The organism is Roseobacter sp. TSBP12 (assembly GCF_009129705.1).
GTDB lineage: Bacteria > Pseudomonadota > Alphaproteobacteria > Rhodobacterales > Rhodobacteraceae > Celeribacter > Celeribacter baekdonensis_A.
In genome coordinates this window covers 1-57,671 of sequence record NZ_PYIB01000051.1, presented here as the reverse complement: position 1 = coordinate 57,671, position 57,671 = coordinate 1, and the positions used below count along the sequence as shown (strand labels likewise).

The 57,671-nt window shown below is 57.4% G+C and carries 46 protein-coding genes, 1 tRNA gene and 3 pseudogenes (1 of these 50 running past the window's edge); 23 read left to right on the top strand and 27 right to left on the bottom strand.

The window, feature by feature from the left end; genetic code table 11:
* The 3 genes from C8029_RS15510 to C8029_RS15500 form a co-directional block, all read right to left on the bottom strand.
* Positions 1-569 carry the beginning of a carbohydrate ABC transporter permease gene (locus tag C8029_RS15510; protein ID WP_152003237.1) on the bottom strand. 694 nt of this gene lie to the left of the window's left edge, so the window shows 569 of its 1,263 coding nt (coding positions 1-569); it begins with the start codon at positions 567-569; its stop codon lies beyond the left edge, outside the window.
* Between the two features lie 12 nt (positions 570-581).
* Positions 582-1,580, bottom strand: coding sequence for a carbohydrate ABC transporter permease (locus C8029_RS15505; RefSeq protein ID WP_009571298.1), 999 nt, complete (start codon positions 1,578-1,580; stop codon positions 582-584).
* A 347-nt stretch (positions 1,581-1,927) separates the two neighbouring features.
* Entirely contained in the window at positions 1,928-3,211 is a 1,284-nt protein-coding gene (locus C8029_RS15500; protein ID WP_009571299.1) for an ABC transporter substrate-binding protein, read from the bottom strand.
* 346 nt (positions 3,212-3,557) lie between these two features.
* Here C8029_RS15500 and C8029_RS15495 point away from each other — a divergent pair, with 346 nt between their 5' ends.
* The 10 genes and pseudogenes from C8029_RS15495 to C8029_RS15450 all read left to right on the top strand — a co-directional run bounded on the left by C8029_RS15495 (position 3,558) and on the right by C8029_RS15450 (position 12,453).
* A complete protein-coding gene (locus C8029_RS15495) occupies positions 3,558-4,589 on the top strand; it encodes a LacI family DNA-binding transcriptional regulator (protein ID WP_009571300.1) in 1,032 nt (343 codons plus the stop codon).
* A 214-nt stretch (positions 4,590-4,803) separates the two neighbouring features.
* Positions 4,804-6,161, top strand: a pseudogene (locus C8029_RS15490) (GH1 family beta-glucosidase).
* A gap of 3 nt (positions 6,162-6,164) precedes the next feature.
* Entirely contained in the window at positions 6,165-7,139 is a 975-nt protein-coding gene (locus C8029_RS15485) for a glucokinase (protein WP_009571302.1), read from the top strand.
* A gap of 183 nt (positions 7,140-7,322) precedes the next feature.
* Positions 7,323-7,604 (top strand): STAS domain-containing protein, encoded by a 282-nt coding sequence (locus C8029_RS15480; protein WP_009571303.1) that lies wholly within the window; start codon positions 7,323-7,325, stop codon positions 7,602-7,604.
* The gene (locus tag C8029_RS15475) at positions 7,601-7,966 is read left to right on the top strand and encodes a response regulator (protein WP_009571304.1); all 366 of its coding nucleotides are present in this window, start codon (positions 7,601-7,603) and stop codon (positions 7,964-7,966) included. Before C8029_RS15480 ends, C8029_RS15475 begins: the two co-directional genes overlap by 4 nt.
* Before the next feature lie 10 nt (positions 7,967-7,976).
* Positions 7,977-10,280, top strand: a complete 2,304-nt coding sequence (locus C8029_RS15470) for a chemotaxis protein CheA (RefSeq protein ID WP_152003236.1) — start codon at positions 7,977-7,979, stop codon at positions 10,278-10,280.
* 4 nt (positions 10,281-10,284) lie between these two features.
* Positions 10,285-10,752, top strand: a complete 468-nt coding sequence (locus tag C8029_RS15465) for a chemotaxis protein CheW (protein ID WP_009571306.1) — start codon at positions 10,285-10,287, stop codon at positions 10,750-10,752.
* Positions 10,749-11,666 (top strand): CheR family methyltransferase, encoded by a 918-nt coding sequence (locus C8029_RS15460; RefSeq protein ID WP_009571307.1) that lies wholly within the window; start codon positions 10,749-10,751, stop codon positions 11,664-11,666. The genes C8029_RS15465 and C8029_RS15460 overlap by 4 nt, the downstream gene beginning before the upstream one ends.
* Positions 11,666-12,052 (top strand): response regulator, encoded by a 387-nt coding sequence (locus C8029_RS15455; RefSeq protein ID WP_009571308.1) that lies wholly within the window; start codon positions 11,666-11,668, stop codon positions 12,050-12,052. Before C8029_RS15460 ends, C8029_RS15455 begins: the two co-directional genes overlap by 1 nt.
* A complete protein-coding gene (locus C8029_RS15450) occupies positions 12,052-12,453 on the top strand; it encodes a DUF8776 family protein (RefSeq protein WP_009571309.1) in 402 nt (133 codons plus the stop codon). The genes C8029_RS15455 and C8029_RS15450 overlap by 1 nt, the downstream gene beginning before the upstream one ends.
* Positions 12,454-13,203: 750 nt before the next feature.
* On the opposite strand, the gene C8029_RS15445 is transcribed toward C8029_RS15450, so the two are convergent.
* From C8029_RS15445 to C8029_RS15415, 8 genes and pseudogenes are all read right to left on the bottom strand, one after another.
* A complete protein-coding gene (locus tag C8029_RS15445; RefSeq protein WP_009571310.1) occupies positions 13,204-14,454 on the bottom strand; it encodes a glycosyltransferase family 4 protein in 1,251 nt (416 codons plus the stop codon).
* Between the two features lie 322 nt (positions 14,455-14,776).
* Positions 14,777-16,735, bottom strand: coding sequence for a Hint domain-containing protein (locus C8029_RS22805; RefSeq protein WP_193217666.1), 1,959 nt, complete (start codon positions 16,733-16,735; stop codon positions 14,777-14,779).
* A 292-nt stretch (positions 16,736-17,027) separates the two neighbouring features.
* A complete protein-coding gene (locus C8029_RS22455; protein WP_226946360.1) occupies positions 17,028-17,537 on the bottom strand; it encodes a hypothetical protein in 510 nt (169 codons plus the stop codon).
* Complete coding sequence (locus C8029_RS22450) at positions 17,438-17,827, bottom strand: helix-turn-helix transcriptional regulator (RefSeq protein WP_226946357.1); 390 nt, start codon at positions 17,825-17,827, stop codon at positions 17,438-17,440. The genes C8029_RS22455 and C8029_RS22450 overlap by 100 nt, the downstream gene beginning before the upstream one ends.
* 675 nt (positions 17,828-18,502) lie before the next feature.
* A pseudogene (locus C8029_RS15430) lies at positions 18,503-18,673 on the bottom strand (transposase); the annotation flags it as partial.
* A gap of 350 nt (positions 18,674-19,023) precedes the next feature.
* Positions 19,024-19,557 carry a chemotaxis protein CheD gene (locus tag C8029_RS15425; RefSeq protein ID WP_009571314.1) on the bottom strand — a complete coding sequence of 178 codons (534 nt, stop codon included), beginning with the start codon at positions 19,555-19,557 and terminating at the stop codon, positions 19,024-19,026.
* The gene (locus tag C8029_RS15420) at positions 19,554-20,588 is read right to left on the bottom strand and encodes a protein-glutamate methylesterase/protein-glutamine glutaminase (protein ID WP_040401993.1); all 1,035 of its coding nucleotides are present in this window, start codon (positions 20,586-20,588) and stop codon (positions 19,554-19,556) included. Before C8029_RS15420 ends, C8029_RS15425 begins: the two co-directional genes overlap by 4 nt.
* 69 nt (positions 20,589-20,657) lie before the next feature.
* Positions 20,658-23,780 carry a methyl-accepting chemotaxis protein gene (locus C8029_RS15415; protein ID WP_152003234.1) on the bottom strand — a complete coding sequence of 1,041 codons (3,123 nt, stop codon included), beginning with the start codon at positions 23,778-23,780 and terminating at the stop codon, positions 20,658-20,660.
* A gap of 465 nt (positions 23,781-24,245) precedes the next feature.
* Here C8029_RS15415 and C8029_RS15410 point away from each other — a divergent pair, with 465 nt between their 5' ends.
* Both C8029_RS15410 and C8029_RS15405 read left to right on the top strand, forming a co-directional pair.
* A complete protein-coding gene (locus C8029_RS15410; protein WP_152003233.1) occupies positions 24,246-28,505 on the top strand; it encodes a bifunctional diguanylate cyclase/phosphodiesterase in 4,260 nt (1,419 codons plus the stop codon).
* A 145-nt stretch (positions 28,506-28,650) separates the two neighbouring features.
* Positions 28,651-29,106, top strand: a complete 456-nt coding sequence (locus C8029_RS15405; RefSeq protein ID WP_152003232.1) for a DUF2946 family protein — start codon at positions 28,651-28,653, stop codon at positions 29,104-29,106.
* 264 nt (positions 29,107-29,370) lie between these two features.
* Here C8029_RS15405 and C8029_RS15400 read toward each other — a convergent pair.
* From C8029_RS15400 to C8029_RS15365, 8 genes are all read right to left on the bottom strand, one after another.
* A tRNA-Ser gene (locus C8029_RS15400) sits at positions 29,371-29,460 on the bottom strand.
* Between the two features lie 147 nt (positions 29,461-29,607).
* On the bottom strand, positions 29,608-30,324 hold the full coding sequence (locus C8029_RS15395) for an alanyl-tRNA editing protein (protein WP_009571319.1): 717 nt from the start codon (positions 30,322-30,324) through the stop codon (positions 29,608-29,610).
* Positions 30,321-32,759, bottom strand: coding sequence for a DUF3772 domain-containing protein (locus C8029_RS15390; RefSeq protein ID WP_152003231.1), 2,439 nt, complete (start codon positions 32,757-32,759; stop codon positions 30,321-30,323). The genes C8029_RS15395 and C8029_RS15390 overlap by 4 nt, the downstream gene beginning before the upstream one ends.
* The gene (locus C8029_RS15385) at positions 32,756-33,802 is read right to left on the bottom strand and encodes a cysteine synthase A (RefSeq protein ID WP_152003230.1); all 1,047 of its coding nucleotides are present in this window, start codon (positions 33,800-33,802) and stop codon (positions 32,756-32,758) included. The genes C8029_RS15390 and C8029_RS15385 overlap by 4 nt, the downstream gene beginning before the upstream one ends.
* A gap of 209 nt (positions 33,803-34,011) precedes the next feature.
* Positions 34,012-35,370, bottom strand: coding sequence for a cytochrome P450 (locus C8029_RS15380; protein ID WP_009571322.1), 1,359 nt, complete (start codon positions 35,368-35,370; stop codon positions 34,012-34,014).
* Positions 35,371-35,393: 23 nt separating this feature from the next.
* On the bottom strand, positions 35,394-36,623 hold the full coding sequence (locus C8029_RS15375; RefSeq protein WP_152003229.1) for a hypothetical protein: 1,230 nt from the start codon (positions 36,621-36,623) through the stop codon (positions 35,394-35,396).
* Between the two features lie 70 nt (positions 36,624-36,693).
* Entirely contained in the window at positions 36,694-37,446 is a 753-nt protein-coding gene (locus tag C8029_RS15370) for a cytochrome c biogenesis CcdA family protein (RefSeq protein WP_009571324.1), read from the bottom strand.
* Positions 37,447-37,584: 138 nt separating this feature from the next.
* Positions 37,585-40,653 carry an Rne/Rng family ribonuclease gene (locus C8029_RS15365; protein WP_152003228.1) on the bottom strand — a complete coding sequence of 1,023 codons (3,069 nt, stop codon included), beginning with the start codon at positions 40,651-40,653 and terminating at the stop codon, positions 37,585-37,587.
* A gap of 768 nt (positions 40,654-41,421) precedes the next feature.
* Here C8029_RS15365 and C8029_RS15360 point away from each other — a divergent pair.
* A complete protein-coding gene (locus C8029_RS15360; RefSeq protein ID WP_009571326.1) occupies positions 41,422-41,895 on the top strand; it encodes a hypothetical protein in 474 nt (157 codons plus the stop codon).
* Positions 41,896-41,939: 44 nt separating this feature from the next.
* On the opposite strand, the gene C8029_RS15355 is transcribed toward C8029_RS15360, so the two are convergent.
* From C8029_RS15355 to purC, 6 genes are all read right to left on the bottom strand, one after another.
* Complete coding sequence (locus C8029_RS15355; protein WP_009571327.1) at positions 41,940-43,274, bottom strand: sigma-54-dependent transcriptional regulator; 1,335 nt, start codon at positions 43,272-43,274, stop codon at positions 41,940-41,942.
* A 69-nt stretch (positions 43,275-43,343) separates the two neighbouring features.
* Positions 43,344-45,059, bottom strand: a complete 1,716-nt coding sequence (locus C8029_RS15350; RefSeq protein WP_009571328.1) for a sensor histidine kinase — start codon at positions 45,057-45,059, stop codon at positions 43,344-43,346.
* A 200-nt stretch (positions 45,060-45,259) separates the two neighbouring features.
* On the bottom strand, positions 45,260-45,928 hold the full coding sequence (gene purQ, locus C8029_RS15345) for a phosphoribosylformylglycinamidine synthase subunit PurQ (protein WP_152003227.1): 669 nt from the start codon (positions 45,926-45,928) through the stop codon (positions 45,260-45,262).
* A 92-nt stretch (positions 45,929-46,020) separates the two neighbouring features.
* On the bottom strand, positions 46,021-46,482 hold the full coding sequence (locus C8029_RS15340; protein WP_152003226.1) for a DUF1203 domain-containing protein: 462 nt from the start codon (positions 46,480-46,482) through the stop codon (positions 46,021-46,023).
* A 215-nt stretch (positions 46,483-46,697) separates the two neighbouring features.
* Positions 46,698-46,928 carry a phosphoribosylformylglycinamidine synthase subunit PurS gene (purS, locus tag C8029_RS15335; RefSeq protein ID WP_074640423.1) on the bottom strand — a complete coding sequence of 77 codons (231 nt, stop codon included), beginning with the start codon at positions 46,926-46,928 and terminating at the stop codon, positions 46,698-46,700.
* Between the two features lie 21 nt (positions 46,929-46,949).
* On the bottom strand, positions 46,950-47,711 hold the full coding sequence (gene purC / locus C8029_RS15330) for a phosphoribosylaminoimidazolesuccinocarboxamide synthase (protein ID WP_009571332.1): 762 nt from the start codon (positions 47,709-47,711) through the stop codon (positions 46,950-46,952).
* Positions 47,712-47,974: 263 nt separating this feature from the next.
* Here purC and C8029_RS15325 point away from each other — a divergent pair, with 263 nt between their 5' ends.
* The 3 genes from C8029_RS15325 to bmt all read left to right on the top strand — a co-directional run bounded on the left by C8029_RS15325 (position 47,975) and on the right by bmt (position 51,922).
* Positions 47,975-48,283, top strand: a complete 309-nt coding sequence (locus tag C8029_RS15325; RefSeq protein ID WP_009571333.1) for a DUF1476 domain-containing protein — start codon at positions 47,975-47,977, stop codon at positions 48,281-48,283.
* Between the two features lie 339 nt (positions 48,284-48,622).
* The gene (locus tag C8029_RS15320; RefSeq protein WP_009571334.1) at positions 48,623-50,686 is read left to right on the top strand and encodes a phosphatidylglycerol lysyltransferase domain-containing protein; all 2,064 of its coding nucleotides are present in this window, start codon (positions 48,623-48,625) and stop codon (positions 50,684-50,686) included.
* Positions 50,687-50,887: 201 nt separating this feature from the next.
* A complete protein-coding gene (gene bmt, locus C8029_RS15315; protein ID WP_414632327.1) occupies positions 50,888-51,922 on the top strand; it encodes a betaine--homocysteine S-methyltransferase in 1,035 nt (344 codons plus the stop codon).
* A gap of 34 nt (positions 51,923-51,956) precedes the next feature.
* On the opposite strand, the gene C8029_RS15310 is transcribed toward bmt, so the two are convergent.
* Complete coding sequence (locus tag C8029_RS15310) at positions 51,957-53,069, bottom strand: PA0069 family radical SAM protein (protein WP_193217664.1); 1,113 nt, start codon at positions 53,067-53,069, stop codon at positions 51,957-51,959.
* Between the two features lie 112 nt (positions 53,070-53,181).
* Here C8029_RS15310 and C8029_RS15305 point away from each other — a divergent pair, with 112 nt between their 5' ends.
* The 4 genes from C8029_RS15305 to C8029_RS15290 are packed head-to-tail and all read left to right on the top strand — an operon-like array spanning position 53,182 to position 55,078.
* The gene (locus C8029_RS15305) at positions 53,182-53,877 is read left to right on the top strand and encodes a cobalamin B12-binding domain-containing protein (RefSeq protein WP_009571337.1); all 696 of its coding nucleotides are present in this window, start codon (positions 53,182-53,184) and stop codon (positions 53,875-53,877) included.
* Between the two features lie 29 nt (positions 53,878-53,906).
* Positions 53,907-54,122, top strand: a complete 216-nt coding sequence (locus tag C8029_RS15300) for a hypothetical protein (protein WP_009571338.1) — start codon at positions 53,907-53,909, stop codon at positions 54,120-54,122.
* A 12-nt stretch (positions 54,123-54,134) separates the two neighbouring features.
* A complete protein-coding gene (locus C8029_RS15295; protein ID WP_009571339.1) occupies positions 54,135-54,449 on the top strand; it encodes a YbjQ family protein in 315 nt (104 codons plus the stop codon).
* On the top strand, positions 54,446-55,078 hold the full coding sequence (locus tag C8029_RS15290; RefSeq protein WP_009571340.1) for a DUF1638 domain-containing protein: 633 nt from the start codon (positions 54,446-54,448) through the stop codon (positions 55,076-55,078). Before C8029_RS15295 ends, C8029_RS15290 begins: the two co-directional genes overlap by 4 nt.
* A 5-nt stretch (positions 55,079-55,083) precedes the next feature.
* Here the strand turns inward: C8029_RS15290 and C8029_RS15285 are convergent.
* Positions 55,084-55,496 (bottom strand): annotated as a pseudogene (locus C8029_RS15285) (SufE family protein).
* Positions 55,497-55,635: 139 nt separating this feature from the next.
* On the opposite strand from C8029_RS15285, the gene C8029_RS15280 reads away from it, so the two are divergent.
* The 3 genes from C8029_RS15280 to C8029_RS15270 form a co-directional block, all read left to right on the top strand.
* Positions 55,636-56,136 (top strand): hypothetical protein, encoded by a 501-nt coding sequence (locus C8029_RS15280; protein ID WP_152003224.1) that lies wholly within the window; start codon positions 55,636-55,638, stop codon positions 56,134-56,136.
* A gap of 88 nt (positions 56,137-56,224) precedes the next feature.
* Positions 56,225-57,181 carry a nucleoside hydrolase gene (locus tag C8029_RS15275; protein WP_152003223.1) on the top strand — a complete coding sequence of 319 codons (957 nt, stop codon included), beginning with the start codon at positions 56,225-56,227 and terminating at the stop codon, positions 57,179-57,181.
* 37 nt (positions 57,182-57,218) lie between these two features.
* On the top strand, positions 57,219-57,671 hold a 453-nt coding region (locus tag C8029_RS15270; RefSeq protein WP_193217663.1), incomplete at its 3' end, for a protein adenylyltransferase SelO family protein.

Here is a 57,671-nt window from a genome sequence, read left to right as displayed (position 1 = left end):
ATGATCGTGGCCGGGATGGTCACCGTGAACGTGTTGAGAAAGGCCTTGCCCATCTTGTCGGTGGCCTGACCAGAAAACAGCACGGTTTTGTAGTTTTGCAAGGTGAAGGTTGGCGGCGTTTTGGCGGTCAAAAACACCCGTTCACCGCGCGATCCGGTAAATTCTGTCTCGCTGAGCAAGGTGTAATCGCCATTTTCCGTGACGGTCAATTGCCCGTCCTCACCCAGATCGGCAGTGTCGCCGGGCTTGTAAGCATTGATGTCGCGCGAGGAGGTGCCCCAGACGGAAACGGTGCCAATCGGCAGGCCATCCTGTTCAAACAGGTTGCCTTCGATCACATAGGCGCCGTCGATCTGTTGCTGAAGCGCCGGATCGGCGGTGCGGATCATCACATTCTGCTCTTGCGGGAACAGGGCTTTCCACCAGCCGGAGCCGGAGATTTGATCCGCTGAGCGGAATGAGGAGACCAAAAGCCCCACGGTCGGGAACATCCAAAGAAAGACCAGAACGGCCACCGAAATGTGGACGGCCCAGGTCAAGGAGGACTTTTTGCCGGCAATATTGTCCATAGGTCCTGTCCTTTATTTCATTTCTTTGCGGGCGTTGTAGACGTTCCACACCAAGATCGGCGTGACCAAAAGCATGATCACCATCGCGGCGGCGGAGCCCACGCCCCAGTCATTGGCACGGAACAATTTGTCATACATGTAATTGGCCAAAACCTGGGTTTCCCATTGGCCGTTGGTCATCGCAAAGACGATGTCAAAGACCTTGAGCACAGTGATGGTGATCGTCGTCCAGACCACCACAATCGTGCCCATGATTTGCGGGATTTTGATTTTGAAAAAGATCTGAAACGGGTTGGCGCCATCGACAATCGCGGCCTCAATCGTTTCTTCGGGCACACCGCGCAAGGCGGCGGACAAGATCACCATGGCAAAACCGGTTTGAATCCAGATCAGCACCACCATCAGGAAAAAATTGTTCCAAAACGGCAGGGTCAAAAACGTATGCGGCTCACCGCCCAAAGCGACGAGGATCGCGTTGAGAATGCCGATCTGTTCGGTGCCCAACGGGCGCGCGTCATAGACCAGTTTCCAAATCACCGCCGCGCCGACAAAGGAGATCGCCATGGGCATGAAAATCAAAGACTTGGCAATCGCACCCCAGCGGATGCGGTCGGTCAATTGCGCCACCAAAAGCCCCATGGCAGTGGAGGCGGCAGGCACGACCAAAAGCCACAAGGCGTTGTTGCGCATCGCCTCCCAGAATTTCGGGTCGATCGACATTTTTCGGTAGTTTTCAAGCCCAATAAACGCCCCGCCCATGTCGCGATCTGTGAGCGAGAGGCGCAGCGTCTCAACCACCGGATAGGCCAGATAGAGGCCCAACGCCGCAAGTGCGGGGAACAGAAACAACCAAGGTCGGATCAAATTGGCGCGGTTGATGTTTCGGCCTGCGTGTGTGCCACGGGCCGGAAAAATCACCTTGTCCAAGAGAATATTGGAGAAATAGAAATAGCCGATGCAGGCGCTGACGCCGATAGCAATGGTCAAAAGACCTTGGACTGCTGGATGCATGTGCCCCTCCTTTTGCTTTGAGAGCCTCTTTGAGCTCCAAATCCGTCGTTTCTCAGCACATCGTGGTGCACTGAGCTTCGCTTATGTTCCGTCTCGGGGTCGATGGTTCTCTACATCCATCGAACACGAAAAGGCGATTTCGCGCAACTGCCGCGCTCCATCTGCTGCGGTGTTTTCAACCGTAACAGGAGTTCTGCGTCTTGCGATGTGAAATCTGTTTCCGGGGCCATGAAAACAGACTGTGGTCTCCCCTGCCCTTGGCCTGAACACACAGGCAGCAAAGAGAAATACGCAAGAGCAAAGGCGACCCGAGAACCAATCTCCCCGGATCGCCCGACATTGTCTGATTATTTCAGGGCATCCCAAGAGGCCTGAATATCGTCCGCCACGTCTTCGGCCGATTTACCGCCGGCGTAGTTGACCATTTCCGTCCAGAACGAGCCTGCGCCCACGCCACCCGGCATCAGGTCAGACCCGTCAAAGCGGAATGTTGTCGCGTTGAGCAAAATCTCGTTCATCGCCGCCGTCGGCGCATCGCCGAATTTCGACGCGTCCACGCCTTTGTGCGGCGTCAGGAAACCACTTTGGGACATCCAGGCTTCGTGGGCTTCAGGAGTCTCAAGGAACTTGATGAACTCCTGTGCCGCCGGGCTGTCATTGGTGATGGCCCACAAGGTGCCAGCACCCAAAACCGGATTGCCGAGGTCTTTTTCAGCATAGGATGGGAAGTAGAAGAAATCCGCGTCTTCGCCGACAACCGTGCCTTCCGGGAAGAAGGCCGGAATGAAGGACGCCATACGGTGCATGTAGCACTGCGGCGGCGAGGTGAAGAGACCTTTCGGACTGTCGCGGAAATCGGTCGAGGCCACGGCCCCTGCTCCACCAGACACATAAGCGTCATTGCGGGCGAACCAGCCGAATTCTTTGATCGCCTCAACGATGCGCGGATCGTTGAACGGGATCGAGTTGTCGACCCAACCGTCATAGACATCCGGGGTTTGGGTGCGCAGCAACAGGTCTTCGACCCAGTCAGTCGCCGGCCAGCCGGTCGCACCGCCGGATCCCAAACCAATACACCACGGCGTTTCGCCATCGGCGACGATTTGGTCGGTCAGGGCTTTGAGCTCTTCCATCGAGGTCGGGATGTCATATCCGGCATCTTCAAAGTTTTCCGGCACATACCAGACCAGAGATTTCAAATCGACCTTGTAGAAAAAGCCATAAAGCGCGTCGTTGCCGTCAGGGCCCGCGTAAGTGCCCAGATCAATCCAGGATTGACCCGCCGCATAATTTTCTTTCACCCACTCTTCGGTGCCTGCAGGCAGCGGTGTGAGGAAGCCGCGTTTGGCCATATCTGCCGCAAGACCCGGCTGCGGGAACACAGCGACGTTCGGGGCAGAACCGGCTTCGGCGTCGATCATAATTTGTTGTTCAAAACTGTCAGACCCAACGTAACGCACATCCGCGCCGGTCTTTTCTTCAAAAATGGCGAGCACTTTTTCGACCATTTCCTGGTCAGCACCGATCCAAGGGCCTGCAATCGTCAATTGTTGGCCAGCAAGGTCTTGTGCCTGCGCCGCACCCGCGAGCAAAGCCAGAGTGGCCGCCCCCGTAAGAAGTGTCTTTTTCATGTAAACCTCCCAGTTTTCATACCCCGACATGGGCACACTAAGCCTAGCGCTATCAGGTGAGAAATCAAACAGTTTCCAAATACCCAAAGCGCTTTGACACGCCGTAGATTCCCTCAAGTTATCCTAAGAGTCAATGACAACGATCAACCTTTCGGGGTTCACTGTGCGAAAATACCCCGTATAAGGTTTCCCTTACGGCAGATCTCTGATGTGACGACATAAAAACGACCAATGGCATATCGGAATACTGCCCAAAGCCGCTTTACCTGTGGCCAAAGAACCCTCTAGCGTGGCAGTCAGCCAACCAAACACTACGAATAAAATACTACGAATAAATGGATGCCCCATGAATCTCAAAGAGCTTTCAGAACTGCTTGGCCTGTCTCAGACAACCGTGTCACGCGCCCTGAACGGCTACCCCGAGGTGTCAGAGAAAACCCGAAAAAAGGTCGAAGCCGCAGCCAAACAGCACAATTACACGCCCAATACGCGGGCCCGTGGCCTAGCCACCGGGCGCAACCATGCGGTGGGGCATGTGATTCCCCTCTCCACCGAACATGAGGTGGTGAATCCGGTCTTCACCGACTTTATCGCCGGGGCCTCAGAGGTCTATTCGCGCGAAAACTATGACATGCATTTGACGGTTGTGCCCGATGCCTCTGAATCAGATGCCTATCGCAAAATCGCCGCCAAAGGCTCGGTCGATGGCGTCATCGTGCATGGCCCGAAAGACGACGACCCGCGCATCAAGTTGTTGCGCGAGATCGGGATGCCTTTTGTCGTGCATGGCCGATCTGGCTCGACGGACGAGCAGCAATATTCCTGGGTCGACATGAACAACACCCGCGCCTTTGAACGGGCCACCCAGTTTTTGCTCGATCTCGGCCATCGGCGCATCGGCCTTTTGAACGGCTTGGAAACGATGGATTTCGCCGCCAAACGACGCCTCGGCTATCGCGCGGCGCTTGAACAGGCTGGTGTGCCCGAAGACGACGCCCTCTGCTACTCCTCTGAAATGACAGAGGAATATGGATTTTCAGCGACGACGAAAATGCTCGCCTTGGAGAGCCCACCCACTGCTTTGCTGGCCTCGTCGATCATCGTCGGCTTTGGCGTGCGCCGCGCGCTTGATGCGGCGGATTTGAAAATTGGAAAAGACGTTTCGCTGATCATCCATGATGACGATCTCTCCTACCTGCGCAACGGCAACAGCGAACCGATTTATACCGCCACCCGGTCTTCTGTGCGGCAAGCCGGACGGATTTGCGCCGAAATCTTGATGGATATGATCGTCAATCCCAACCGTCCGGCGCAGCATGTGCTTTTGGATGCGGAGTTGATTATCGGCCACACCACCGGTCCCGCACCGCAGGGCTGAGCCTCCACACAACCGCGCCTTTCGCCAAACGCCCTGATCCAGACAAAGAATCTTTAAAACAAATCATCAAAGCGCTTTGACATCCCGTGAACTCCACCTAAAACGTTATAGACTCATTGAAATGGCCACTCACCTCACCTCAGATTCCTTTAAATTTGAGGCGACCCGGTGTCAGGCAGGCCGAAACCAAACACGACCCCCGAAAGGACTCCCCATGATGGGCCGCACAAAAACACGGCAGCTTTTGACCCGAAAAGATTTCCCGGACGACTTTATATTTGGGGCCGCCACGGCCGCCTATCAGGTCGAAGGCCATCAATTCGGCGGCGCGGGCTCGACCCATTGGGACACGTTTGCCGCCACTCCCGGCAATGTGATCAACGCCGAAGACGGCGCGAAAGCCTGTGATCAATATCACCGTTATGGTGAGGATATGGACCTGTTGCAGGCCGGGCATTTCGACGCTTACCGGTTTTCGACAAGCTGGGCACGGGTGCTGCCCGAGGGGCGTGGGCAGGTCAACCAAGAGGGCTTGGATTATTACGACCGCCTCACCGACGCCATTTTAGAGCGTGGGTTGCAGCCGCATCAGACGCTCTATCATTGGGAAATGCCCTCGGCTTTGGCCGATCTGGGCGGCTGGACCCACCCGGATGTGCACAATTGGTTCGGCGATTATGTTGAGATCATCGACGCCAAAATCGGCGACCGCATGGCCTCCATCGCCACGATCAACGAACCGTGGTGCGTCGCCTACCTGTCGCATTTCATCGGCGCCCATGCGCCCGGAAAACGCGACATCCGCGCCACCTCCCGCGCCATGCATCATATTCTCAAAGCCCACGGTGAGGCGATGACCCGGCTGCGTGCCAAGGGCCGGGACAATTTGGGCATCGTGTTGAATTTCGAATACCCGACCCCGGCCTCAGACGCCCCCGAGGACATCAAAGCGGCAGCCGTTCAGGACGCGATCTACAACCGCTGGTTCATCGAAGCGATCACCAAAGGCACCTACCCCGCCGAGGCACTCGAAGGCTTCGCCCCGCATATGCCAACCGGCTGGGAAGACGATCTCAAGACCCTGATCCATCAGCCGCTCGACTGGCTTGGCGTCAATTATTACACCCGCCACATCCACGCCCATGATCCCGAGGCCGCCGCCTGGCCGCACACCAAAGAGGTCGCCGGACACCGCGCCACCACCCAGATGGGCTGGGAAATTTACCCGGAGGATTGCACCTTTTCCTGACATGGCTCTCGGAGCGCTATGTCGGAGATTTGCCGATCTATGTGACGGAAAATGGCATGGCTTGGGAGGATCATGTCCGAAACGGTGTGGTGAATGACCCAGAGCGCTGTGACTTTATCCAAGACCACCTTGCCATGATGAAACAGGCGATTGAGGACGGCACAAATCTCAAAGGCTTTTTCTATTGGTCGCTTTTGGACAATTATGAATGGGCGTTTGGCTATGAAAAACGCTTTGGTATCGTCCATGTGGACTTTGAGACATTGCAGCGCACCCCCAAAGCCTCTTATCACATGTTCAAAGACATCCTGACGCGGAGCTGACCCATGAGCCGACATCCTGCCGACACCCTAACCCTTGTGGCCGATATTGGCGGCACCAACACGCGTGTGGCACTGGCCGATGGGGTCGATCTTTTGCCAGACACGATCCGGCGCTATTCCAACCGCAAATTCCCCGGTCTGGAAACAGTATTGCGGCAATATATCGGCGAAGAAGACGGTGTGGATTGCAAAGGCGCCTGTGTGGCTGTGGCGGGCCCTGTGCGTGACGGCGTTGGCACGATGACCAATCTGGACTGGACCATTGACAGCGACACGCTGCACCGCGCCACCGGGGCGGAACATGTCGCCATTCTCAATGACCTGCAAGCGCAGGGTCACGCTTTGGGCTTTGTCGATGAGGCCAATATCCGCCCGGTGATTGCCGCCGCCCCTGCTGCGCCTCAGGCGGTGCGCCTTGTGGTGGGGGTCGGCACCGGGTTCAACGCCGCGCCGGTGTTTGAAACCGATACAGGCCGGTTTGTCGCCCCCTCTGAATGCGGTCATGCCAACCTGCCGATCCGCAATGAACATGAGCTTGAACTGTGCCAATTCGTCGAAACCGCGCATGGATTCCCGGCCGTTGAGGACGTTTTGTCCGGACGCGGACTTGAACGGGTCTATCTGTTTTTGGGCACGCAGGCGGGGGACGCGCATGAAAAATCTGCTGCCGAAATTATGGCCGGTGTCGAAGATGGCTCTGATCCCCGTGCCATTGAGGCCGCGCGGCTCTTTGTCAAAATTCTCGGCACTGTGGTGGGCAACCTGTCACTGATCCAATTGCCCTTTGGCGGCGTCTATCTTGTCGGTGGTGTGGCCCGTCACATCGCGCCCTATCTTGAGCCATTCGGTTTCTCGGACGCCTTCCGCGACAAGGGGCGCTTTGCCGGTTTCATGAAAAACTTTTCGGTTTCCGTGATTGAAGACGACTATGCCGCCTTGACCGGATGCGCCTCTCATGTGCACAATATCTACCCGTAAATACCTGTTAAAATTTATAAAAAGGCTCCGAACGTCAAAGTTCGGAGCCTTTTTGCGTGATCTGATAAAAATGGAACAACGTAACTTCGTTTTAACTCCCTTGCCCTTACACCAGTCGATGTGACCGCAGATGTAAGGGAATTTTTAGATGTCTTTCCACTGCCGAAAATTAGGAGCGCCTGCATGACCACGCATGTTCAACTCCACGACCGGCTCGACTATCAATCCGTGGCTCCGCTTTTGAGCGAATTGAAATCCATCACCGACGCTGAGTTGGTGATTGACGCAAGCAATGTGCGCCATCTTGGCAGTCTGCCCCTTCAGGTGATCTTGTCCTGCGTCAAATCCCGTGCCGCCGAGGGCAAAACCACGCGTTTGGCCAATGCCTCCGACGGTTGCGTCGATATTTTGAGCCTTTTTGGCTTCTCTCCTGAAACCCTGACCCAACCGGAGGCCTGGACATGAGCCTTGAAGTCCTCGCTGTCGATGACAGCCGCACCATGCGAGATATGCTAAATCTCGCCCTCTCCTCTGCCGGCTTTACCGCCCATCTCGCCGAAGATGGCGTGCATGGCCTCGAAGTTCTCGAAGACATCGAACCGGATGTCATCATCACCGACATAAATATGCCCCGCATGGATGGGTTTGGCTTCATCGACGCCGTGCGCTCCGAGGAAAAATGGAGCCGCATCCCCATTCTCGTGCTGACGACCGAAAGCGCCGATGAGCTCAAAGCAAAAGCCCGCGCCGCAGGGGCGACCGGTTGGATTGTAAAACCATTTGATCCCGCCAAGCTCGTCAAGGCCCTTCAAATGGTTGCTGGTTAAGAGGTTCCTCATGTCCGACCCAATGGCAGAAATCCGCGCCTCATTCTTCATCGAATGTGAAGAACTCCTGGAAAGTCTTCAGGATGGCCTTCAAATGATGGATGACGGCGATACAGACTCGGAGACGATCAACGTCGTTTTCCGCGCCGTACATTCCATCAAAGGCGGTGCGGGTGCCTTTGGGCTCGATGACCTCGTGCGGTTCGCACACCGGTTTGAAACAGCCATGGATGAGGTGCGCACAGGACGTTTCGTCCCCGATGCCGAAGCCATCCGTCTCTTTTTTGCCTGTGCCGATATTCTGGGCGACCTGGTGCGCGCCGCACGCGATGAGGAAACCGTCTCAGAGGATATCACCGGACCCGCGCTCGAAAAAATCGACGTGCTGGTCGGCTTGGAAGAGGAAGAAGAAGAAGAGCTCGACTTCACCCCGGCCACCCTCTCTTTTGATCTGGATATAGGTGGCGATCTGGGCGGGTTGCCCAACCTGCCGGACCTCCCTGATCTAAGCACATTCCCAACCGCGTCTGAGACAGAAGATGAGATCACGGAGTTCTCTCCTGTTGGCGGCGCAAAAGGGTTTCAGGTGATTTTCAAACCTGAGGATTCCCTTTACGCCTCTGGCAACGAACCTCTCTACCTGTTCCGCGCCCTGCGTGACTTGGGTGACATCTCTGTCGTCTGTAAATGTAGCGCTCTTCCCGATCTCGATCACCTCAACCCGGACACTGGGTATCTGTCGTGGGTGGTAACGGTTCACACTGAGGAAGCGGAACTCTCTGTGCGCGAAGTCTTCGAATTTGTCGACGGCCTGTGCCTCCTCGAAATATCGCCGCTCTCTGGGCGCGCGCCAGCAGCACTTCCAGACCTGCCTCCGGCGATATCCGCGCCTGCCACTCCCCCCAAGCCGGAACAAGCCGCTCCTACGCCCTTGGTCCCGTCGCCTCCAATCATCCCCGACATCGAAATGCCCAACGCACCTGTGGCCCCTGTCGTAAAATCAGCGCCAATCGCTTCGGTGTCCGACGACGCCGAGGATGAATTTTCGCTCTCATCCCCCAACGCGACGAGCGGCTCAACGAAAACAACCGGCACGCCCACACAACCGCGCGCCACTGTTCGTGTCGATCTCGAAAGAATTGATCGCCTTGTCAATCTGGTCGGCGAATTGGTCATCAATCAGGCGATGCTCAGCCAATCTGTCGCAGAAGCGGGCCTGCCTCCGAACTCTCCAGTTTCAACGGGGTTGGAAGAATTTCTTCAACTGACGCGCGACATCCAAGAATCCGTCATGATGATCCGCGCTCAACCGATTAAATCGCTCTTTCAACGCATGGGGCGTATCGTGCGTGAATCTTCTGCCTCTGTCGGTAAAGAGGTCAGACTTCACACCGATGGTGAAAACACAGAAGTCGACAAAACCGTTATCGAACGTCTGGCGGATCCGCTGACCCACATGATCCGCAATGCCGTCGATCATGGCTTGGAAAGCCCGGAAATGCGCCTCGCAGCAGGCAAACCTCGTGAAGGCCACGTGACCCTCACCGCGCAGCATCGCTCGGGTCGCATTGTCATTGAGGTGGCCGACGATGGTGCCGGCATCAACCGTGAGCGCGTGAAAGAAAAAGCGATCGAAAAAGGACTCATTCCTCCCGATGCACAGCTCTCAGAGTCCGACATTGACAACCTGCTGTTCTTGCCCGGCTTCTCGACGGCCTCAGCCATTTCCAACCTGTCCGGTCGCGGCGTCGGCATGGATGTCGTCAGAAGCTCAATCCAGTCTCTGGGCGGCCGCATCAACATCACCTCTCAGGAGGGAAAGGGCACAACATTTTCAATCTCCCTCCCTCTCACTCTCGCCGTTCTCGATGGTATGGTGGTGCGCGTGGCCGATGAAACACTTGTCGTCCCCCTAAATGCCATTCTCGAAACGCTCACCCTGACCGATGGAGATCTAAAAGCGCTCGGCCCAGAAACCCATGTTGTCCAAATCCGTGGCGGCTTTGTCCCTCTTCTCGACCTTGGTGCAGAACTTGGCTATCGCTCCCCATTGGACAGCTATGTCGGAGGAATTGTCTTGTTGATCGGTCAAGAAGACGGAAACCGGGCAGCGCTCGCTGTCGATGCAATCGAAGATCAGAGGCAAGTCGTCATCAAAGGTTTAGAGGGAAGCTATGGGCGCGTCCCTGGCATCGCCGCCGCCACAATTCTCGGCGATGGACAAATCGCGTTGATCCTCGATCCCATGGATCTTGTTAGCCAAGCTTCCGGTCGAACCAAAATCCGCCAGCCCCAGCATTCACTTGTAGGATAAGACAATGACTGACAACGAAAAACAGACTGACGCAACCTCGATCGAACTGTTGTCCTTCCGCGTTGGCGGCCAAGATTACTCTGTCGACATCATGTCGGTTCGCGAAATTCGAGGATCTGCCAGAGCAACCTCCCTGCCGCATGCGCCCTTTTTTGTTAAAGGTGTCATAAACTTACGCGGCACAGTTCTTCCGATCATAGACCTCGCTGCAAGACTTGGGTTGCAAACCGGTGAAGATACAGAGCGCAACGTGATCATCGTGGTTGACCTCGGAGGTCGCACCGCGGGCTTGATGGTCGATGCCGTCTCGGACATCCTTGCGATCCCGTCAGAAGAAATGCAACCGCCGCCAGATTTGGCGGCAGATGACGCGCGCACATTTGTTTCTGCTCTTACGATCGTTGATGGCCGGATGATCCGCATTCTTGACTTGGAGGCAGTGATGCCGCCCCAAGGAGAGGAGGTCGCTTGAGCGAGCTATCCATCATAAAAGGCCGCCCGGCGATCGAAAGCACAATTTCGGACCAAGCATTTGCTCGAATTGCTAAAATTGCTCTGCGAGAAGCAGGCATTGTGCTCGCGCCCTCGAAAATTTCTATGGTTAAGTCTCGTTTAACACGACGTTTGCGCGCTCTTGGCATGTCCAGTTTTGATTCATATCTAGACATTGTCGAGGCCGGAACCGATCAGTCAGAGATGGGCAACTTCGTTTCAGCGTTAACGACGAACGTTTCCCATTTTTTCCGGGAAAACCATCACTTCGATTTCTTGGCAAAAGTCATCCTACCATCGCTTCAACAAAAACTCGCGAATGGGGGGAAAGTCCGTCTTTGGTCAGCCGGGTGTTCAAACGGTCAAGAGCCATATTCAATTGCCATGACATTGTTGAATGCGGACCCAAGCTTAGCACGGAAGAACCTTAAAATCCTTGCAACCGATATTGATCCCGAAGTTTTAACTTTGGCAAAATCGGCACAGTACAAAGGCTCCCTGACCACGGGACTGACGGACGAAATCATCGCGAAACATTTCAGAAAATCCGAACAAGACGGTGAAGTTGTTTTAACTGTGAATTCAGATGTCCAAGATATGATTTCATTTCGTCAACTGAACCTACATGCCGAATGGCCAATGAAAGGAAGGTTTGACGCAATCTTTTGCCGAAATGTTGTGATCTATTTCGATGAGGAAACTCAAGTCCGTCTTTATCGTCGATATGCACAAGCGCTTGAAGAAGGCGGTTGGCTGATGCTCGGACATTCTGAACGCATTAACGATAGCGTCACCTCTCTGTTCAAGAATGCCGGTGTAACAACTTATCAAACTGTTCGTACCGAGACCCCATCCAGCCCAGTTGAGGGTAGAAATAGCAAAGGATCCAACTAATGGCACTTCGAGATCAACTTCGTGTCATTGTCGTGGATGACATGTCCACAAGTAGAGGCCTTATCGCCAATGCGCTTGACTCATTTGGCATTCGAAATGTCGCAAGTGCCGCTGACGGGCCTTCTGCTTTGCAAAAACTGGCCGTAGCTCCAGTACATCTTGTCATTTCCGACTACAACATGCCAGGAATGGATGGGCTACAATTGCTGCACGCGCTTCGTTCCAATAGCGCGACGAGAGGTGTTGGTTTCCTCCTTATAACTGGGCGCGCAGATCGAGAGATCATTGACATGGGCAAACGTTTGGGAATGAACAATTTCCTCAAAAAGCCCTTCGATCCAGCCGGTCTAAGAGCGGCAATGGAAGCGATTGTGGGGAAACTGTGATGAAAGCAGTCCAAACAATCGCTGGCATCACTCAAACCGTCGAAGAGGCGGCGGCCATTCCAATGGCGACTCTCAACAAACGCATCCAAGATGAAATGGTCGCCTTGGTTATTCTCGCCGCCGAGGTCCAGATCGCACTTGGCCCCACATTGGCAGAAGCAAAAACGCTCTCGCCGGCTGTCCAGCGCAGCCTCCAGGCAATCGATCGTCTTCACCAAACGCTGGATGATCTCCAGAGAGTCATGGGACATCTCGCATCTGCGAATGGCGACCAAGCCGTAAAAATAGAGCCGTTAAGCGACGTTATACGCCTCCGTCACCTTGCGCATAAACTTTTCGATAACATTGATGCCCCCTTCGCTCTCTCCGAGGATGACTCTGGCGAGATTGCTTGGTTTTGAAGGCATTTCAGAGAGATGGCCCTAGATTTTCGACCCGTTTGCAGCCTGATTAAGGTGGATCATGGTTTCAGTTCAGGCTGCAAGTCTCATCGGTTTTGTTTTGCTGTCATAGGCCTGATCAGGGGCCAAGAGGCCATGGTCGAGGACTCTCCTTGCGTTGTTCAACCGAACGCCAGAACAGCCAGGCTATCGAATGCCGCGAGATTCTTTACCGATGGCGTACTCAGTTTTCCAAACTGACCTCAGAGCTTTCGGCGGAGAATATCCTACAACATCTCTCAGTCCAGCGTAACCACGCCATTGATATCACGGCTTCCTGCTGCCGATGTGCATGATGATCGCGATAAATCCCAACTTTCCCAAGCCGTTCTATTACACCGCCTTGAATGCACCCTATCTGCCGCTCAGCGCGGTCGTATGCTCGGCCATCCTGACCTGGTTGAATTGAACTGTGATGGTGACGATTTCATCAGAACCTCTTGCGTTCAAAACACCCTATCCGAAGAGATCGGCGGGAACGTAGCCCCCGACCTTCGCATCGGCCAGCCAGCGTCGGTGACCCGATGCGGAGACTCGCCGCCCAGAGATTTAAGAAACGAATGCCTCGCGCATATTGCGAAATGCACTACTCCCCATCATAAGACGGGTATCACCTCGCCGTCGCGGACCCCGCCGACAACGTGGAGCCGAGACAGCGGTTACACAGCGGGCGCCCGCCTCTTTGGAATTTCACAGGAGCCCGGGGATTCATCACCCCCCTTCCACAAGCCTCACCAGCCTAGGCAAGCACACGCTGTGCAGATCATAATGAGCAATGGCTCGGCGCCGGGCTTCCTGCCGCAACGCTAAGAAATGTTCCGGTTCTGCGAGGCATTCGATCAACTGTCGACTCCATCCTGAAACGTCAAAGAAATCGACAAGCAAACCATTTTCGCCATGTTCGATCACTTCCTCCACCGGACGTGTGCGCGAGCCTACGACGATCGCACCGGCAGCGAGCGCCTCAACCAGCGACCAGGATAGTACGAAAGGGTAGGTCAAATAGGCATGGACCCGGCTTACGTGAAGGAGATTAGTGAAAGTCGAATAGGGAACTTTTCCAAGAAAATGCACACGGTTCAGGTCGATTTTATCGCTGACTTCCGACAAAAAAATGTCTTTCCAGGTTCCACCTTGTTTGGGGGGGGAGCCGTAGCTGACCTCATCACCGCCGACAATCACCACCTGTGCTTGTGGCCGAGCGGCCATGACATCTGGCAGCGCTCGCATAAAGATATGATAGCCTCGGTACGGCTCGAGGTTGCGGTTCACAAAAGTCAGCACCTCGTCACCGGGTCTCAGAACTTTTCCGTTCGGCAATGTCAGGCTGGCCTCGGCGTTAGGCGCAAGCTTGGTGCAATCCACTCCATCGTAGACGACCTTGATCATAGAGCGCAAAGAGGGGGGGAAAGTTGAAGCTTGCCATTCCGTTGGAGACAGCCCCACATCGGCATGCAAGAGCGCTTGAGCCAGATAGGCTGCGCGAGCCTGCGCTATTATGAGATCATCAAATTTCGGGGATCGGAACTCCAAGTCAAAACCAACATCCGCCCCTTCACCACGGTAGTAAAACTCGGCATAAGAAAGCAATCGTGCCTCTGGCCAAATTTCCTTAAGAAACAGAGTTTCGCCCCATCCGGAATGCCCGATGATGACATCGGGTACATAGTTTTCTTGATCGCGCAGCTTCAGCGCGGCCCGGGCCACGGTTGCTCCACGATCAGAGTGAATGGCGTAGCTGCGCCCAAGCCGGGCGGCACGCGGATCGACAGGTTGACAATCATGTTTATAGTACCAGGTGGGGATTGAGCTTGTGCGCTTATTCTTTACATCGGTCAATGCGCGGCAAACGTGGCCACGCCGCGCAAGTTCAGGTGCCAGATATAGAAACTGACCGGGAAAGTTCTGATGAACAAAAAGAATTTCTAAAGGTCTGATCTTGTTCAAAGGCAGCTGTCGCATAGGTGATCTCTATCTTTCTCATGCGGATTCAAGTTTCAAATTCAATTCCTTGACTAAAACTCAACACGGAATGCTCCAGGGCCGCCAAACTTTTAAAGACAGTTCCAAATGCAGCGTCGAAGGTGGACTATTTCATGGCGGCAGCCACTCTGCGGTCTCTGCTCCATCCTCGAGATGTCCGCACACTCGCGATGCGCCACACGCCTCAAACCGCCCCTAACGCAGGCGGCAGGGGCGGTTTGAGGGCATGGATTTTGTCCGTTTCCTGAAACAGGCGTAAGGCGGAGTCAGCTCTGCCCCGCCATGAATCTCTCTCATTTTATCATGCGCTGATCTTCGCAGACTCATTGACCTGCGCCCCCGAATACTGCTGAAGAGGAAGCTGCCCATTGCGCGACAGCCGGCCCGCCATTGAGCGCGCGCGCCGCCCAGGGGCAAGCAGTCGCGCAGGTTCAAAGCGCTCATCGCGCTCGACATCTGCAGTGCGCAGTTCAGGGAAAATCGCGAAGATCTCGGCGATCTGGTCCGGGTGGATCGCCTTCAGCGCCTCAGGGCCGGTGAACAGCGATTCCGTCGGTGCGCCGTTCGACCAGACGATCTCGTGCTTATCAAAGAGAAAGTGGATATAGTCGATCTGCGGCAGATCCTGCGCTACCTCGATCCCGTCCAGTTCGAGAAGCTGTTTCGCCGCCACAAGAATTTCACGTGCGCCAAACATGCGCTCGGGCACCGGGCCGCGCACCAGAACGCGGTGCTGCGGCGAAACGATCAGGTCGCTTTCCGGCATGCCCTTGCCCAGGGCCCCTGCCCGAATCCGGATCGGACGCAGCTTCGGCGAGAGCGTGAGGTCACGCGCCGACAATGTGCGCCGACCGATCCAGCGGATCGGCTGATAGCCGCTGTCGAGCGTCAGCACCTTGTCACCCACCGCCAGATCGGCGGCGCGCAACTCGCCCTGCAGGGTGACGATCCGGGTGTCGGGGCCAAAGCACATGACATTGGTCTGATCCCAGGTCAGCCCGCCGGTGATGCCCGTCATGGTCAGCGTCGGACCGCTCATGTCGGTGCCATTGAAGCTGATCACACCATCGGCGAGGTCATCGTTCATCGCCGCAATCGGATGGACAAAGCTCGTACCGTTTGCGTCATTGTATGCCTGAAGCGTCGCGTCATTGAAGATGCCGCTCAGATCGACGAAATCATTGTTCGACTGATCCGCATCGGTATAGGGTCCGCCGCTGTCGGTGCCAAAATCGGTGATGACATCGTTGCTGGCCTCATCCCACACGAAGATGTCGTCGCCCAGCCCGCCGGTCAGCGTGTCGTCGCCCGCCTCCCCTTCAAGCCAGTCGTTGTCATCGCCGCCGTCAAGCAGGTCGTTGTCATCGCCGCCCCAAAGCGTGTCGTTGCCCGTATCGCCCAACAGCGTGTCTGCGCCCAACTCGCCTTGCAGCACATCATCGCCCGTGCCCCCCGCCAGCGCGTCGTTACCGTCGCCGCCCCAGAGCGAGTCGTTGTCGTCACCACCGCTCAGCGAATCATCGCCAGCGTCGCCGAGCAGCGCGTCATTGCCCGCCCCGCCAATCAGGGTATCGTTGTCGTCGCCGCCCCAAAGCGTGTCATGGCCATCGTTGCCCTCAAGGGAATCGGCGCCAGCCTCCCCCTGAATCACATCATCTCCGAGACCGCCCAGAGCTGTGTCATCGCCGCCGCCAGCCCAAACCGTGTCGTTGCCGTCGCCTCCGGCGATATAATCATTGCCACCGACACCTTGCCCGTCTGCCCGATCACCATAGAGCAGGTCATTCCCCGTTCCTCCATCAATCGTGTCGGAACCAAGCTGGCCATATATTGAGTCATCACCCGAGCCGCCTGACAGGGTGTCATTCCCGCCGCTGGTGGTCATGCTGGCGTTGTCGCCTTCGATATGGTCATTCCCGCTGCCACCAACGACGGCATCATTCCCGGCATCACCAAACAGCCTGTCATTATCGGCACCGCCATTCAGCGTGTCGTTGCCGTTACCACCGAACATCGTGTCGCGACCGGTGGTGTTTTCGTATTCGATCAGGTTATCATTGCCGCCGTTACCGTAGTACAGGTCGTTGCCGTTGCCGCCATAGATCCAATCGCCATTGGCAGTGGGATTCGTGCTTGGGTACAGCACCTGCGTACCGTTGCCGCCGCGCATCGTATCGTCGCCATCATGACCAAAATACCGATCGTTGGTATCGTCGTTGGTCCAGCTGTCGTTGCCGTTGGTGCCGTTGATGTCAGCCATTCGTACTCTTCCTTTAACCAAAAACACCCTAAACAAGTCTGCCCAGAGAATGGACAGACCCCATGCTGACTGCCTGCATCTCGGGACCATTAAGCAGGACCGAACTGGCTTTGACGAAAGCATCAGCCCTGCGATTCGGTCCATTTCTCTTCTGAGCGTCACGGATGAAGCCATGTCGCGCCATCTGCGAGCACCGCAGCCAAAACAATGTCAGGTGTCGGGAAAACGCCGAGGCCCCTTGATGGTCCGGCTGGTGGCCCGGCGGGCGGTCGCAGGCCCGGCGGAAGCGGCCCTAGCGCGGCGAAGCACCGGCGTCGAGCAGAGCCATCATCTCAGGGTCCAGTCGCGGATCATCCCTGGAAAAGACGCCGCAGGCCGCGAGGTCCGCCTTCTGCGGGATTCTTCCGGGCAGCCGCTTGAACACGATCGGCATCGAATAGATCGGGCGCGTGAGAGCATTGTTCGACGTCATCAGCATGCCGGTGAGGAAGGGCGTGGAGGGCAGCGCGGGAGGATAAAGCGCGATCGACTGCAGCCGCGCATTGGGGTGGCCGACGTTCTGCACATCGGTGATATAGATGCGCTCCCACAGCCATTGCGCGATACCATTGACCTTGATGGGGTGCCGGCTTCGCACAAGCGCGCCCTGCGAAGTCGCATACATGATCGTCTTGATCAGGGTGAGATCGCCTTCCTGCGAAATCACGGTATAGGCGCGCCCGATCCTGTCGGGGTTGCTGCGCAGCGGGGTGCAGACGTGATAGCAGCCACAGAACCGCGCGAGGATGCTGCGGGTCTGCACTGTGTTTGCAGCAAGGCCGTGATCACCTGCTGCATCTGGGTCGGAAGGCCCTTGATCCGCATCGGCGGGCGCCAGCGCGCCGCAAACCGCTCTGCTGGCAGCAGCAGGTCGTCTGGCTCCAGCTCAAAATGCGCGGCGATGTTCCGCAACGTCGCCAGTGACGGCATGCTGAGCCCGCTTAGGTATTTGCTCAGTTGTTGGCGGTTGATGCCGAGGGCTTCGGCTGCACGCGAGGTACTCGGATAATGGTGCACGAGCCGACGCAGATTTGTGGGGAATACTTTGTGCATATGACGCTCCACCTACCCTGCGAGATGCATCGCCGGTGTGCCGTCGGCGCGACACATACTGCTTTGGCGTTTTTCACACCGCTGCACCTGACGCCGAATTTGCAGGTGCCTTCGCGAAATACGCCGCCGAAACGATAAAAGAGGAAAAGACGATCACTTGGTACAGGGCGAAACTCTTACCCCTCTTGACGGGGCATGATCGAGTTTCGGCACAATATAAAAATATAATATAAAGATTATACCATACAACTAAAAGTTATCATCATACATGTGAAAGCTTACAACCCTTGTGACGGAGATGCTCCACCGAGACCTCCGCTCCTGACGCCCGCACAGCATGTCAACCGTGGAGCAAAATTGGCCACAGCGGCGGAGTAAAACCAGACCTGTCGGGAGTGGAGGGGGCCGATGCCGGAGAGGGCAGAATGCTACGCTAAGTGACCTACCACCGAACTTTCGTCAAGCCGCCGCGACCGGAGCCCGGTTGGTATTTACGCTGATCGGCGCAGATTGAACAATGCGTCACGCATCCACTCTCGATGACGCCACTCACCATTGTCCTCGACCCAATGGCGGACAAAGGCTCGTTACATCGGCTTTCCCAGCGCAATGTAGTGCCACTCGATCCGCTGCGCGGCGCCGAAGGTCAAGATTGCGTTACTGGTCAGTTCCGTGCCGTAGTCTCGGACGATCATCGTCCAACGCCTTCAGCCGCTTGGCCTTCGATACCGTCATGCCGCCAAACTTGGCCTTCCAGTAGTAGAAAGCGCCTTCCAACATGCCATGCGTGCGACACGAATTCGCGCACTTCGCGCCCGCCTCGTGGTCAGCCAGGATGCCGATAATCTGCTCGTCGGTGAATCGCGGTCACTTCATTGTCCGGTAATCCCCCCATTTTGAATGGGGTCCAGCCGTAGAGCTCATGCGGCTGTTTTCAGTTTTCTGGCGAGGGTCATGCCGCCGATCCCCATGTTGGGTCGCTGGTTGTTGTATGTCCAGATCCATTCAGTTGCGCCGGACTCTCATCAACAATCAACGGTGGAGGAAAAATCCAGTGGCAGGTCACAGCTTGTCTGCCACTTCCTTCGAAGTTTTGGGATTCTTCATCATCTCGGTCTCAGAAGCGATCAGATGAACCAGACATCCTCTGTTGCTCAATGCCTCGAATGACTCCCATGGGCGTGGATGTCTGACACCTAAAACAATTCAATATCATTCGTTTTTTCAGGTTTTGGAACCGCTTCAATCACGCGAGAATCGGCGACGAGCTTTTGCCTCGCCTTACCTAGGGCCGGCATAAATTCAATCCTACGGGCTTGCACACCTCCAAGGCTTTGACTGTCACATGGAATGCCCTCGCGCTGTAGGTAAGAAAGCACAAAAACTCCATTTTCATTCCCCGCATTGGTCAACCCCTTATACATCTCGGCACCGCCAAAAACTTTGGCGCGAATACGGCCACGGACTGCGCCGGCTCGCGTAAGAGCATTTATCAAAAGCTCCATAGCATTTGCACCAAATGAGCTGATGTCATTGCGCGATGACGGACCATCAGGAAGTAGAAAATGATTCATACCACCAACACCTGCGACTGGATCCCAGAGGCAGGTGGCAACGCACGAACCAAGAATCGTCGAAATGACAGTGTCTTCCGTATCGCCAATCGCGTATTCGCCTTGAGCAATATATGTGGATTTCTCTAAGGTCTTTTTTTGAGAAATTGTAGTCATTCTGCCCTCACGCCAATAGGAGTTTCGGCAAGTTGCAAGATCTCTTGTCCAAACTTGTCAAGGTCGGCCCATTTTTCGACCCCGCCCAATTCTCCGGCAACGCGAGGCATTCCAAAGACAACGCATGTCTCTTTGCTCTGACCAATGGTTTTCGCGCCTGCCTCTCGTAGTGCGCGCATCCCTTCGGCCCCATCCCGGCCCATGCCAGTTAAAATACCCGCGACAACTTTGTGAGCCATGTGACGGGCAGACAGAAACATGGAATCCACGGAAGGTCGGTGTCCTGACACAAGGGGTCCCTCAAAAAGACTGACGCGCAAAGTGGTAGTTCCCTCAATATTGAGATGATACGCCCCCCCTGGCGCAATCAGAACTTGTCCCGGGATCAAGGGCATTCCATCGACCGCGAGTCTGACTTCTGGTGCGACCAAGGGATTGAGGCGTGCGGCAAAGCTTACCAAAAACGGCTCCGGCATATGTTGAGTGATAAGCGTAGGGGGGCAATCAGAGGGAAAGCTCTGCAAAGTGCGTTCAATTGCATCGACAGCCCCAGTCGATCCCCCTATCAAACAAATACGTTGAAATGTTCGATTTTGGCGCGGCGTTATCGTCTGGTTTTTAGGACGTGGTCCGGACACTCTTGCTCTTGCAGCGAGGACAACAGTATCAGCCAACTTTGAAAACGTATCCTCACTGGCCCCAACTTTCGGTTTTTCAACACAATCGATTGCTCCCAAAGACATTGCTTCAACCGCAACATCACTTCCTTTGCGGGTCAAGGTGGACACCATTATGACTGGCATCGGTCGATGCCGCATCAGCCGATCCAAAAACTCAAGCCCGCTCATGTTGGGCATTTCGATATCAAGCGTCATTACATCTGGTCTATAGGTGTTTACAGCATCCCGCGCTTCACGCGCGGTTCCGGCTTCCGCGATGACTTCAAGGCGGGGGTCGGCTTCGAGGATAGACCGAATGAGGCGACGCATGGTCACTGAGTCATCGACAATCAAGACACGTAGCGGTTTCACACATAACTCCCGTTGAACCAATTGTTGAATGCATTGGCGCGTTCTAAGGCCTGAGGCCAATCTGCTTGCTTAAAAATCTTCCCAGTCGTCCTCGACCACAGGCTGACTTGGACGCGGTGCGGCATTCACTACCTGCTTCACGGGGACGTCATGTGGCCTTGGTTTTGCGATTGGGGTCGGAACTGCCTCTTTTCTCTGATCCACACTTTGTGCGCGGACAGTTTTTTTTGTATTTAAGCTCGCTCCAATCGAGAAACGAGATGTTGTCACAATGAGGTTTTCGGCTTCGCGTGTCAGCGAATGGCTCGCAGCCGTTGTTTGTTCAAACATGGCAGCGTTTTGTTGCGTCACTTGGTCCAGTTGATTGACCGCAACGTTAATTTCGGCGAGCCCGGAAGATTGCTCTCGGGAAGAAACTGCGATTTCGGAGACGTTTAGTGAAATTTCGGAAACCGAACTCACAATGCCACGCAAAGCTTCACCTGTTTCACCAACGAGACCAACACCTCGTTTCACCAAAGTACCCGACTTAGAAATCAAATCATTGATTTCCCGCGCCGCGTCAGAAGATCGCTGCGCGAGCGCTCGGACTTCCGAAGCAACCACGGCAAACCCACGCCCCGCCTCTCCGGCTCTTGCGGCTTCAACCCCCGCATTCAGAGCCAGAAGGTTGGTTTGGAAGGCAATATCATCAATCACAGATGTGATTTTGGAAATCTGATTGGAAGAACTTTCGATTTGGCTCATCGCTTCAACGGCTTCTTGCACGACCACACCTGAAGCTTCAGCATTTGCTTTCGCCGTCTCCACCATGTCACTGGCTTGATTGGCCCCTTCAGCCGCCGAACGAACCGAGGACGTCAATTGGTCCAATGCTGTCGCCGTCTCCTCAAGGGTTGCAGCTTGTTTTTCTGTTCGACGCGACAAATCATCAGCGGCATTAGATATTTCGGAGGCTTCGCCGCGGATCATGTCGGCATTTTCAACAACACTGCGCATCGCAGTCAGAAGGTTTTCAATGGCTTCATTAAAATCGAAGCGAAGCGTTTCATATTCAGGGGCAAATTTATCGTCAATGCGAGATGTCAGATCACCACTGGCCAGCTTTTTGAGACCGACGCGCAATCCTTCAACAACGCGATCCTGCTCTGCCTGCATCCGTTCACGTTCGGCTTCGGCGGCGATGATCGTAGCTTGGCTCTCAGTGATATCTGTGCCGAGGAGAATAATTCGAAACGGGCGGCCTGAGGCGTCGGTGACCGGGCTAAAGGTACCGTCGAGAATGGAGGTATGGCCTTCTTGATCCAAGAGTTTGAAACGCCCTTGGACATTTTCACCTCGGATCAAACGACCCCAAACCGCTCCATTTTTTTCTGCAAGCGATGCATCAAAGTTGAAGATTGAATCTTGGCCGACACCGACCAAATCATCAACCTCCATACCAACCATGCGGGCAAAATTTTCGTTGACCTTGGTGAATTGGCCATCAACGCTAAACTCCGCTTTGACTTGGATACTGTCCAAGGCGGAAATCACCGCTTGGTTGGTGCGAATGTCCGTGGCATCTTGCCACTCCATAACACACCCTATCTGTTCCCCTTCAAGACTGACAACTGAGTTTACGACCAAGGAGAAGTGAACATCACCCACCCGCATATCGGTTGAAAAGGGCATCTTTGAGGTATCAGACAGGACGGCACGAATGCGGCCAGGCTCTCTGTGGAAAATATCGATATTCGATCCAACAATTGTATCGGCATCGAACTCTCCGAACATGACACGGAAGTTGTCTTCGTTTTTCTTCATTAAGGTACGCGCTGCACCGTTCATGTAGGTGATGTTGAAATCGGTATCAATCATCATCAGTGCAGCAGAAGAGCCTTCGAATGCGGCACCTTTAAAGAGGCCGTCACGCGTGGCCTGTTCTGCACGCCCCAAAGAGTGCCGAAATTCATCGAGGGCGGTCGCAATCATGCCGATTTCGTCGCCTCGTTCGGTGCCGGGAACCGCTACGCTATAATCCCCCTCGGATACGGTGCGCATTGCTGTTTCTACGCGGGTGAGAGGTCGCGCGATTGTACGAGCGATGAAATAGGCAATGAGCGCCACGATCGCGGTCATCATGGCCCCCTGCCATGCCATTGTTTTTGCCAATGCCGCAGCCGGTTCAAGGATTTCTTCGATTGTTTGCTCTGCAATCAGCCCCCATTTTACGCCATGATAAGTCACAGGAAAATAGGCCGAAATTTGATCGCGGCTGGTGCCGTAGTCTGTGAAAGCGTCAGGTTCGCGCAGATATCCATGCTGTCCCAAAAGAGCATTCTTCGCGGATTGAGACGTGATTTTCACCTTTAAAGTCTCATCGCCCGAGCCGTGAATAGTATCTGTGCGCAAAAGGTAATCGGAGCCGACAAGATAAGAATCCCCCGTACGACCAAGACCGGTCAAACGGGTCGTGATTTTATCAATGCTCTTGGCGGGCATTTGAAACGCGATGACACCGCGTTTGACGCCACGCCGGTCGAGGACAGGCGCGGCAATGAAAGCGGCAGGCGCGTCATGAGACGGAGCATATGCAGAAAAATCTGAAAAATAGACCTGAGGGCCGGTGGCATCCAGCGCGGCTTTGACAACGTTTCCAAGGCCGGTATCGGCGTATTCGCCATCGACAAAATTGGTTGCAAAATCCTGTTCTTTTAAAACAGAGTAAATCAAATCGCCTGTCAGCGAGAACACGAAGACATCGGAATAGCCTTTTTCCTCCACCAACTTTCGGAAGTAGCTGTGATAGAGCTTATGAACCTGACTGTAGGCTGACCCATCTTCGGCGTAACCGAGGGCTTGTTTTTGACCGATTTCATTCGGATTGTCCTCAATATACCATTTTTTCAAATGTTCGGTTTGATCGCCGCCTAGTGTCTCCCATGCTTCTCCAAAACCGCGAAGGGCCGAAATCACGGTTGGGTTTTCGGTCTGACTGCTCAGGTCAATGTCGACACCATTCAACCATGCTTCAAGTTCGAGTGTGCGCGCTTCAGCCACGGTCACAAGGGCCTCTTCGGCCTCAATGAGCAACGAGCTTGATGCGTTGCGATAGGCCACCATATTTGCGACCGCGATGGTGACAATAGTCAGTCCGATCATGATCGCCGGGAGTTTTTTCGCCAGCTTGATCCGCATAATATACTTCATTTCATTTCTCCTGGCATCGTCTTCACGCCCTTATTCAATGGCGGTGGTCTTGAGCAGATTACGGTCGTGAAACGGGCACAGTTGCCCTACACCCGTTGATGGATGCCTCGAAGAAATGAAGATTCGTTTAAGTCGCCCTGGTTTGCGTCACACAATCCGTAGAATTTTATGGGGTCACGGGTATGAGCGCGGGCCAAAATCGTAAAAACCTTTACAGTTCAATGCCAAGGCGTGCGCGACCGAACCCTTGCCGATATAGCCGGCTTTTTCGGAGATCGGCGTACAAAAGTTTTCCGCTGAGTTCCAAAACCTCTGCTTCATTAACCTTTTGATAAAGGTATTCGAAGAAAATTTAGCACAGATACTCAGCCACGAACCTCGCACGCATCACTCAACAGGACTGGTCCCACCCCCCAAATACATAGGGTTTCCATCGCAAAACCGTCCTCTCAAAAAGAAGTCCCCGTGAAGAAACATAGTGACGTGTATGAGGCTCAATTGGCCCGGACAAAACAGAGGTGGAGGATCAGCCTGTCACCGTTCGTGCTGTGTCTCGCGGCCGTCCTGGGTGCCATCTTGATCAGCGAAACCGTGATCCTCTTGGCGCATATGCCACAAACGGTTCTGCCCGGATGGGGAACCATGCACCCCACCACCCTTGTCATATCTTATGTCCTCGGTGGCTCTTTGATCATGCAAAACCTAAGCTGGGACCGCGACCAGCCCGCCAATTCTCGGGTCCTCTATGGCGCCGCAGCGCTTTTGGTCCTTTTGATCTTGCGTCTAGCGGACCTGCAAGGCCGCCCCATCGCCGGAACCCTGCCTTTGATCGGCAGTTTGACGGACCCACGCCATGTCAGTCTGGTCTCTTTGATCGGCTCTGGCGCGCTTTTCGTCGTCCCGCTTTTAAAACCCGCATCCTGGTTCAGAGCCTGGGCCGTTTTAGCCCTGTGCATCACGGTTTTCGGCATGGCTTTTAGCCAATTGGCACAACAGAGCATACCCCTCAAAAACCAGGTTTTTCTGGCACTCAACCTCAGCGAAAGCCTCGTGCTTTTGTGCCTCACTGCACTGGCGCTCAACGTGTCTGCGGCCCGCCCGCTGCTGTATCATCCCAAAACCCCGCGCACCAATCTGCTGATGTGGGGGCTGTTTGTGACAATCTGTCTGCTCTTGGTGCTTGACCTAACTTCCCTGACCCTCTCCACCTTCCAGATGCCGTTTTTCGTCGTCTCCTCTCTGCTCCTGTGCTTTGTCTGCGAAAAGGGCTTCAGACCGCTCGAACGTCAAGTCATCGCCGCCGGGTTGACACCCTCCCTCCAAAGTGCCGGATCGGCGATTCAAAACAACGACACTGCATCACAAAAGGCTCACGCCCCTCTCTCCTTCGCCCCCCTGCCGCGTCTTTTGCGTCCAAACCAATGGTTTACATTTCAGGCCGACACCGCCCAAAGACTGTGGCCCCTCGCCTGTGTGCTCTTTGCGCTGTCGATGGTATCCGAAACCAGATTTTCGCTGTTTTTGCACTGGTTTCCTGAACTGTGGTGGGGCAATGCCGTTTTGGCCTATGCTCTGGTTTTGCATCCGCTCAAGCGCTGGCCACTCGTCCTCTTAACCGGGGTTTGTGCCATGGGATTGGCGCGGATTTCCATGGGGCACCCCTTCGATTTTACGGTGATCAATATGGGGTTCGACGGGATCGAAGCGGCCTTGATCGCTGGAATCGCGCGGCTCGTGTTCGACATCAAACTGTCAGGGCGGACCTTTCAATCTTGCGATGTAAATCCTTTGGCCGTGGCCAGCCTGATTGTCGCCATCCTCTTTACCGTACTCACCGTGTCACTGCTGGCGGGGGCCACATTGCACACTCTTGCCCGGCAAAATCTGGGTCCAACTGTGCGCGCCCGCTGGCTCAGTAACGTGTTGGGCTTCGTTCAAGTCGCGCCCATCGCGGCGGGATTGATCTGGCAGATGCATTTTGGCATGACCCGGCTTGAAATGGCCGCTCTGCCGGGCCTGTTGATGACCCTGATGCTCGCCTTTTTGGCCTTTGTCTGTGCCTATTTCCCGGTCGAATATTTCGGCATTTCGCATTCTCTGTCTGTCGCCGTCAGCATGACGCTCTTGATCGCCACCGTCGCCCTGCCCTCCATACTTCAGATCGGCGCGGCCCATGCCGTCGTCTCCACCGCCCTGCTGATCGGGGCCGGTCTTGTGGACCATCGCACCTATGTCGAAGCCGCTTTTCTCGTGCTGCTCACCTCCAGCCTCGTCTTCATTGCCGGTGCTTATAAACAGCTGCGTCAGCGTGACCGGCTGTATCGCACCGCGCTTTTGGAAAACAGCCCAACGATGATCGTCACTCTGGACAGTCAGTTTCGCATCACCTCCGCCTCTGATCAGGTCTGTCGCTACCTGGGAGTCAAGCGCCGCGAGCTTATTGGGCTGTTTGCCTCTGAAAACGGATTTTTGAGCCTGCCCGACACATCTCAGACCAATATGCGCGCCTTTATGCGACACACGCCCGAGACCGATTTCACCCTCGAACTTGACATCCGACAGCGCTCCGGGGCCCTGCGCATGGTATTGGCTGCTGTGCGCAAAAACACCAACCCAGGGCTACCCTATGCCTATCTGGTGCAACTCACCGACATCACCGAGATGAACCGCAACAGTCGGCTCTATAAAATGACCCTCGAAGAAGGCCCTGCCTTGCTTTTGGTTCAGGACGCCCGCCGTTTGACCCTAAACGTCGCCCCCGCCCTGTGTGACAGTCTGGGCTATGACCGAGCGGACTTGATAGGTCACGACATTGCCGATTTGACCTCCCCCAACACCCGCAGTTTTGTCGATCAGATGCGCGCGCTTGGCGATGATGTCACACCGCCAGGCAATAAGGTTCTGGAATTGACCACCAAGTCCGGAAAAATTCGTAAAATGACGGCGCAACGACGGATCATCGACCCGAACGCGCAGGGCGATCAGCCCAAATATGTGATCCTGTTGACCGATGTGACCGAACTCGAAGCTCAGCGCAGCCTGACCGAAACCCTGCTCAACCGAAACGCCGCCATTGTCCTGTCACAGGACCGCGATTGGCGTCTGCTTTCCGTCTCCGATGCATGGAGCGCGCATTTTGGCTACACGCGCGAAGAAACCCTTGGGCGCGATCTGATCGACTTTATGCCGGCGGAGGATCAAGCCTTGTCCAAATCCTTCAGGCGGCATCTTCTGGCCAATACCCGCGACAAGGAAACCATATCCAATACCCTGACTTTGCTTACAAAATCAGGAGAACCCCGGATCGTTGAGCTGCGCAGCGTGATTGAAGAGAACGAAGATCGCTGGCTCAACATCATCATGGTGATCGATATCACCGACATCTCGGTGGCGCGGCAAAAACTGGAGCATTTGGTCGACCATGACGAATTGACCGGGCTCTATTCCAGGCGTGGCTTTAACAGTCGGTTTGCCGACCGCAAGCGCAGGCAGGATGTCGACGTGTTTTTAATCGACGTCGATCATTTCAAAAGCGTCAATGACGCTTATGGCCACGAGACCGGCGACGAATTGTTGCGCAAAGTGGCCGGGGTTCTCAAAGACAAAACCCGCGCTCATGGCTGCGCTTCACGGATTGGTGGCGAAGAATTTGCCATCATCCGCACGGCCACACAGGGCTGCCCCAACCGTAAATTTGCCGAAGATCTCGCCCGCGCCATCTCTGAGACAGCCGTGACCACGGCCTCTGGTCCGGTCACGCGCACCGTGTCGATCGGCGTGGCTCGGTTGACACAAGACATGCGGTTGGAGGACGGGATGAATTGGGCCGATTGGGCCTTGCGCGAGGCCAAAGAAGGCGGACGCAACCGCATTGTGATCGCCGACGAGGGCTTTTCGCAAAAGCTGCGTGACGATGGTAAACTGACCACCCACCGCGACATCATCAGCGCCCTCGAAGCGGGCGAAATCAACAAATATGTGCAACCGATTTGGGATGTCACGCGCGCAGAAATCGTGGGGTTTGAGGCTTTGATGCGCTGGCAACGGGCCTCGGGCGAGGTGGTGCTGCCGCGTCAATTCCTGCCTCAGTTGCAAAATGTGGTGCTCGCGGAAGAATATGCCCATATTCCATCGCGCATCCGGCGCAGCCTGTTGAACACTCTCATGGCCTGCCCCGGCACCTATATCTGTTTTAACACGCGATTGGAATCGTTGGGCTTTCAAGGTGCGGCGCAGGCAATTTTGCGCGAATTCGAACCGCTCTGCGAGCTGTCGCATAGTATCGTTTTGGAAATCGGCGAACAGGCCATCACCGACCGGATCGACATGGATCAGGTGATGGTGGAAATCGCCATCCTGCGAGCGCGCGGCATTCGTGTCGCCTTGGATGATTTTGGCAAAGAGGGCTCAAACCTCAACCGCCTCACCCATTTGCCGATCGACATCGTCAAAATCGACAAATCTCTCATCGACCGGATCGTCATCGACCGTCGCTCACGCGAGGCGTTGCGGTCAATCGCCCGGCTCGCAGAGGCGTTAGAATTCGAGGTCATTGCCGAGGGCGTCGAAACCGAAGCCCAACGCGATATGTTGCTTGATCTCGGGCTGCATCTGCATCAGGGCTTTCTCTACGCCCGCCCGATGAGCGCCGAGGCAGCCAACGCACTCTACGCAACGCACAAGAGCAAAGATCAGCCCTCTCAAGACCTGATATCGACGTTCTAAAACGCCGGTCACGGTCCCGCCAAGCATCGGTGAGATGCGACCAGTTGGCCAGTTGATCTTGTCCATTCATTCCGCGACGCTGTACGTACGATTTCTCTTTCCCATCGACGTGGCCCAGATGCTGCGTCCAAAACCGCAGAGACCCATGAGCGCATTTCGGCACATGTCCGCCGCCGTCAAACCGGGCCATCTCGCCCGGACGGTCGCGATGTTTGCCATGCTGCTACAAGTGCTGTTTTTCGCCGAACATGCCGGAGCAAGCGCCGTGCGCGCCATGGGACATGCGGCACCGGGAGAGAAAATCGGCTTTCTCGAAATCTGTACCGGAGAAGGTATCGTCTTGATCCCGGTGGGCTCTGTCCCTTCGTCCACCACGGGTCCTGCACAGGGTCAAAACCACACGTCCGGGTCCTCATCCTCAAGTTGCGCGGTTTGCGTCTCTGCCAGCGTATGCGGATTTGACACCCCGGAACTGACGGTCTCGCTTGCCCTGCCCTTTGCTGCGGTCCATGATCTCCCGTCCATTGACGCGCCCGCTGCCATCGTCGTGCTGCGGCTGTTGTCCGGCGGGCCGATCCGCGCCCCACCCTTGCTCGCCTGATCCTTTTGGATCTATCGCCTTTAGGGCCGAACCCACTGCGTGTTTACTCAAACTTACACGCGAAAGCCATGAGTTAAGGCTGAGTGTCGGCGATGCGGGTTATAGAAGTCTTTGATGTATTGAGATGTATTAAAGGAGTTCGAGACACGTTCGCGACGCCTCTGCGGCGTATCATCCGCGCCTAAAACGTTCCGCGCTTAAGTCGAATCAAAGCAACAATCATCCCTTAAATTTTTATGAATAACAGAGATTTAAGGGGGATTGTGGCGGACAGACAGGGATTCGAACCCTGGAGACGGTTCCCCGCCTACACACTTTCCAGGCGTGCGCCTTCGACCACTCGGCCACCTGTCCGTGGAGCGCTCAATAGCGCGAAGCGCGCGACCTATGCAAGACCTGTTGCTCTATTTTCTCAAAGAAAAATGCAGCGAAGGAAAAGAAACCACGCAGGCAGGCCATTTTTGCGAAAACAACGGTTTAAAAGCGCGCCGAACTGCGTGATCAATCAAGAATAATCGTAACCCGCCGGTTCATCCGGCCTTTTTTCTCAATCTTGCCAAAGCGAATGCGCCCAATCTCGGAAGTCCGCGCCACATGGGTGCCGCCGCAAGGTTGAAGATCGACCTGATCCGCCCCCTGCCCGATCCGCACCAAGCGCACCCGGCCCTGCCCGGTCGGCGGCATCACCGACATGGTTTTGACAATCGACGGGTCGGCCAAAAGCGCCTCATCGGAGATCCAGTCATCCGTGACCACCAAATCACGTTCGATCAAGGCATTGAGCGCGTCTTCCAATGCCTGTTTGTCGGCGGGCGGCGCGTCCAGGGCAAAATCCAGACGGCCTTTCTCGGCCCCGATCGAGCCCCCCGTAACCGGCAGAGGAATGACAACCGACAACAGGTGCAGCGCGCTGTGGATGCGCATGTGGCGATGGCGGCGGACCCAATCGAGCCGTTGGATCACTTTGGTGCCAACCTCCGGCATCGGCGCGGGTTCGGCGGGCACAAGAACGATCTCGGCCCCCTCCCCCTTCACGGTCGTGGCAATCGCAAGCCCAGTGTCGCCCCAGATCAATCGCCCGCTGTCGCCCGGCTGCCCACCGCCAGTTGGGTAAAAAATCGTCTGGTCCAAAATCACCCCGCCCTCGGGCGTATGCCCGGTGACCACGCCTTCGATATCCTGAAGATAGGCATCTTCGCGAAAAAGCGGTTGCGTCATGTGCTGTCTCCGTCTGCCTCGCCGGCCCCGTCGCCCGCCTCAAAGTCGCTGGGCTCAATCACCGTGATCTCAGCCTCTGTGGCGGCCACGGCCCCGGCCCGGCTGCGCGGGGTCAGTGCCTCGGGATTGCGCAGCCAAATGTCACGTTGGGCAAAGGGAATTTCAATGCCTTCTTCGCCAAAGCGGCGGGCGATCTCATGGTTGATGTCGTTTTTCACCGCCACGATAAAGGTCACATCGCGCAAGATCGCGCGGATTTCAAACTCCAACGCATCGGCACCGAAATTCAGAAACAACACCTGTGGTGGTGGGTTGACCGAGACCATCGGTTGGGCGTTGGCAATTTCTTTGAGGATCGTTTCGACCTTGCGCGTGTCGGTGCCATAGGCCACGCCAACGGGGACGATGACCCGGCCAATCATATTGCCGCGGGTGTAGTTGGTGACCTGATTGGAAATCAAATCGGCGTTGGGGACGATGACATCGGTGCGATCAAACGTCTCGACCCGTGTCGAGCGCACGGAGATGTCGCGGACATATCCCATCTGGCCGCCAACTTCGATCCAATCGCCCTCCGAAATCGGCCGTTCAATCAACAGAATGATGCCGGACACAAAGTTCTGCACAATGTTCTGGAGGCCAAAACCGATCCCGACGGAGAGCGCCCCCGCGACAATCGCGAGCGCCGACAGGTCGATCCCGGCGGAGGTGATGGCAAAAATCGCCGACAAGAACACACCGATATAGCCGACGCCCGCGATGATGGCGTTTTGGCCGCCCTTGTCGAGCTGGGTCTTGGGCAGGACGGCGGTAGACAGCGCGGTTTTCAACAGTCGCGTTGCCCCAAGACCAAAGGCAAAGACTAGGATCAGCGTCAAAAACACCGACACAGACAGATCGACCCCGCCAACCGGCACACCTTCGCGCATCCGGGCCCAAATATCCCAAAGCCGTTCTTTGCGCATGCCCCAAATCAACGCCAGAACCGGCAGGGCCGCGAGGCTGAGTGCGAAGGTCAAAAGCACCGGGACCAAACCGTCGCCCTCATCATCCTTTTGGCCGGTGATCAGCGCATAGACATCAGAGGCCAAACGCGACAGCACGGTCAAAAGCGCCAAAAGCGCCAGTGACATCACGGTCGGATAGACCGCAGATACCGCCGCCGACATATAGCCAACAGCCCCCAAAAGTACCGCCGCCACAGCCACGAGCCGCACCAGACGGGCAACCAGATTGGATAGAAGCGCGGTGAACCTTTGCGGCCCTGCCTCATCTTCGGTCTCGCCACCCTCAGAGGGGATCGGGGCTTGCGAGGCTTTGCGTAAAATCAACGAAAACCGATAGAGAGAAATCGCGGTCAGCACCACCAAAGGATAGGACAAAACCGCTCGCGTGTCGTCGCTATAGCCATCCAGATCGGCCAATTGGGTCAAGATGACTTGCACCGCAATCATCACCGCCATCAAGGCGGCATGCCCGGCCATCTCGGCGCGCTGACCGTTTGTCAGATCAAAAATAGGCCGATCATGCCCGCCCGCATACAACGTACGCCCGACGACCCAGCGCGAAATGAAATAGGACAGGCCAACAGCGGTCACCGCATTGAACAAAAGCACGCCACGCGGGCCCAAAAGCCCGGACGCCTGAGCCCCGGCGGAAATGGCCACAAGCCCCAGAACGGGGGCGATGATTTGCGACAGCGAGGCAATAAACCCGGTCACGCCCTGCCCGGCAGCCCCGACAAAACGCGAGCGGACAAAGCCGGTGAATTGTTCCGACCAATAGCGCCCGCGCGCCACCAAAACCAACGCGATCACCAGATAAAGCAACAGCGTGGCGGCATTGGCTTTGAGTTTGGCAATCCCGGTTTCGGAGCGAGCATTGTCCAAGATCGTGGTCCATGCGGTCACGCCCGTTTGGGTGATCGCGGCAACCGCTTCGGGCCACAATGTGGGATTGATCGGAGAGCTGCCCAGTTTCATCAGGGCGTCGGTTTGGCGTGAGGTCAGTTCGGAATCGATCTCTGAAATCAAACCGTTGGCACGGGTATAAGCCTCTTCGGCGGATTTGACCGGGGCCTGTGCCGCCTCCAATTGCGACGTGAGGTCTTTGCGCCGCTTGGCGATCTCGGGTGCTTCGGTTTCGCCCTCGGTGGGCGCCGCCCCCAAGGCCGCGATCTGGGCCTTGAGCGTGTCGATCCGGGCGCTGTTGGTGCTTTGGGCGTTCGAGAATTGCGTGCGCCACCCCACCAGCTCATCGCGCAGGTTTTCCAATGTGGCATTGGCCGTGCCTGTGTCGGCCAATTGCTTTTCGGCGGCACTGGCTTGGCTCGCCCAGGCTTTATAATCTGGGGCTGCAACCTCCTGCGCGCTGACGCCGTGCGGCAGCGCGAGGGAGAGGATTAAAAGAAGGCGGGCGAATATGCGTGTGATCATACACCTTCATATACGTCAGGCAGATCGCGCGGTCCACGGTCCAGCCATTGCGGCACCGGAAGATTTTTTTCCTTCAAAAACTCCGGGTTGAACAGTTTCGACTGATAGCGCGTACCGTAATCGCACAGCACCGTGACGATCGTGTGCCCCGGCCCCATCTCGCGCGCCATCTTCATTGCGCCCGCGACATTGATGCCGGAGGAACCGCCGAGGCACAGCCCCTCTTTCTCCAACAGGTCAAACACGACCGGCAGCGCCTCTTCGTCCGGCACCTGATAGGCATAATCCGGGGTGAAGCCTTCGAGATTGGCGGTGATACGGCCTTGGCCGATGCCCTCGGTGATCGAACTGCCTTCCGAGGTCAGCTCTCCGGTTTTGTAGAAACTATAAAGCGCGGCCCCCATGGGATCAGCGATGCCGATTTTGACGCCCTTGGGCTGCAAAGCCAAGCCCACGCCCGCCAAAGTGCCGCCCGATCCAACCGCACAGATAAAGCCGTCAACCTGACCGCCCGTTTGTTCCCAAATTTCCGGTCCGGTGGTTTCAATATGCGCCTGACGGTTGGCGGTGTTGTCGAACTGATTGGCCCAAATCGCACCGTTGGGTTCGCTTATAGCAAGCTCTTCGGCCAAACGACCGGAATAGCGCACATAATTGTTCGGATTCTTGTAGGGCGCGGCGGGCACCTGAACCAATTCAGCGCCTGCAAGCCGCAACATGTCTTTCTTTTCCTGCGACTGGGTTTCCGGGATCACGATCACGGTTTTGAACCCAAGCGCCGAGCCGACAAGCGCCAAACCGATGCCGGTGTTGCCCGCCGTGCCCTCGACAATCGTGCCACCGGGTTTCAACAGGCCCTTCGCCACCGCATCTTGGATGATGTAAAGCGCCGCGCGGTCCTTGACCGATTGTCCCGGATTCATGAACTCGGCCTTGCCATAAATCTCACAACCCGTGGCCTCTGACGGGCCATTCAGGCGGATCAACGGCGTGTTGCCAATGGTCTCAATCAGATCGCGTTTGATCGGGGAAGGCGCAGACATGTGTTTCGTCCTTTTATCTCAAGTGTTTCGCGAAAAACCTGCGACACAGATTTGCGCGAAAGACTATAGCAGTCCCTGAATGTGTAGAACGCGCATTCCCCGAACTCAAGCCTCGCGCCATCAGTCAGGGAGCCTGTTCGCACTTTTACCACTCCTACAGAACGCACGTTTCTCGCCCCGGGCCATCCCCCAAACGCTCACATCCGCGATCAGGTCGAAAGGCGCGGTTCCAGTCGCAGCCAAATCCCGTCTTTCGAGCGCACGGTCAAATGCGCCACGGGCATCGGCGTTTTATCCGTCACCACCGTGATGCGGTAAGCGCGGGCCATCATGGCCAAAAGCAAGGGTCCCTCGACCATGGCAAACCCCGCCCCGGTACAGACCCGCGGGCCGGAGGAAAACGGGATAAACGCATCGCGCAGACATTGCTTGCCGTTCTCGGTTTTGAACCGATCCGGGTCAAAGACGTCGGGGCGGTCCCAAAACCGTTCGTGCCGCCCCAAATGCCAGGGCGACAACACGATCTGCGCGCCTTTGGGCACGTCGCGTTCGCGGAACCGCACCGGGCATTTGGCCTCCCGCACCATCATCGGCACGGGCGGGTAGAGCCGCAGCGTTTCGCGGAACACATCCTTGGTAAAGCGCAATTTGGAGAGATCCGAGAACGTCGGTTGATCGCCAAATGCCGCGCCCTCTGCCGCGACCCGGTCCTGCACCTGAGGGTTGGCGGCCAAAAGCCAAAGCGCCCATGCCAGTGCAGACGCCGAGGTCTCATGGCCCGCAAGAAAGAAAATCGCCACCTGATCGACCATCTCAGCGGTATCAAACCCCTGCCCCGTAACCGGGTCTTTGGTGGTCATGATCTTGGTCGCCAAATCATCAGGCGCCTGCCCCGCCGCGATCTCGGCCTGTCGCGCGACGGTCAGATCGGTGATCAACCGGCGGATCGCCCTGGCCCCTTGCCGGGTGTGTTTGCGATGAAACCGCGGCATCCATTTCGGCAACGGTACGAAGGCCGCGATGTTGAGGATCGGTTGGGCGCGTTGGTAGGCTTGGAATTCGTCAAACACGTCGCGCGCGACATGGTGGGTGATCGGGATGGAAAACAAGGTGCGAAAAATCACATCCGCCGCGGCATGCGAGGCATGGGGTTCGATGTCAAACGCGCCGTGCTCCGTGCTCAGGCGCTCGACCATGCCCCGCCCCGCCGCCAACATCGCCGGAAACGTGTCTTTGAGCCGCCCGCCTTCAAAGGCCGGGTCAATGATCCGGCGCTGCCGCAGCCAGGTCTCACCATTGGTCAAAAACACCGAATGGCCCAAAAGCGGTCGCAGCCCTTCGGCGATGCGTGACGACTTTGGAAAATTCATCGGTTCTTCATTGAGCACGCGTTTGACCAGCGCGGGTTGATTGACCAGAAAAGAGCGGAAAAACGGCGTTTTATATTCGGCCATCCATGCGCGATAAAGCTTGGCGGGCTGGGCCGACAGGATGTCTTTGCGAAACAGTTTCACATACTGGCGCAGGGTCGTTTTTTCCGGGCGCGGGGTCGGTTTCGGCGGGATCATATCAGGCTTTAGATCTGGGGGCATTATGGGGCCATGTCCGTATATCTGTTGGCCGGGATGTCGATCCGGCTGGGGCTGGGCATGTGCGTGGCAAAGCGGGTGCGAAGGGTGTGCCCTCCTGCGGTGATTTGAAAATAATCGTAGGGGCCGGGCCGATCAAAGGCGCAAAGATATTGAAAATGCAGGCGAAAAAATCGCCGCTTGAGCGCGTTCCACCGCGCGGGCGAGAGCGTATTCTTGAAAGCGGCAGAGATCACCAGCGGATATTTTTGATCTTTGGGTGCGACACCGGAGACTTTCACCGGATCGCACAGTGCAAAGGAACAGGGATCCCCCGGCGCCGTGACATCGAGCCAAAACAACTCCTCGCGCGCAGACAGGTAGGCCAAATCCCGGCGCAGGGCCTTGGCCTCGGGCAGGTAGGACACCATTGGCACCACCTGCCCCAGCGAGACGAACGACAATTCCGGACCATTGTCCGGCACATCACCCCTGCGGATAAGCTCCGCCAAAATCGACACGCCCACATGCGCGCCCGATGAATGACCGACGATCAAAACCTCGTCCCAGTCCTGGCGCAAGGCCTCGGCAATATCGGCGCGAAATTCCGCCATTCGAGTGACCAGCGCGGGCGGGTCCGCGCCGCGCCAACGCGCCGAAAACCCGTAATCATGCATCAGGTAATAGGCGAAAAACTTGCCATCCTGGCGTTTGAACCAGGTCAAAAGCGCATAGGCGAGGCCAAGCCCCGCCGCGATCCCAAGCCCCTGTATGAACGTCCCAAACCGCCCCGCCAGCGCGCTCACGCCCCAAAACAGGCCAAGCGCAACGCCAAGTTGCAACAGCAACACGCCAATCGGATAGAGCGCCGCCAAAACCGGCCCGCGCCGCAATTTCATCAATCGAAACAACGCGCCAGAGCCAATATAGGTCCAGGCCGTGCGGGCAAGGATCAGATAGGTGCGCAAAATCCCGGCGTCCATACTGTCTTGGACAATGTCCGACCAGACCAGCACGTCGATCTCGCTCTCGGTCTGCGCACCCTTAATAAGGCTGCGCACCGACCAGCCAAATCGCCTGCCTTTTTTGGCAGACAGGTCGATCTCATAACCGGAAATCTCCGCCTGCGCGCGGCTTTCTTTGCGATAGAGTTCGCGGTAGCGGCGCGGCGGGATCGGGTCATAGCCGGGGACGTAAAACACCCGCCGCCGCCTGACCTCTTGGTCTCCCAACTCACTGACTTGAACCGTCATGCCCGAACCCTTTGGCTTTCAAGCATCTTAGCGGGTAAATATGATGAAAATAAGCCCGAAAACGGCAGAGTTAACCAAGCTGGCTCAGCGCCGGGAAGGTTTCAAGCAGCCAATAGGACAGACGCGAAAATGCCCCCGTCAGCATCATCAGTCCGACCAAGACCAATAACCCACCCATGAGTTTTTCGATCACCCCCATATGGCGTTTGAGCCGGTTCATCAGACCCACGGCGCGGGTGATGAAAATCGCCGACAACAGGAACGGCAAGCCCAGACCAAAGGCGTAGGTGGCCAAAAGCATGGTGCCGCGCGACACCGAGCCCTCAGAGGCGGCCATGGACAGGATCGCGCCCAATTGTGGGCCGATGCAAGGCGTCCAGCCAAAGGCGAAAGCCAGCCCGAGGATATAGGCACCGAATGCCGTGCCGCCCTTGTCGCCGGCATCAAGGCGCGCTTCGCGGTCCAAGATCGGAATGCGAAACACCGACAGGAAATGCAAACCCAAAACCAGGATCACAACGCCGGAAATTTTGGCGAAAACCTCCTGATTTTTCAGAAAAAACATCCCGAACGCCGAGGCCGTGAAGCCCATGAACAAGAACACGGTGGACAGGCCCAGAACGAACATGATCGCGGGCACGATCGCCTTGCGCGATCCGCGTCCGCCACCGGTGAGTTCATTCATCGAAATGCCAGACATATAGGCCAGATAAGGCGGCACGATGGGCAAAACGCAGGGGCTCAAGAACGACACCATGCCAGCGGCCAAGGCCACGAGCATGGAGGGCAAGAGGGTTGCGTCAAAGAGATCGATTCCAAACATATCCTGCTCATGCCATGTCCGGGCGCATCTGGAAAGCGTCCGCTATGTCGCGCCCCCTCACTTTTGCGTTGGTGCGGTGCGCAGGCATACAAAAACGGCCGGGACTGACCCGGCCGTTTTGATCTATATTAGGTGGATTTAGCGTCCAATGCTCCACCAACCGCGGCGTTTCGGACCTTCATCCTCTGGCTCGGATGCGGTCTCGGGCGCGCTGGTGGCCTCAACCATCTCCGGGGCGGGCTCCGGTGCCGTTTCTGGCGCAGCTTCGGCCACAGGCTCGGCAACGGGGGCTTCCACAGCAACCTCGGCGACGGTCTCTGGCACGACCTCTGCAGCAACCTCAGGCAAAGCCTCAACTTGCGCGGCCTCAACCTGCACAGCCTCAACCGGGGCCTCAATTGGCGTTTCCGCCGCAGGAGCCTCCGCTTGAACCGCTGCCGCCTCCGCCGCTTTGGCGGCCTCTTCGGCCTCGCGTTCGGCTTTGGTCTTGCGTTTGCGCGGTGCGGGCTTCGGTTTGGCAACCGCAGCTTCACCTTCCCCCTCGGTCACAGGCTTTTTGGCCCGCGAACGTGTGGTTTTAGGCTTTGCCGCTGTCTTAGTCTTAGTCTCAGCCTCTGCCGCAGCTTCCGCACCCTCTTCCGCAACAACAGCGGGTTTGCGCGCCCGGCTTGTCCGTGTGCGCTTGGGCTTTTCAGCGGGGGCTTCCTCAGCGGCAGCCTCAGCCTCCGGTGCGACCTCGTCTTTGGTCTCTTCTTTCGTCTCTGTGACCTCTTCGCTCACCGGCGTTGTTTTGGTGCTGCGCGAGCGGGTGCGGGTGCGCTTCGGCTTTTCAGCCGGAGCGTCCTCAGCCGTCTCAGGCGCCTCCGAAGTGGCCTCAGCCGGCGCAGTTTCGCCCTCATCAGACCCGGTGTCGTCATTGGACTCACTGTCCTCATCCGACCCGTTTTCGCCCTCTTGCCCTTCAGGCGCATCGCCGGGTTTGCGACGACGACGACGGCGGCGACGGCGTTTCTTCGGCTTCTCTTCTTCGCCCGTGTCCTCGGTGGCATCCACGCTGCGCGGCTCTGACACCTCGACAGCCTCAGCCTCCTCACCCACGGCGTCGACCTGATCCTCCTCAGGCTCGACATAGTCGGCCATCAAATCGGCGGAGGCCGAAATCACGTTGCTCTGTTCGGCGACAATCACCCGGGTTGCGGTTTTGAACCGTTCGATGGTGAAATCCGGCGAGATCATGAACGGATCGGCCTCAAGACGCACGGCCATGCCGTAGCGCGCCTCGATTTGAGCCACACGTTCGCGTTTGATGTTGACCAGATAGTTGATCACCGCCACCGGCGCTTTGACCAAAACCTCGCGGGAGCGCTTGCGGGTGCCCTCCTCTTCGAGTTGACGCAGGATCGTCAGCGCCATGTTATCGTCCGAACGGATCAGACCCGTGCCGTGACAATGCGGGCACGGCTGGGTCGTGGCTTCCAACATGCCGGGACGCAGACGTTGGCGCGACATTTCCAACAGGCCAAAGCCCGAAATGCGTCCCACTTGAATGCGGGCGCGGTCGGTTTTGAGCTTGTCTTTCAGACGCTTTTCGACGGCGGCATTGTTGCGCCGCTCCTCCATGTCGATAAAGTCGATCACGATCAGACCGGCCAAATCGCGCAGACGCGCTTGGCGGGCCACCTCTTCGGCGGCCTCAAGGTTGGTTTTAAGCGCGGTTTCCTCGATCGAGCCTTCTTTGGTGGCACGACCGGAGTTGACGTCCACCGCGACCAGAGCTTCGGTCAAATCAATGACGATATAGCCGCCGGATTTGAGTTGCACGGTCGGGTTGAACATCGAACTCAGGTAGCTTTCGACCTGAAAGCGCGCGAACAACGGCAGGCTGTCGGCGTAATGTTTCACATTCTCGGCATGGGTCGGCATGATCATTTCCATGAAAGCCTTCGCTTCACGGAACCCCGCCTCGCCCTCCACAAACACCTCGTCGATGTCTTTGTTATAGAGGTCGCGGATCGAGCGTTTGATCAGGTCGCCCTCCTCATAGATTTTCGCAGGCGCTGTCGATTTCAGCGTCAGTGCGCGGATCTGTTCCCACATCCGTTTGAGGTAGTCATAGTCGCGTTTGATCTCGGTCTTGGTGCGTTGCGCCCCTGCGGTGCGCACGATCAGACCGGCGCCCTGCGGTACTTCAAGTTCGCCTGCGATCTCTTTGAGTTTCTTACGATCTGCGATATTGGTGATTTTACGTGAAATACCACCGCCACGCGCGGTGTTCGGCATCAAAACGCAATAGCGACCGGCCAGCGAGAGATAGGTGGTCAGAGCCGCGCCCTTGTTGCCGCGCTCTTCTTTGACGACCTGCACCAACATCACCTGGCGGACTTTGACGACCTCCTGGATTTTATATTTGCGCGGGCGCGGTTTGCGCACCGGGCGGAAATCATCCGACGTGTCATCGTCGGCCACGCTTTCGATGCTGTCGTCTTTGTCGGCGGCGGTTTCGGCGTCGTCTTCGTCGCCATCATCGTCGCCATGATCGTCACTGTCATCGCCTTGATCGTCAGCACTGTCGTCTGCCACGTCATCAGAGGTGGTGTCGTCCTCCTCCGCAGGCTCTTCCACCGGCGTGTCCTGTACGGCAAAGGCGGGCGATGTGCCCTCTTCGACCGGGCTGTGCCCGGAGGGGTCCGCGATCATGTCGTCGGCCTCGGAAGCCTCCGGTTCGATCACATCCATGCCGGAAATGCTTTGGGGAGCGCCGTTTTCTGTGGCGCTGTCTTGATCCGCATCCTCGCCCACGACCTCCTGGGTCTCGACCGCATCAGAGGATGTCACCTCTTCGGCCTTGGAGCGCGTGCGCGAACGGGAGCGGCGACGGGGGCGCTTCGGCTTGTCCTCTTCCTCTTCCTGCGCTTTCGCATAGGCCAATTCTTCGGCCATCAAGGCTTCGCGATCCGCAACCGGGATTTGATAATAATCCGGGTGGATTTCCGAAAAGGCCAGGAAACCGTGACGGTTTCCGCCGTAATCGACAAAAGCCGCCTGAAGCGACGGTTCGACGCGCGTTACTTTTGCAAGGTAAATGTTGCCAGCAAGCTGGCGTTTGTTTTCAGACTCAAAATCGAATTCCTCGACCTTGTTTCCGTCCACCACCACAACGCGGGTCTCTTCCGCGTGGGTGGCATCGATAAGCATCTTTTTAGCCATTGTTGTCTTTCGGCACCCACAACAGACGCGCCTCCCCTTCGGAGCGACGCGCGGGTTTGCGGGTGATGTTTTGAGGCGAGCGATCGTGCGGGCAAGGGCGCGGGGACGCAAGCGTCCCGTCTGTGCTCTAATCTTGCCTCGTCGCGTTGCATCGCGGTTCTTCTCCGGCACATCAGGCGCGCCCTTCGGCCCTGCCCTAGTCCCCATACAAATCCCCCTGTCCGGCTTGGACGTCAGGGGCGTTTCATGCCGCTGGATGTATCACGTCTGGCTTTGTCATGCCTGACCTTGTCTGCCCAGCGGCGGCATCGGTCTGCACTACGGGCGGGCGGCGTCGATGGGGTTCACTGATCTCAGATGGATCAAGGACCTCACAGGCGGCTCCAGCTCTCGCATGCAGCGAATGAGTCTCACGCGGTTTCCGGGGCGGCGTTTTCCCAAAGGACCCAATGGACCTCAAAGGGACACCAAGCCAGACCTGCGTCCTCCTATCAGTAGTGATCCCGCACCTCTATGACAACACGCAAATTTGCAAAGTGACATTTCACGTTGAAAATCGCGGAAAACATGTGCCCATCCGTGTGTCTATACATCCAAGCCGCCCGGCGGAACCCTATAATTTTCACCTTTTACCCGCCAGAGCTTAATAAATACTCACCTGATCCCGGCTCTCTGCCTCCGCTCTTGCACACCTCAGGCATCTGCGCTTTGCTGATCTCACCGTCCCAATCTCACGCGCCAATCTCGCTGTGCCCAAAGGAACCCGCAATGTCCCGCCCCCTGCTTATCACAGCCACCTTTTCCCTCATCATCGCCCTTCTCCCAACATTCTGTCAGGCCAAATCGCTTACCTGTGCGCCTGAATGGCATCGGGCCAATCTGACCAACTACACCTCCTACCCCGCCCCCGACAGCGAGGAATGCCTGGCCTATAATGGCTGTACCTGGGCGGGCCAGTTTTACGGCCTGGAGGACGCTCAGACCGAGGCATGGGTCGCCGCGCATAACATCGTGGCGGTGCATGAAAAGGATTGGGGCTGGCTGGGGATGAAGACACTGCGCCTGCGCCAAGGCGGGCATGAGATCACCGCTCAGGCCATCGACATTTGTTCAGATGCGGATTGTGACGGCTGTTGCACCAAAAACCTCGGCGGTGACGGCTATTTGGTCGACATCGAGGTCAATACCATGGCGCGGTTTGGCCCCGGCGAAGGTGTGGTTGACTTTCAGGTCTGTGACTAAGCCCCGCCCGATGATTGGCAGATCACGGGCGGGGCCAGAGGCGGTTACAGGTAATCGGCGCGTTGCAGGCTGTATTTGGCCATTTTCTCGTTCAACGTCCGACGTGGCAGGCAAAGTTCATCCATCACCGCGACGATAGAGCCTTTGTGACGGCGCATCGTGTTGTCGATCAGCATCCGCTCGAACGCTTCGACATATTCCTTCAACGGCTTGCCCTCTGTGGTCATGGTCTGCTGTTCCGGCGCGTCCGATTCTGACAAGAGCAGCGAGGTGATCGACCCCGACCCACGCCGGCTTTGCAGCACCGAACGCTCCGCCACATTGATCAATTGCCGGATGTTGCCGGGCCATGGTGCTTGCAACAATTGCGCCGCCTCCTGGGCCGACACTTCCGGCGCGTCGCAGCCGTATTCCTCGGCAAATTGTTGGCTCAACTGAGTGAACAGCGACAGGATGTCTTCGCCGCGCGCGCGCAGGGGCGGCGTGGTGATTTTCATCGCCGCCAAGCGGTAAAACAGGTCCGGGCGCATCGCGGACTCGCAGGTCCGGCCTTGTTCTTGCAGGTTGCAAATCGCGATGATCCGGGTTTCCGGCGGCGTGCCCTGTTCGTTGATCAGGGTCAGCAAACGCGCCTGAAGCGGCATTGGCATGGCCTCAATGTCTTCCAGCACCAAGGTGCCGCCACGCGCCTCTTCGAACAGCGGTTGAATCTGCCCATCCGGGTCGGGACCGAACAACCGTTTCGACAGATCATACTCATCCCGGCCAGCGCAGGCAAAGGTGATGAATTTTTTCGAGGCCCGCGCGCCAACCGCGTGCAAAGCATGGGCGATCAGTGTTTTGCCGGTGCCGGTTTCGCCGTCGATCAACACATGACCGTCGGCTTGGCCCAGATCCAGAATATCCTCGCGCAGACGCTCCATCACCGGGCTTGCGCCGATCAGCTTATTCATAATCCCGGTGCCATCGGACAACTCGCGCCGCAGCGCCCGGTTATCAAGCGTCAGCCGCCGCGCGTTGGTGGCCTTTTTCGCCAGTTCCGTCATCCGGTCCGGGTTGAAAGGTTTCTCCAGAAAATCAAACGCGCCGATGCGCATCGCTTCGACTGCCATCGGCACATCGCCGTGCCCGGTGATCATGATCACCGGCAGGCCGCTATCAACGCTCATCAGTTTCTTGAGAAACTGCATCCCGTCCATGCCCGGCATTTTGATATCGGTGATGACAACGCCGGGGTAATCCGACCCAAGCGCTTTCACCGCCTCCTCCGCCGTGGCAAAGGTTTCCGTGTCAAATCCGGACAGCGCAAGCCATTGGCTGATGGATTGGCGCATGTCTTGTTCGTCATCGACGATCGCGATTTTCATTGCCGTCGCCATGGTCTTTCCTCTTCTTTTTCGGCCCAAACTCTGGGCCTATTTAATCTGGGCCACTCTTAAGATGCGGCGTTACTGCGCCGCGTGTCTGCTTTCGCGCGACAGGGGTAGCACCATTTCAAAGGCCGCACCGCCCACCGGACGGTTGCGCGCCATCAATCTCCCCCCCAGTTCGGCGACAATCCCCGACGAGATCGCCAACCCAAGCCCGACGCCATCCCCCGGCGCCTTGGTGGTATAAAACGGTTCAAACAGCGTATCGAGATCCTCGATCCCGGTGCCATTGTCTCGCACGGTCACTGCGGCTTGGGTGCCGCCTGTGACCAATATTTCGATTTGGGGTTCCGATGCGGTTTTACAAGCATCAAAGGCATTTCTGAGCAGATTGACCAAGACCTGTTCCAACCGCACCCGGTCGCCATCGACGATCACCGGCTCGGGCGGCAGGGTGCGAATGATCTCGACCGAGCGCTGTTTGAGCTGGGGTTCCATCATCGAGAGCGCCGAGGACACGCACTCGCGCAAATCAATCGGCTGAAGCTGATCGGAGCCTTTGCGAGCGTAGGATTTCAGCTGTTTGGTGATCGCGGCCATGCGGTTGATCAGATCGTCAATCCGCCCAAACGAGGCCAGAGCCTCCTCGGATCGTTTGCGTTTGATCAACAGCCGCGCGCCGGCCAAATAGGTCTTCATCGCCGCCAAAGGTTGGTTCAATTCGTGGCTGACCGCCGCCGACATTTCGCCCAGCACGGCCAATTTCGACGATTGTGCCAAGGTTTGCTCGGCAACCTCAAGGCTTTTCTCCGCCCGCTTGCGTTCTTGAATCTCCCGTTCAAGGGCCGCGTTCAACAGCCGCAATTCGGCACTTTCGCGCTGAAACAGGCCCGCACGCGATACGGCGCGCCGCGAGGTCAGGTAAAACACACCAGACAGCAACACGGCAAAACCCATGATCTCAAGCGCCAAGAACCCGTTCACCCGTTCGCGCACAGAAGAATAGGCGGTGAATGAGGTCATCCGCCAGCCGCGAAACGGAATACGGCTTTCCAAACGCATCAAGGCCTCGCCGCCCAAATAGACTTCGGCGGGGTCCGGCGACCAATCGGTGGTGATCTGAAACGCGCGCTCAATCGCGGTTGGCGCGTCGGTGACAGCCAAGGCCTCGGTTTCGGTTTTCGAACGCCAACGCGGCTCGGTCGACAGGATGATCTGGCCTTCCGAATTGGCCACCACCACCGCGTCCGAAATCCCGGCCCATGTTTTCTCAAATCGCGCCAGATCGACCAGCACCACGATCACCCCGGCCAGCGCGCCATTGACATCAATCCGGCGGCTGTAAGTGAATTCATAAGCCCCGTTGTTCAGCTGGGTGGTTTTGAAAATCGTATCATTGGAGCGCAGCGCATCGACGAAATAGGACGATTGGCGATTGTTGGTCCCCAACAGCGAGCGATCCGTGGCCGCCACAACCCGCCCGCTTTCGTCCAAAAGCGTGATCCCCGCCGCGCCAATTTCCTGAATGTAGGAGATCAGATGTTGCGAGGTCTGGGCGAAATCGTTGGAATTGAGCGCACCGACCAAAACCGGATCGCGCGACAACAGGATCGGCACGATGGAATTGCGCTGAAGTTCCGACAGCAGGTTGCCGGAGTAGAGCGCCTGACGCACTTCGGCGCGGTTGCGCGTCAAAATGGTATAGCGTTCGGTCAAAAACAGGTTGGTGACCCAAATGACGCCAATGGCCGCCACGACAAACGCAACAAGCGCCAGCCGCCCGGCCCAGGTCATTGTTTTCGGCCTTTTCGGCCCCATCAGGTCGCGCTCACTCATGCAAGCAGAATACGCCCGCCCACCCCGGACCTGCAAGAGGTCGCGAGCGCGCATGCCGCGTCAAACCCAGCGGATTTTTGACGGTTTTCAACAATTTGAGCGGAGTTTCGCCACACAGAGGTCCATGGCGAGCCAGAGTTGACCCACCCTTAACCGGTTCAGGCCGAGACCACAGCCTCAAGCAGCGAGGTAAAGAACAAAGCCCCGTCCTCATTGCCATGTGCGGGCTCAGACGCCCGTTCCGGGTGCGGCATCATCCCCAAGACGCGGCGGTTGGGCGACAGGATGCCCGCAATGTCGCGATCCGATCCATTCGGGTTCTCAAGATAGCGGAACGCCACAAGCCCCTCGCCCTCCAACATGTCCAGCGTGTCGGCATCGGCGGTGAAATTGCCGTCGTGATGCGCGATCGGGATGCGGATGTGCTGACCCTGGGCGTAGGCGGAGGTATAGGGGCTGTCCGTGGTTTCAACGGCCAATCCCACCGTGCGGCAGATGTATTTCAAATTGCCGTTGCGCAGCAAAGCGCCGGGCAAAAGCCGCGCCTCGGTGAGGACCTGAAAGCCGTTGCAAATGCCAAAGGCATAGCCGCCGCGCTCAACGTGTTTCTTCAACGACGCCACGACGGGCGAGTTCGCCGCAATCGCACCGCAGCGCAGGTAATCGCCATAAGAAAAGCCCCCCGGCACGCCGACAACATCGACACCCTCGGGCAAGTCCGCGTCCTTGTGCCAAACCATCGTGACATCCGCCCCCGCGCGTTTGAGCGCCGTGTACATATCGCGGTCACAGTTCGATCCGGGGAATTGCAGAACGGCGGCTTTCATCGGCAGAGCTCCTTGGCAGATAGGCAGATGGGAGGCATTCGCCCGCCTGATACGATGGGACGGGGTTTGGATCAAGTGGAGATCAGCCCAGATTACCCCCGCGTCACCCGGACTTGCCAACAATTGTTGCGCGCGGAACGGATGTCGACGAAAGCAATGTCCTCGCGGGTCAGCAATTCGGCGCAATAGGGTTTGATCTCGGACTGTGGCGTGATCCGCCCGGTGCCGTACACAATGCGTTCCTCGGCATTATAGGCTTTGATCAGATAGTCCGGCGAGCTGGTCAACACCTGCGGGATTTCCGAACTGAAGTAAGGCGGGCATTCGGCGGCGCACAGAAAGATCGGCCCGGTTTCGGCATAGGGTTGCGGCGCAGAGAACGGTCGATGCGCGCAAATCAGCATCCCCGCCCCTTTTGGCACATGGCACAAACAATGCCGACACGGCGCGGCGTCATAGGGGTTCAACACCCGCTCAGGCGTCTGGCCATTGGCATCCGGTTTGCCAAGGCGCAGCGCATGGGCGGTGAGGGTGGGCAGTCCTTGAAAGATCATCGTAACGCTCCTGTGTGGATGTGCCTCAGACCTAAAAAACCACCCCTCATTTGGCGACCCGGATCCTGTGGAAACGGATTTGGGGACCGAAGCGCCGTGACTTGCGGAGGACGGGGCTTGACCAAACAAGAAATGCAACTGGGAAAACCCAATTGCCCAACAAAAAACCGCCCCCAAGGGAGCGGCTTTTCAATGTTTTACAGACCCAACTCAGATCAGAGCATGGTGATCCGGTAGCTTTCGATCACCGTGTTGGCCAAAAGCTTGTCGCACATCTCTTTGATCGACTCTTCCGAGGTGCCATCGGCCAGATCCAATTCGATCACCTTGCCCTGACGGACCTCGTTGACGCCCTCAAACCCAAGCGCGCCGAGCGCGTGTTGGACGGCCGCCCCCTGAGGGTCGAGAACACCGGTTTTCAGCATGACGTCGATGCGGGCTTTCATCGTGGGCAATCCTTTAGGAAGTTAGTTGATCAGGGTCGGCTTGTCGCCGATCGGGCCGTTCGTGGGCAAAACGCCAAGGCGGCGGGCCACTTCGGAGTAGGCATCGGTGAGCGAGCCCAGGTCGCGGCGGAACACGTCTTTATCAAGCTTTTGTCCGCTTTCGATGTCCCACAACCGGCAGCTGTCCGGCGAAATCTCATCGGCCACGATCAGGCGCATGAAATCGCCGTCCCAGACCCGGCCAATTTCGATTTTGAAATCAATCAGTTTGATGCCAACGCCATACATCACGCCGGACATGAAATCATTCACCCGCAACGCCAAAGCGACGATGTCGTCGAGGTCCTGCTGCGAGGCCCAACCAAAGGCGATGATGTATTCTTCGGGCACCAAAGGATCGCCCAAAGCGTCGTCTTTGTAGGAAAATTCGATGATCGGACGCGGCAGGCGCATCCCCTCTTCGAGACCCAGACGTTTGGCCATGGACCCCGCGGCAAAGTTGCGCACGATGACTTCGAGCGGAATGATCTCGCACTGGCGGATCAACTGCTCGCGCATATTGAGGCGTTTGATGAAGTGGTTCGGCACGCCGATGGCGGTCAGGCCGTTCATGAAAAACTCGGACAAGCGGTTGTTCAACACGCCCTTGCCTTCGATGGTGGCGCGCTTCTCGGCGTTGAACGCGGTGGCGTCATCTTTGAAATACTGGATCAGCGTGCCCGGCTCCGGACCCTCATAAAGAGTCTTTGCTTTGCCTTCATAGATTTTTTTACGGCGCGCCATGGGGCCTCCAAAAGCTGATGGGCCGGGAATCATCGCGACCGGCCTCTTTATGCCGCTCTTTAGGGCAAGGGAACGCCGGGAGCAAGTTCGGCGCCATATTTGCCCCCGCCAGAGCGGAAAACTCTGTCCAAACGCCACCTGCCCCATGCCAACACGCTGTGTCCTTTTAAAGTTTTTGATAAATATTCATTCATGCGTCTTGATATGTCGCAAAGATAAGTCCCATATTTTAAGTAAGATCAGCAGTTGAGGAGGAGCCAACAATGACCACATTTGACGACCGCGAAGCCGCATTTGAATCCAAATTTGTCCATGACGCCGAGACCCAATTTCGATTGGAGGCCCGTGCGAACAAAAAAATTGCGCTTTGGGCCGCCGATATTATGGGCAAATCCGCAGCCGACGCTTTGGCCTATGTGGCGGAGGTGATCCGCGCCGATATGCAAGAATCCGGTGCCGAAGATGTGATCGCCAAAGTCGCCGCAGACCTCGGCGCGCGCTCAACCGCCGCAGCGATCCGCGAAAAATATGCCGCCTTCCTGGTCGAGGCTCAACAAGAGATGATGCAATAAGTTTGGCGTAGTGCCGATCCGACAAGCCCGGCTGTGGTCGGGTTTGGTGGTTATCGTTCAGCCCCCAACAGACACCGTCAATCACTGTGTCAATCACAGTCAATTTTAGCATCACGGCCCGCAGTCATCCTGCGGGCCGTTTTCACATCTCCACCTCAAACACAGTTCTATTTGCCGGTCTATTTGCCGGTTTTGGCTGCGCCGCGCTCAAATTGAACGTGGATTAATCGAATCTTGGCAAACCGGGACTATTGCTCACAGACCAATCATGTGTGCGCTTGATCCCCCCAGCGCGCCAGAACCCGACCTCAGGCTCAGCCCAAAAGGACCACCTTCGCCATGCGCCACAGCCCGTTCGACATCGAAGAGGCCCTTCGCGTCCCCGATCCCGTGCGCTCGAAGTCCAAGCCGGTGCGACCGCAACTCGGGGTGAAACCGGGGGTGACACAGGGGGCGAAACCAGAGAAGACGAACGGCCTGCGCGCACTTTTGGGCAAACAGCTTTTGCCGCTGGCCATGACCCTGTTCATCGGCTGGCTGGTCTGGGGCAAGATCGCCCATCTCGACCTTGCCGCCATTGCCGCGTCCATCACCACGATTGGCCCCGGTCAATGGGGCCTCGCCGGGCTTGCCACAATGGGCAGTTTCTGGGCCGTCGGCCAATATGACCGTGTGCTGCATGCTCAGCTCGGCACCGGCATTTCCGCCCGTGCGGCACGCCTTTCTGGCATTGCGGCAATCGGATTGTCGCAATCCTTAGGCTTTGGCGCTTTGACGGGCGCGTTGATCCGCTGGCGGATGTTGCCGGAATTGACGCTTTGGCAGGCCGCACGCCTCTCTGCTGCGGTCGCGCTCTCCTTTTTGGCCGGTTGGGCCGTGGTCGCCGCCGTCGCGGTGCTGGCCTTTCAACCGGATATCCCGTGGATGAAATCGCTCGCCACCGGGGCGATTGCTCTGGCGATTGCGATGGCTGTGATTTCGGTCTACCCGCCCGGACCGTTGGTGCGTGTGCCGTGGCCCAGCCTGCGCGCCATGGGCACGGTCATCGGTCTGGCCGCCTGTGACACCATCCTCGCGGGCCTTGCCCTTTATGCGCTGATGCCGCCTGAGGTGTCCCTTGCCATCGGCCAAACCATTTCCGCCTATCTGTTTTCACTGGGCGCTGGCATCATTGGTTCGACACCGGGCGGGGTCGGTCCATTTGAGGCCACGCTGGCCTCATTGTTGCATACAATTGAACTTGACCAGCTTTTGGGCGCGGTTTTGGCGTTTCGTTTGGTCTATTACGCCCTCCCCGCCATGCTTGCCGGGCTGCTGATCTTGCGCGGACCCCGCTCCTGCTCGCTGTCACGCGAACCCGGTCTGGTCAAAACCAAAAGCGCACCCTACCTCACACCCGAAATGGAAATACAGCTCTTTTCCGCCCCGCGGGCAGAAGCCAACCTGTTGCGCACACGCGATTTTTCCCTTTTGACCTCGGAAAAGGGTCGCCCCTTGGGCCTTGCCGCCCCGATTGGCCAATCGCTTGTCATGCTCTCCGATCCGATTGCTGCACGGGGCTGCCCGTCTGCCGCCCGCGACGCCCTGTCTCGTGCCGCGCGGATGCGCTACCGCATGCCCGCGATTTACAAATGCGGCGCGCGCATGGCCGCCTCGGCGCGCAAGGCGGGGTGGAAAGTCCTCCCGACAGCACAAGAGGCGTGGCTCGTACCCGCTCGGTTTTCGCTCGAAGGCTCAAAAACCCGACAACTGCGCCGGGTCATCCGCAAGGCCGAAGAGGCGCAGATCAAAGTCCGCGAAGGCGCCCGCGACCTGCCCCTCGCAGACATGGATCGCGTGGCACAGGAATGGCTCGGCATGCGCGGCAAGGAGCGCGGGTTTTCCATGGGCACCTATGACCGCGGCTATATTTCCTGCCAAAGGGTGTTTCTCGCCTATCAAGGTGAAAATCTTGTGGCCTTCATTTCGCTACATGAAAGCCGCCATGAGATGACGCTGGATCTGATGCGCGCGGGATCTGCGGCCCCGGATGGCACAATACAGTTGCTGATCATCGAGGCCATTCGCGCCGCTGCCGCCTATGGCTGTCCGCGCCTGTCCTTGGCCGCCGTGCCCTGGGACGGTCACGACGATGACGCTTTGACCCGTTGGCTTCGGGGTAAGTTCCTTGCCAAATCGGGGGCTGCGGGTCTGCGCCGGTTCAAATCCGCCTTTGCCCCACAGTGGGAAACGCTCTACCTCGCCGCCCCGTCTCGCTTGGCGCTTGCGGTGGCGGGTATGGATATTTTGCGCCGGGTGACCGCACCTCCGCCCAGACCCACCGCGAACCCGATGAAAGCCTCACGCTTTGCCACCCACCGCACCCTGCATCTGTTTCGCCGCCGTCCCACTGGTGCGGGTTGAGGCGAACACGGCGCATCCCTTCTGTTCGCTCCTGGTCGTGCGAATGTGCAGCACGCTCATGATCTTTATGACCTGATTGAATTTGATAAATCGGGCCAGACATGGCACATGGGCTACAAACCCCCGGTCGGGCCGCCCGTCCGGGACCTTTTTCTTTGTCGCGCGCCCTCGCGCCCCCTTATTCAGTCCCCCGGAGCCGCCATGACCGACGCCCCCCTGCCCAACGCCCTCTCCAAACTTCTCGAAACCCGCGATTGGCTGATGGCTGATGGGGCGACGGGCACAACGCTGTTCAACATGGGCCTGTCCTCTGGCGACGCGCCGGAGCTTTGGAATGTCGACAAACCCGAAAACATCACCCGGCTTTATCTGGGCGCAGTCGAGGCCGGGTCTGATATTTTTCTCACCAATTCCTTTGGCGGCACCGCCTCGCGCCTCAAATTGCACAAATCCGAACACCGCGTGCATGAGCTGAACAAAGCCGCCGCCGAAATCGGCCGCAACGTCGCTGATCGTGCCGGGCGTGTGGTGATTGTGGCCGGGTCCATGGGCCCGACCGGAGAGATCATGGAACCGATGGGACCGCTGTCTTATTCTGCCGCTGTCGAGATGTTCCACGAACAGGCCGAGGGGCTGAAAGCCGGTGGCGCCGATGTGGCGTGGATCGAAACCATCTCTGCCGCCGACGAATATAAAGCCGCCGCAGAAGGCGCGACTTTGGCCGGGCTGCCCTGGGTCGGCACGATGAGTTTTGACACGGCGGGGCGCACGATGATGGGCGTCACCTCGGCGCAACTTGCGGATATGGTTGAAAAAATGCCAACGCCTCCCGTAGCCTATGGCGCCAATTGCGGCACCGGCTCGTCGGATTTGTTGCGTACGGTTTTGGGCTTTTCAGCACAAGGCCATGAGCGCCCGATCATTGCCAAAGGCAACGCAGGTATCCCACGCTACATGGACGGGCACATCCATTATGATGGCACGCCCGAATTGATGGGCGATTACGCCTGTATGGCGCGCGATGCCGGGGCGACGATCATCGGCGGCTGCTGCGGCACCACGCCCGAACATCTGCGCGCCATGAAAGAGGCGCTTGAAACCCGTCCGCGCGGCGAACGTCCAACGTTGGAACAGATCACCGCGAAACTCGGCGGCTTCTCTTCGACCTCAGATGGCACTGACGACAAAGGCCCCGCCAAACGCGAACGCTCCGGCCGTCGCCGGGCCCGCGATTGATCCATAGAGGAAAATGCAGATGACCCGCCCGGTCTCAGAACAGGCTCAATTGATCGCCCGCTTTGGGCGGCACCGCGAACAGATCCTGTCTGAGCGCGGGCAGCTTTGTCATGAGGCCGGTGCGGTTGAGCGAGATGTCAAAGCGTTGCGCCATGAGTTCGGCCCATTCGCCCTCGCCTCTCATCCGCTTGCCCCAATGGCTGTCATACACTTTACCGCCATGCAGCTCGCGCACGCGGTTCATCACCCGCTGCGCCCTGTCGGGCACATGGGTGGCCAGCCAATCTTCGAACAGGGGCGCGACTTCCAAAGGCAGACGCAACATGATGTAGCCTGCGGCCTTGGCGCCGTGACTGGCGGCGGCGCCCATGATGGCCTCCAGCTCGTGATCGGTCAGCGCCGGGATGATCGGCGCAATCATGACGCGCACGGGGATGCCCGCATCGGCCAAAAGGCGCATGGTTTTCAACCGCCGCGCCGGCACCGGAGCCCGGGGTTCGAGTTGCCGCGACAGGCGCGAGCCCAGCGTGGTGACGGACAGACCGACCTGCACCAGCCCCTTGGCCGCCATCGGTTTCAACAGATCAATGTCGCGTTCGATCAACGTGCCTTTGGTGGTGATCGTGAGCGGATGATTGTGCGCGGACAGCACCTCAAGCAGCCCGCGCATCACCCGATCACGCGCCTCAATCGGTTGGTAGGGATCGGTGTTTGTACCGATGGCAATCGGGGCCACAGTGTAAGATGCGGCGCTGAGTTCACGGGCCAAAACCTCCGCTGCGCCCTTTTTGCGGGTCAGTCGGGTTTCAAAATCCAAGCCCGCAGACAGCCCGAGATAGGCATGGGTGGGCCGCGCGAAACAGTAAGAACAGCCGTGTTCACAGCCCCGGTACGGGTTGATCGAGCGGTCAAACGGAATGTCGGGACTGTCGTTGCGGGTGATGATTTTGCGCGGACGTTCGTCCACGGTCGTGGTGCGCGCGATGGTTTGCTCAAGCTCGGCATCCCAGCCGTCGATAAAGGTTTCACGCGCCAGCCGTTCAAACCGGCCGCTGGCATTCGACTGTGCCCCGCGCGCCTTGGGCACCAGCCCAAGCGGCAGCGTATCGGCAAGCAAATCTGGGTGTTGAGTGGAATCATGAGCCATGCCCAAAATGTAGAACAAAATGAGAACATATGCCAATCCCCATTGCGCGGGACTTGGCAGAAATCACCGCACACACAGGCGCAGTTTGGCCCTGTCCAAGAAGGAAATGCAGATGTCTGACAATGAAGACGACCTGATCCTGTCCGATCTCAACGACGATGAATTGACCGAACAGATGATGGATGACCTCTATGACGGTCTGAAAGACGAGATCGAAGAATCCGTGCGCATCCTGTTGGAGCGGAAATGGACCCCTTACGACATCCTGACCAAAGCGCTGGTCTCGGGGATGCAGATCGTCGGCGACGATTTCCGCGACGGGATTTTGTTTGTCCCCGAAGTGCTGCGTGCGGCGCAGGCGATGAAGGGCGGCATGGCGATCCTGAAACCGCTTTTGGTCGAAACCGGCGCGCCAAAAATGGGCAAAATGGTCATCGGCACGGTCAAAGGCGACATTCATGACATCGGCAAAAACCTTGTGGCGATGATGATGGAAGGCGCGGGATTTGAGATCATTGACCTGGGCATCAACACCGAGGCCGCGAGTTACATTGGCACGGCAGAGGCCGAGGGCGCGGACATTATTGGCATGTCCGCCCTGTTGACCACGACCATGCCCTATATGAAAACCGTGATCGAGAGCCTGACCACACAGGGTCTGCGCGACAAATATATCGTGCTCTGCGGCGGTGCGCCCTTGAACGAAGAGTTCGGTCGGGCCATCGGCGCGGATGCCTATTGCGATGATGCGGCGATTGCGGTGGAAACCGCGAAACGCCTGATCGCCGCGCGCCACAATCAACTCTAACCACGTGCCCACGACCGCAGGAGCCAGACATGAAAATTGACAAATTGGCCTTAATCCTCGTGGTCGTGGGCGGCGCAATTTTAGGGACGCTGTGGTTGGGATCCATGATTTTGGCCAGTTTGCAAATGCCCCTGATGTGGCCTGTGGTGATCGTCGCCCTCGTCGTGGGCTATATCGCATGGCGCGTTCTGGAGGACCGTCTGTCGAGCGCCGAAGACGATCATTACGACAAAATTGAAAAGTAAAAGGGTCTATAAATGCTTGTTTTGACAACTGAAACCGTCGCCGGGAGTGAGGTGTCCGTCTCTCTTGGACTGGTGCGCGGATCGACCGTGCGGGCCAAACACATCGGCTCTGACATTGTCGCATCCCTGCGCAATATCGTCGGCGGCGAGGTGAAAGAATATGCCTCCCTCTTGGCCGGAGCCCGCGAACAGGCGATGGATCGGATGATCGCAGAGGCCACAGCACTTGGCGCAGATGCGATTGTCGCGGTGCGGTTTCAAACCTCGGCCATCGCCCAATCGGCGTCTGAGGTCATGTGCTATGGGACCGCGGTCAAACTGAAATGAACCCCGTTCCGCTCAGTGATGAGGCCCTGCGCGATCAGGGCCTCGATCAGGTCGGCACGGGCAAGACCTTGGTCATCGCCTGTGGCGCTTTGGCCCGCGAGGTCTTGGCCCTGATTGCGGCCAACGGGTTGGATCATCTGACGCTGACCTGCCTGCCCGCGATCTTACACAACACGCCCGAAAAAATCACCCCGGCGGTCGAGGCCGCGATCCTCAAGCACCGTGGGAAATATGACCATATCCTCGTGGCTTATGGGGATTGTGGCACCGGCGGGCAGTTGCAGAATTTATGTGAGAGATACGGGGCAGAGATGATCTCAGCCCCGCATTGTTACTCGTTCTTTGAAGGGGCCGAGGCTTTTGCCGCCCATGGCGAAGTCACGAGTTTCTACCTGACGGATTTTCTCGCCCGGCAATTTGACGCCTTTGTGTGGAAACCGTTGGGGTTGGATCGCTACCCGGATTTGCGTCACATGTATTTCGGCAATTACGAAAAACTGGTCTATCTGGCGCAAACCGAGGACGCGGATTTGACCGAGACGGCGCGCGTGTGTGCCGACCGTCTGGGCCTGACATTCGAACGTCGCTTTACCGGCTACGGCGATCTTGAACGGTTTATCCGCGCCTGATGCGATTACGCTGTGGCTCTGGTCGCCGTTTCGCGAATGCGGGTGACCATGGCCCGCAGCCCGTTTGAGCGTTGCGCAGACAGGTGTTCGTCCAATCCCAGCCGCGCCAATTCCGCAGGGGCATCGACAGCCATAACCTCGGGCAAACGCAACCCCGCGTACAGCTCATGCAAGATTGCGATCAGCCCCTGCACGATCATCGCATCCGAGGCTCCGACAAAGTCAAACCGCCCCCCCTCGATGGTCGGCACCAACCAGACTTGCGAGGCGCAGCCTCAACCTTGGTCGCGGGCACTTTGAACGCGTCATCCAAGGGGGCGAAGGCTTTGCCCATCTCGATCACATGGCGATAGCGGTCCTCCCAATCGTCCAGAAACTCAAAGGTTTCAACGATGTCTTCAAAGCGCTCCGTCGCCATCGGGTCTCTCCTTGTTCCGTTGATCCTTCACATAAGGCGTCAGGGGGAGAAGGTCCAGCATCCGCGCCGATTGCGACCCTTTTCAAGCCCGCTGTTTTCAGGTAGCCCTTGGGCAAAGAGATTTATGGGGAGAGGCCCGATGCGGCGTCAGGTGATTGTTTCTGGGTTGGTGCTCATGCTGGTAACGGGCTGCGCCTCGATCAAAGAGTCGCGGATCAACCCTCTGAACTGGTTTGGCAAATCCGAACCGGTCACCGTGTTGAATGATGGCACCGCTGTCACCGTCCTGCCCTCCTTGGCGCCGCGCAAAGGCTATCCGAACTTCGTTGATACCCGGCCCTTGGCGCCGGCCATTTCGGATGTCAACGTGGTCAAATCGGCCTCTGGTGCCATCATCACCGCCACCGCAACCCTGCCCACGCTTGGCTATTTCGACGCCGAACTGGTCCGCGTGGCCTCTGCGGATGCCTCTGTCGCCGCCTATGACTTCCGCCTGCGCCCACCGACCTCCGCCGCGCCCACGGGCACCGCCGCACAACGTCGGATCACCGCGGCCAAATCGCTCTCGAACGAAGATCTTGCGGGCATTCGTACCATCCTCATCAAAGGGGCCGCAGGCGCACGTCAAGTGCGGCGCTAAAACGGCACGGGCCGCGCTCTGGCCCGCCTTTACATCCCGGCTTTGCCAAGACATCCTGCGCCTCGACGAAACACCTAAGAGGCGCGCGATGTCCCCCAACTCCCCCCGCAATATCATCATCGACACCGATCCGGGCCAAGACGACGCCATGGCGATCCTTTTGGCGCTTGGCTCGCCCGAAGAGGTGAACGTCCTCGGCATCACCGTGGTCGCCGGAAACGTGCCTTTGGCATTGACCGCGAAGAACGCGCGCAAGGTCTGCGAAGTGGCCGGGCGGCCCGATGTCAAAGTGTTCGAAGGCTGCGACCGCCCGCTGGCGCACACGTTGGTGACGGCGGAGCATGTGCATGGCAAGACCGGGCTGGACGGTATCGAATTGCCCGATCCAGTGATGCCGCTCCAGGATCAAAACGGCGTCGATTTCATCATCGACACGTTGCGAGCGGAACCTGCGGGCACGGTGACGCTCTGTCCTTTAGGGCCTTTGACCAATATTGCGACAGCATTCAACAAGGCGCCGGATATTATTGAAAAGGTTCAGGAAATCGTTTTGATGGGAGGTGCATATTTTGAAGTCGGCAATGTCACTCCTGCCGCCGAATTCAACATCTACGTTGACCCGGAAGCCGCTGATATTGTGTTTAAATCTGGCGTTCAACTGACCGTTATGCCACTCGATTGCACCCATAAGGTGCTGGTGACCGCGCCGAGGCTTCAGGCCTTTCGCGACTTTGGCACCCATCTGGGCGATGTTGTGGCCGGGTGGCTGGACTTTTTTGAGCGCTTCGATGTCGAAAAATATGGCTCGCTGGGCGGCCCGCTGCATGACCCGACCGTGATCGCTTATCTGATCAAGCCCGAGTTGTTTTCGGGGCGGTTTATCAATGTCGAGATTGAAACCCATTCCGATCTGACCCGTGGCATGACCGTTGCCGATTGGTGGGGGGTCACAGACCGCGCGCCAAATGCAATGTTTATGGCGGAGGCTGATGCGGACGGTTTTTTCGCGCTTTTGACCGAAAGGGTGGCGCGGCTGAACGGATGAGCTAAGTAAACGCGTGACACGAAACGGAGGGCGCGACATGGTCCAATTTGACAACAGCTACGCCCGACTGCCGGAGCGGTTTTATACCAAGATCGCCCCCGAAGAGGTGCCCGCCCCCGAGATGGTGCTGTTCAACGCAGAGCTTGCGGCGCAGTTGGGTGCCTCCGATTGGGACGCATCGGTGTTTGCCGGAAATGTGATCCCGGACGGGGCCGATCCTCTGGCACAGGTCTACGCCGGGCATCAGTTTGGCGGTTGGTCGCCACGTTTGGGCGACGGGCGCGCGGTGTTGTTGGGTGAGGCTGTCACAGAGCATGGCCGATTTGACATCCACCTCAAAGGCGCGGGCCGCACCCCCTATTCGCGCAATGGCGATGGGCGGGCGTGGATCGGTCCGGTGTTGCGTGAATTTATCGTCAGCGAATTTATGCATGCTGCGGGGGTTCCGACCACGCGCGCCTTGGCCGCCGTGCGCACCGGCGCGCGGGTG

Excerpts from the sequence above, each read along its gene's own strand:
- C8029_RS15450 (WP_009571309.1), top strand. The coding sequence starts at position 12,052 with ATGAAAGCAGTCCAAACAATCGCTGGCATCACTCAAACCGTCGAAGAG.
- C8029_RS15385 (WP_152003230.1), bottom strand. The coding sequence starts at position 33,802 with ATGTCTGCGCCTTCCCCGATCAAACGCGATCTGATTGAGACCATTGGC.
- purC (WP_009571332.1), bottom strand. The coding sequence starts at position 47,711 with ATGGCGCGCCGTAAAAAAATCTATGAAGGCAAAGCAAAGACTCTTTAT.
- C8029_RS15340 (WP_152003226.1), bottom strand. The coding sequence starts at position 46,482 with ATGATCTTTCAAGGACTGCCCACCCTCACCGCCCATGCGCTGCGCCTT.
- C8029_RS15495 (WP_009571300.1), top strand. The coding sequence starts at position 3,558 with ATGAATCTCAAAGAGCTTTCAGAACTGCTTGGCCTGTCTCAGACAACC.
- C8029_RS15370 (WP_009571324.1), bottom strand. The coding sequence starts at position 37,446 with ATGTTTGGAATCGATCTCTTTGACGCAACCCTCTTGCCCTCCATGCTC.
- C8029_RS15415 (WP_152003234.1), bottom strand. The coding sequence starts at position 23,780 with ATGAAGTATATTATGCGGATCAAGCTGGCGAAAAAACTCCCGGCGATC.
- C8029_RS15375 (WP_152003229.1), bottom strand. The coding sequence starts at position 36,623 with ATGACGGTTCAAGTCAGTGAGTTGGGAGACCAAGAGGTCAGGCGGCGG.
- C8029_RS15355 (WP_009571327.1), bottom strand. The coding sequence starts at position 43,274 with ATGGCGACGGCAATGAAAATCGCGATCGTCGATGACGAACAAGACATG.
- purS (WP_074640423.1), bottom strand. The coding sequence starts at position 46,928 with ATGAAAGCCCGCATCGACGTCATGCTGAAAACCGGTGTTCTCGACCCT.
- C8029_RS15485 (WP_009571302.1), top strand. The coding sequence starts at position 6,165 with ATGAGCCGACATCCTGCCGACACCCTAACCCTTGTGGCCGATATTGGC.
- purQ (WP_152003227.1), bottom strand. The coding sequence starts at position 45,928 with ATGAAAGCCGCCGTTCTGCAATTCCCCGGATCGAACTGTGACCGCGAT.
- C8029_RS15455 (WP_009571308.1), top strand. The coding sequence starts at position 11,666 with ATGGCACTTCGAGATCAACTTCGTGTCATTGTCGTGGATGACATGTCC.
- C8029_RS22805 (WP_193217666.1), bottom strand. The coding sequence starts at position 16,735 with ATGGCTGACATCAACGGCACCAACGGCAACGACAGCTGGACCAACGAC.
- C8029_RS15365 (WP_152003228.1), bottom strand. The coding sequence starts at position 40,653 with ATGGCTAAAAAGATGCTTATCGATGCCACCCACGCGGAAGAGACCCGC.
- C8029_RS15390 (WP_152003231.1), bottom strand. The coding sequence starts at position 32,759 with ATGATCACACGCATATTCGCCCGCCTTCTTTTAATCCTCTCCCTCGCG.
- C8029_RS15305 (WP_009571337.1), top strand. The coding sequence starts at position 53,182 with ATGTCTGACAATGAAGACGACCTGATCCTGTCCGATCTCAACGACGAT.
- C8029_RS15325 (WP_009571333.1), top strand. The coding sequence starts at position 47,975 with ATGACCACATTTGACGACCGCGAAGCCGCATTTGAATCCAAATTTGTC.
- C8029_RS15320 (WP_009571334.1), top strand. The coding sequence starts at position 48,623 with ATGCGCCACAGCCCGTTCGACATCGAAGAGGCCCTTCGCGTCCCCGAT.
- C8029_RS15500 (WP_009571299.1), bottom strand. The coding sequence starts at position 3,211 with ATGAAAAAGACACTTCTTACGGGGGCGGCCACTCTGGCTTTGCTCGCG.
- C8029_RS15405 (WP_152003232.1), top strand. The coding sequence starts at position 28,651 with ATGAGCGCATTTCGGCACATGTCCGCCGCCGTCAAACCGGGCCATCTC.
- C8029_RS15465 (WP_009571306.1), top strand. The coding sequence starts at position 10,285 with ATGACTGACAACGAAAAACAGACTGACGCAACCTCGATCGAACTGTTG.
- bmt (WP_414632327.1), top strand. The coding sequence starts at position 50,888 with ATGACCGACGCCCCCCTGCCCAACGCCCTCTCCAAACTTCTCGAAACC.
- C8029_RS15280 (WP_152003224.1), top strand. The coding sequence starts at position 55,636 with ATGCGGCGTCAGGTGATTGTTTCTGGGTTGGTGCTCATGCTGGTAACG.
- C8029_RS15295 (WP_009571339.1), top strand. The coding sequence starts at position 54,135 with ATGCTTGTTTTGACAACTGAAACCGTCGCCGGGAGTGAGGTGTCCGTC.
- C8029_RS15350 (WP_009571328.1), bottom strand. The coding sequence starts at position 45,059 with ATGACCTGGGCCGGGCGGCTGGCGCTTGTTGCGTTTGTCGTGGCGGCC.
- C8029_RS15480 (WP_009571303.1), top strand. The coding sequence starts at position 7,323 with ATGACCACGCATGTTCAACTCCACGACCGGCTCGACTATCAATCCGTG.
- C8029_RS15360 (WP_009571326.1), top strand. The coding sequence starts at position 41,422 with ATGTCCCGCCCCCTGCTTATCACAGCCACCTTTTCCCTCATCATCGCC.
- C8029_RS15275 (WP_152003223.1), top strand. The coding sequence starts at position 56,225 with ATGTCCCCCAACTCCCCCCGCAATATCATCATCGACACCGATCCGGGC.
- C8029_RS15445 (WP_009571310.1), bottom strand. The coding sequence starts at position 14,454 with ATGCGACAGCTGCCTTTGAACAAGATCAGACCTTTAGAAATTCTTTTT.
- C8029_RS15310 (WP_193217664.1), bottom strand. The coding sequence starts at position 53,069 with ATGGCTCATGATTCCACTCAACACCCAGATTTGCTTGCCGATACGCTG.
- C8029_RS22450 (WP_226946357.1), bottom strand. The coding sequence starts at position 17,827 with ATGCACAAAGTATTCCCCACAAATCTGCGTCGGCTCGTGCACCATTAT.
- C8029_RS15380 (WP_009571322.1), bottom strand. The coding sequence starts at position 35,370 with ATGATCCCGCCGAAACCGACCCCGCGCCCGGAAAAAACGACCCTGCGC.
- C8029_RS15470 (WP_152003236.1), top strand. The coding sequence starts at position 7,977 with ATGTCCGACCCAATGGCAGAAATCCGCGCCTCATTCTTCATCGAATGT.
- C8029_RS15300 (WP_009571338.1), top strand. The coding sequence starts at position 53,907 with ATGAAAATTGACAAATTGGCCTTAATCCTCGTGGTCGTGGGCGGCGCA.
- C8029_RS15425 (WP_009571314.1), bottom strand. The coding sequence starts at position 19,557 with ATGACTACAATTTCTCAAAAAAAGACCTTAGAGAAATCCACATATATT.
- C8029_RS15505 (WP_009571298.1), bottom strand. The coding sequence starts at position 1,580 with ATGCATCCAGCAGTCCAAGGTCTTTTGACCATTGCTATCGGCGTCAGC.
- C8029_RS15475 (WP_009571304.1), top strand. The coding sequence starts at position 7,601 with ATGAGCCTTGAAGTCCTCGCTGTCGATGACAGCCGCACCATGCGAGAT.
- C8029_RS15290 (WP_009571340.1), top strand. The coding sequence starts at position 54,446 with ATGAACCCCGTTCCGCTCAGTGATGAGGCCCTGCGCGATCAGGGCCTC.
- C8029_RS15395 (WP_009571319.1), bottom strand. The coding sequence starts at position 30,324 with ATGACGCAACCGCTTTTTCGCGAAGATGCCTATCTTCAGGATATCGAA.